61 protein-coding genes, 1 tRNA gene and 2 pseudogenes (2 of these 64 running past the window's edge) are annotated in these 54,176 nt (G+C 61.7%); 29 read left to right on the top strand and 35 right to left on the bottom strand.

Annotated elements, in window-relative coordinates; translation table 11 throughout:
- The 6 genes from EN850_RS03660 to EN850_RS03685 all read right to left on the bottom strand — a co-directional run.
- Window positions 1-2,357, bottom strand: partial view of a vitamin B12-dependent ribonucleotide reductase gene (locus EN850_RS03660; RefSeq protein WP_136090655.1) — the 5' portion only. It extends 1,423 nt beyond the left edge of the window; only the first 2,357 of its 3,780 coding nucleotides appear in the window; it begins with the start codon at window positions 2,355-2,357; its stop codon lies off the left edge, out of view.
- Between the two features lie 673 nt (window positions 2,358-3,030).
- A complete protein-coding gene (locus tag EN850_RS03665; protein ID WP_127276099.1) occupies window positions 3,031-3,342 on the bottom strand; it encodes a PilZ domain-containing protein in 312 nt (103 codons plus the stop codon).
- Between the two features lie 119 nt (window positions 3,343-3,461).
- A complete protein-coding gene (locus EN850_RS03670; protein ID WP_127869515.1) occupies window positions 3,462-3,950 on the bottom strand; it encodes an NUDIX hydrolase in 489 nt (162 codons plus the stop codon).
- A gap of 212 nt (window positions 3,951-4,162) precedes the next feature.
- Window positions 4,163-4,663, bottom strand: coding sequence for a xanthine phosphoribosyltransferase (gene gpt / locus EN850_RS03675; RefSeq protein ID WP_127280162.1), 501 nt, complete (start codon window positions 4,661-4,663; stop codon window positions 4,163-4,165).
- Between the two features lie 116 nt (window positions 4,664-4,779).
- Window positions 4,780-5,613, bottom strand: a complete 834-nt coding sequence (locus tag EN850_RS03680; protein WP_127280163.1) for a universal stress protein — start codon at window positions 5,611-5,613, stop codon at window positions 4,780-4,782.
- Window positions 5,614-5,694: 81 nt separating this feature from the next.
- Entirely contained in the window at window positions 5,695-6,438 is a 744-nt protein-coding gene (locus tag EN850_RS03685) for a competence/damage-inducible protein A (RefSeq protein WP_127869514.1), read from the bottom strand.
- A 257-nt stretch (window positions 6,439-6,695) separates the two neighbouring features.
- Between EN850_RS03685 and EN850_RS03690 the strand changes: the two genes are divergently transcribed.
- Window positions 6,696-7,703, top strand: a complete 1,008-nt coding sequence (locus tag EN850_RS03690) for an alpha/beta hydrolase (RefSeq protein WP_246689139.1) — start codon at window positions 6,696-6,698, stop codon at window positions 7,701-7,703.
- On the top strand, window positions 7,687-8,043 hold the full coding sequence (locus tag EN850_RS03695) for a hypothetical protein (RefSeq protein ID WP_246689140.1): 357 nt from the start codon (window positions 7,687-7,689) through the stop codon (window positions 8,041-8,043). Before EN850_RS03690 ends, EN850_RS03695 begins: the two co-directional genes overlap by 17 nt.
- Window positions 8,044-8,115: 72 nt before the next feature.
- Here EN850_RS03695 and EN850_RS03700 read toward each other — a convergent pair whose 3' ends face one another.
- From EN850_RS03700 to EN850_RS03710, 3 genes are all read right to left on the bottom strand, one after another.
- On the bottom strand, window positions 8,116-8,355 hold the full coding sequence (locus EN850_RS03700) for a DUF2188 domain-containing protein (protein WP_015318080.1): 240 nt from the start codon (window positions 8,353-8,355) through the stop codon (window positions 8,116-8,118).
- Window positions 8,356-8,383: 28 nt separating this feature from the next.
- Window positions 8,384-8,662: a DUF982 domain-containing protein gene (locus tag EN850_RS03705; RefSeq protein ID WP_127280167.1), complete on the bottom strand. Its 279-nt coding sequence runs from the start codon at window positions 8,660-8,662 to the stop codon at window positions 8,384-8,386.
- Between the two features lie 349 nt (window positions 8,663-9,011).
- On the bottom strand, window positions 9,012-10,115 hold the full coding sequence (locus EN850_RS03710) for an NADH:flavin oxidoreductase/NADH oxidase (protein WP_136090657.1): 1,104 nt from the start codon (window positions 10,113-10,115) through the stop codon (window positions 9,012-9,014).
- Between the two features lie 158 nt (window positions 10,116-10,273).
- Here EN850_RS03710 and EN850_RS03715 point away from each other — a divergent pair, with 158 nt between their 5' ends.
- Window positions 10,274-10,852, top strand: a complete 579-nt coding sequence (locus EN850_RS03715; RefSeq protein ID WP_127869510.1) for an NUDIX domain-containing protein — start codon at window positions 10,274-10,276, stop codon at window positions 10,850-10,852.
- Window positions 10,853-10,874: 22 nt separating this feature from the next.
- Here the strand turns inward: EN850_RS03715 and EN850_RS03720 are convergent, their stop codons facing one another.
- Window positions 10,875-11,414, bottom strand: coding sequence for a J domain-containing protein (locus EN850_RS03720; RefSeq protein ID WP_127869509.1), 540 nt, complete (start codon window positions 11,412-11,414; stop codon window positions 10,875-10,877).
- A gap of 211 nt (window positions 11,415-11,625) precedes the next feature.
- Between EN850_RS03720 and EN850_RS03725 the strand changes: the two genes are divergently transcribed.
- Window positions 11,626-11,913, top strand: coding sequence for a PilZ domain-containing protein (locus EN850_RS03725; RefSeq protein ID WP_136090658.1), 288 nt, complete (start codon window positions 11,626-11,628; stop codon window positions 11,911-11,913).
- A gap of 63 nt (window positions 11,914-11,976) precedes the next feature.
- Here EN850_RS03725 and EN850_RS03730 read toward each other — a convergent pair.
- The 4 genes and pseudogenes from EN850_RS03730 to EN850_RS03745 form a co-directional block, all read right to left on the bottom strand.
- Window positions 11,977-12,062: transfer RNA gene (locus EN850_RS03730), tRNA-Leu, on the bottom strand.
- A gap of 82 nt (window positions 12,063-12,144) precedes the next feature.
- Window positions 12,145-12,471, bottom strand: coding sequence for a tyrosine-type recombinase/integrase (locus EN850_RS03735; RefSeq protein ID WP_127280347.1), 327 nt, complete (start codon window positions 12,469-12,471; stop codon window positions 12,145-12,147).
- Window positions 12,444-12,986 (bottom strand): annotated as a pseudogene (locus EN850_RS03740) (alpha/beta hydrolase); the annotation flags it as partial. The pseudogene EN850_RS03740 and the gene EN850_RS03735, both read right to left, overlap by 28 nt.
- 438 nt (window positions 12,987-13,424) lie before the next feature.
- Window positions 13,425-14,768: a phospholipase D-like domain-containing protein gene (locus EN850_RS03745; RefSeq protein ID WP_246689141.1), complete on the bottom strand. Its 1,344-nt coding sequence runs from the start codon at window positions 14,766-14,768 to the stop codon at window positions 13,425-13,427.
- A gap of 178 nt (window positions 14,769-14,946) precedes the next feature.
- Here EN850_RS03745 and EN850_RS03750 point away from each other — a divergent pair, with 178 nt between their 5' ends.
- A complete protein-coding gene (locus EN850_RS03750) occupies window positions 14,947-15,456 on the top strand; it encodes a pyridoxamine 5'-phosphate oxidase family protein (RefSeq protein ID WP_127280084.1) in 510 nt (169 codons plus the stop codon).
- Between the two features lie 91 nt (window positions 15,457-15,547).
- Window positions 15,548-15,877 (top strand): low affinity iron permease family protein, encoded by a 330-nt coding sequence (locus EN850_RS03755; RefSeq protein WP_127869721.1) that lies wholly within the window; start codon window positions 15,548-15,550, stop codon window positions 15,875-15,877.
- Window positions 15,878-15,897: 20 nt separating this feature from the next.
- On the opposite strand, the gene EN850_RS03760 is transcribed toward EN850_RS03755, so the two are convergent.
- Complete coding sequence (locus EN850_RS03760; RefSeq protein ID WP_127869453.1) at window positions 15,898-16,209, bottom strand: hypothetical protein; 312 nt, start codon at window positions 16,207-16,209, stop codon at window positions 15,898-15,900.
- A 186-nt stretch (window positions 16,210-16,395) separates the two neighbouring features.
- Between EN850_RS03760 and EN850_RS03765 the strand changes: the two genes are divergently transcribed.
- From EN850_RS03765 to EN850_RS03790, 5 genes are all read left to right on the top strand, one after another.
- Entirely contained in the window at window positions 16,396-16,899 is a 504-nt protein-coding gene (locus EN850_RS03765) for a ferritin-like domain-containing protein (RefSeq protein ID WP_167531225.1), read from the top strand.
- 23 nt (window positions 16,900-16,922) lie between these two features.
- Window positions 16,923-17,552 carry an ATP-dependent Clp protease proteolytic subunit gene (locus EN850_RS03770; protein ID WP_136090659.1) on the top strand — a complete coding sequence of 210 codons (630 nt, stop codon included), beginning with the start codon at window positions 16,923-16,925 and terminating at the stop codon, window positions 17,550-17,552.
- 291 nt (window positions 17,553-17,843) lie between these two features.
- Window positions 17,844-18,152 carry a hypothetical protein gene (locus EN850_RS03780; protein WP_136090660.1) on the top strand — a complete coding sequence of 103 codons (309 nt, stop codon included), beginning with the start codon at window positions 17,844-17,846 and terminating at the stop codon, window positions 18,150-18,152.
- Window positions 18,153-18,164: 12 nt separating this feature from the next.
- A complete protein-coding gene (locus tag EN850_RS03785) occupies window positions 18,165-18,662 on the top strand; it encodes a hypothetical protein (RefSeq protein ID WP_127280078.1) in 498 nt (165 codons plus the stop codon).
- Between the two features lie 54 nt (window positions 18,663-18,716).
- On the top strand, window positions 18,717-19,640 hold the full coding sequence (locus EN850_RS03790; RefSeq protein ID WP_136090661.1) for a cytochrome c: 924 nt from the start codon (window positions 18,717-18,719) through the stop codon (window positions 19,638-19,640).
- 77 nt (window positions 19,641-19,717) lie between these two features.
- Here the strand turns inward: EN850_RS03790 and EN850_RS03795 are convergent, their stop codons facing one another.
- The 8 genes from EN850_RS03795 to EN850_RS03830 form a co-directional block, all read right to left on the bottom strand.
- Window positions 19,718-20,134, bottom strand: a complete 417-nt coding sequence (locus EN850_RS03795; RefSeq protein ID WP_127279974.1) for a c-type cytochrome — start codon at window positions 20,132-20,134, stop codon at window positions 19,718-19,720.
- On the bottom strand, window positions 20,127-21,005 hold the full coding sequence (locus EN850_RS03800) for a cytochrome c oxidase assembly protein (RefSeq protein ID WP_135915519.1): 879 nt from the start codon (window positions 21,003-21,005) through the stop codon (window positions 20,127-20,129). The genes EN850_RS03795 and EN850_RS03800 overlap by 8 nt, the downstream gene beginning before the upstream one ends.
- Window positions 20,993-21,301 carry a hypothetical protein gene (locus tag EN850_RS03805; RefSeq protein ID WP_135915520.1) on the bottom strand — a complete coding sequence of 103 codons (309 nt, stop codon included), beginning with the start codon at window positions 21,299-21,301 and terminating at the stop codon, window positions 20,993-20,995. Before EN850_RS03805 ends, EN850_RS03800 begins: the two co-directional genes overlap by 13 nt.
- Entirely contained in the window at window positions 21,298-21,900 is a 603-nt protein-coding gene (locus EN850_RS03810) for a cytochrome c oxidase subunit 3 (protein ID WP_136090662.1), read from the bottom strand. The genes EN850_RS03805 and EN850_RS03810 overlap by 4 nt, the downstream gene beginning before the upstream one ends.
- Window positions 21,897-23,768, bottom strand: coding sequence for a cytochrome c oxidase subunit I (ctaD, locus tag EN850_RS03815; protein ID WP_189521814.1), 1,872 nt, complete (start codon window positions 23,766-23,768; stop codon window positions 21,897-21,899). Before ctaD ends, EN850_RS03810 begins: the two co-directional genes overlap by 4 nt.
- A 32-nt stretch (window positions 23,769-23,800) precedes the next feature.
- Window positions 23,801-24,796: a cytochrome c oxidase subunit II gene (coxB, locus tag EN850_RS03820; protein WP_135918668.1), complete on the bottom strand. Its 996-nt coding sequence runs from the start codon at window positions 24,794-24,796 to the stop codon at window positions 23,801-23,803.
- Entirely contained in the window at window positions 24,793-25,353 is a 561-nt protein-coding gene (locus EN850_RS03825) for a cytochrome c (protein ID WP_127869720.1), read from the bottom strand. Before EN850_RS03825 ends, coxB begins: the two co-directional genes overlap by 4 nt.
- Before the next feature lie 150 nt (window positions 25,354-25,503).
- Entirely contained in the window at window positions 25,504-27,900 is a 2,397-nt protein-coding gene (locus tag EN850_RS03830; protein ID WP_135918667.1) for an FdhF/YdeP family oxidoreductase, read from the bottom strand.
- A gap of 232 nt (window positions 27,901-28,132) precedes the next feature.
- On the opposite strand from EN850_RS03830, the gene EN850_RS03835 reads away from it, so the two are divergent.
- From EN850_RS03835 to EN850_RS03865, 7 genes are all read left to right on the top strand, one after another.
- On the top strand, window positions 28,133-28,594 hold the full coding sequence (locus EN850_RS03835; RefSeq protein ID WP_245512034.1) for a hypothetical protein: 462 nt from the start codon (window positions 28,133-28,135) through the stop codon (window positions 28,592-28,594).
- Window positions 28,591-29,811, top strand: coding sequence for a divalent metal cation transporter (locus EN850_RS03840; protein WP_135915522.1), 1,221 nt, complete (start codon window positions 28,591-28,593; stop codon window positions 29,809-29,811). The genes EN850_RS03835 and EN850_RS03840 overlap by 4 nt, the downstream gene beginning before the upstream one ends.
- Entirely contained in the window at window positions 29,811-30,170 is a 360-nt protein-coding gene (locus tag EN850_RS03845; RefSeq protein WP_127869439.1) for a hypothetical protein, read from the top strand. Before EN850_RS03840 ends, EN850_RS03845 begins: the two co-directional genes overlap by 1 nt.
- Window positions 30,171-30,172: 2 nt before the next feature.
- Window positions 30,173-30,529: a hypothetical protein gene (locus EN850_RS03850; protein ID WP_127869438.1), complete on the top strand. Its 357-nt coding sequence runs from the start codon at window positions 30,173-30,175 to the stop codon at window positions 30,527-30,529.
- 154 nt (window positions 30,530-30,683) lie between these two features.
- Entirely contained in the window at window positions 30,684-31,697 is a 1,014-nt protein-coding gene (locus tag EN850_RS03855) for a YihY/virulence factor BrkB family protein (protein WP_127280191.1), read from the top strand.
- A gap of 293 nt (window positions 31,698-31,990) precedes the next feature.
- Window positions 31,991-32,425, top strand: coding sequence for a hypothetical protein (locus tag EN850_RS03860; protein ID WP_127280192.1), 435 nt, complete (start codon window positions 31,991-31,993; stop codon window positions 32,423-32,425).
- A 199-nt stretch (window positions 32,426-32,624) separates the two neighbouring features.
- A complete protein-coding gene (locus tag EN850_RS03865) occupies window positions 32,625-32,993 on the top strand; it encodes a hypothetical protein (protein WP_127869437.1) in 369 nt (122 codons plus the stop codon).
- A gap of 71 nt (window positions 32,994-33,064) precedes the next feature.
- Here EN850_RS03865 and EN850_RS03870 read toward each other — a convergent pair whose 3' ends face one another.
- Both EN850_RS03870 and EN850_RS03875 read right to left on the bottom strand, forming a co-directional pair.
- Window positions 33,065-33,460: a hypothetical protein gene (locus EN850_RS03870; protein ID WP_127280194.1), complete on the bottom strand. Its 396-nt coding sequence runs from the start codon at window positions 33,458-33,460 to the stop codon at window positions 33,065-33,067.
- A gap of 31 nt (window positions 33,461-33,491) precedes the next feature.
- Entirely contained in the window at window positions 33,492-35,246 is a 1,755-nt protein-coding gene (locus EN850_RS03875) for a thiamine pyrophosphate-dependent enzyme (RefSeq protein WP_127869436.1), read from the bottom strand.
- 407 nt (window positions 35,247-35,653) lie between these two features.
- On the opposite strand from EN850_RS03875, the gene EN850_RS03880 reads away from it, so the two are divergent.
- Window positions 35,654-36,238, top strand: a complete 585-nt coding sequence (locus tag EN850_RS03880) for a sigma-70 family RNA polymerase sigma factor (protein WP_335930831.1) — start codon at window positions 35,654-35,656, stop codon at window positions 36,236-36,238.
- A gap of 333 nt (window positions 36,239-36,571) precedes the next feature.
- On the opposite strand, the gene EN850_RS03885 is transcribed toward EN850_RS03880, so the two are convergent.
- Complete coding sequence (locus EN850_RS03885) at window positions 36,572-37,402, bottom strand: Ku protein (RefSeq protein WP_136090663.1); 831 nt, start codon at window positions 37,400-37,402, stop codon at window positions 36,572-36,574.
- Between the two features lie 179 nt (window positions 37,403-37,581).
- Between EN850_RS03885 and EN850_RS37030 the strand changes: the two are divergent.
- A pseudogene (locus EN850_RS37030) lies at window positions 37,582-37,852 on the top strand (hypothetical protein).
- Between the two features lie 20 nt (window positions 37,853-37,872).
- On the opposite strand, the gene EN850_RS03895 reads toward EN850_RS37030, so the two are convergent.
- From EN850_RS03895 to EN850_RS03905, 3 genes are all read right to left on the bottom strand, one after another.
- A complete protein-coding gene (locus EN850_RS03895; protein ID WP_136090664.1) occupies window positions 37,873-38,517 on the bottom strand; it encodes a response regulator in 645 nt (214 codons plus the stop codon).
- Window positions 38,518-39,005: 488 nt separating this feature from the next.
- Window positions 39,006-40,184: a zinc-dependent alcohol dehydrogenase gene (locus EN850_RS03900; protein ID WP_135928797.1), complete on the bottom strand. Its 1,179-nt coding sequence runs from the start codon at window positions 40,182-40,184 to the stop codon at window positions 39,006-39,008.
- 111 nt (window positions 40,185-40,295) lie between these two features.
- Complete coding sequence (locus EN850_RS03905; protein ID WP_136090740.1) at window positions 40,296-41,081, bottom strand: SDR family NAD(P)-dependent oxidoreductase; 786 nt, start codon at window positions 41,079-41,081, stop codon at window positions 40,296-40,298.
- Between the two features lie 160 nt (window positions 41,082-41,241).
- Here EN850_RS03905 and EN850_RS03910 point away from each other — a divergent pair, with 160 nt between their 5' ends.
- Together EN850_RS03910 and EN850_RS03915 are read left to right on the top strand one after the other, a co-directional pair.
- A complete protein-coding gene (locus tag EN850_RS03910) occupies window positions 41,242-41,508 on the top strand; it encodes a hypothetical protein (protein ID WP_135880241.1) in 267 nt (88 codons plus the stop codon).
- The gene (locus EN850_RS03915) at window positions 41,505-41,708 is read left to right on the top strand and encodes a hypothetical protein (protein ID WP_135928796.1); all 204 of its coding nucleotides are present in this window, start codon (window positions 41,505-41,507) and stop codon (window positions 41,706-41,708) included. The genes EN850_RS03910 and EN850_RS03915 overlap by 4 nt, the downstream gene beginning before the upstream one ends.
- 58 nt (window positions 41,709-41,766) lie before the next feature.
- Here EN850_RS03915 and EN850_RS03920 read toward each other — a convergent pair whose 3' ends face one another.
- Window positions 41,767-43,401, bottom strand: a complete 1,635-nt coding sequence (locus tag EN850_RS03920) for a M20/M25/M40 family metallo-hydrolase (protein WP_189590978.1) — start codon at window positions 43,399-43,401, stop codon at window positions 41,767-41,769.
- Between the two features lie 266 nt (window positions 43,402-43,667).
- Here EN850_RS03920 and EN850_RS03925 point away from each other — a divergent pair, with 266 nt between their 5' ends.
- On the top strand, window positions 43,668-43,865 hold the full coding sequence (locus EN850_RS03925) for a hypothetical protein (protein WP_127280503.1): 198 nt from the start codon (window positions 43,668-43,670) through the stop codon (window positions 43,863-43,865).
- Between the two features lie 720 nt (window positions 43,866-44,585).
- Here the strand turns inward: EN850_RS03925 and EN850_RS37035 are convergent.
- Window positions 44,586-44,729: a hypothetical protein gene (locus EN850_RS37035; protein ID WP_246689142.1), complete on the bottom strand. Its 144-nt coding sequence runs from the start codon at window positions 44,727-44,729 to the stop codon at window positions 44,586-44,588.
- A 171-nt stretch (window positions 44,730-44,900) separates the two neighbouring features.
- On the opposite strand from EN850_RS37035, the gene ade reads away from it, so the two are divergent.
- Window positions 44,901-46,718: an adenine deaminase gene (gene ade / locus EN850_RS03935; RefSeq protein WP_136090666.1), complete on the top strand. Its 1,818-nt coding sequence runs from the start codon at window positions 44,901-44,903 to the stop codon at window positions 46,716-46,718.
- 24 nt (window positions 46,719-46,742) lie between these two features.
- Here ade and EN850_RS03940 read toward each other — a convergent pair whose 3' ends face one another.
- Together EN850_RS03940 and EN850_RS03945 are read right to left on the bottom strand one after the other, a co-directional pair.
- On the bottom strand, window positions 46,743-47,903 hold the full coding sequence (locus EN850_RS03940) for an alpha/beta hydrolase (RefSeq protein WP_127869431.1): 1,161 nt from the start codon (window positions 47,901-47,903) through the stop codon (window positions 46,743-46,745).
- Between the two features lie 137 nt (window positions 47,904-48,040).
- Window positions 48,041-49,114, bottom strand: coding sequence for an alpha/beta hydrolase (locus EN850_RS03945; protein WP_136090667.1), 1,074 nt, complete (start codon window positions 49,112-49,114; stop codon window positions 48,041-48,043).
- Between the two features lie 413 nt (window positions 49,115-49,527).
- Here EN850_RS03945 and ilvA point away from each other — a divergent pair, with 413 nt between their 5' ends.
- Both ilvA and EN850_RS03955 read left to right on the top strand, forming a co-directional pair.
- Window positions 49,528-50,784 (top strand): threonine ammonia-lyase IlvA, encoded by a 1,257-nt coding sequence (gene ilvA, locus EN850_RS03950; protein WP_136090668.1) that lies wholly within the window; start codon window positions 49,528-49,530, stop codon window positions 50,782-50,784.
- Entirely contained in the window at window positions 50,781-51,335 is a 555-nt protein-coding gene (locus EN850_RS03955; protein WP_135880247.1) for a DUF1697 domain-containing protein, read from the top strand. The genes ilvA and EN850_RS03955 overlap by 4 nt, the downstream gene beginning before the upstream one ends.
- A 47-nt stretch (window positions 51,336-51,382) precedes the next feature.
- On the opposite strand, the gene EN850_RS03960 is transcribed toward EN850_RS03955, so the two are convergent.
- Together EN850_RS03960 and gloA are read right to left on the bottom strand one after the other, a co-directional pair.
- Window positions 51,383-51,676 carry a DUF2218 domain-containing protein gene (locus tag EN850_RS03960; RefSeq protein WP_135918660.1) on the bottom strand — a complete coding sequence of 98 codons (294 nt, stop codon included), beginning with the start codon at window positions 51,674-51,676 and terminating at the stop codon, window positions 51,383-51,385.
- A gap of 132 nt (window positions 51,677-51,808) precedes the next feature.
- A complete protein-coding gene (gloA, locus tag EN850_RS03965; protein ID WP_127280045.1) occupies window positions 51,809-52,249 on the bottom strand; it encodes a lactoylglutathione lyase in 441 nt (146 codons plus the stop codon).
- Between the two features lie 217 nt (window positions 52,250-52,466).
- Here gloA and EN850_RS03970 point away from each other — a divergent pair, with 217 nt between their 5' ends.
- The 3 genes in view from EN850_RS03970 to EN850_RS03980 are tightly spaced (at most 23 nt apart) and all read left to right on the top strand, a layout consistent with a single transcriptional unit that may run on beyond the window.
- Window positions 52,467-53,063, top strand: coding sequence for a cold-shock protein (locus EN850_RS03970; protein ID WP_127869719.1), 597 nt, complete (start codon window positions 52,467-52,469; stop codon window positions 53,061-53,063).
- A gap of 23 nt (window positions 53,064-53,086) precedes the next feature.
- On the top strand, window positions 53,087-53,650 hold the full coding sequence (locus EN850_RS03975; protein ID WP_135864208.1) for a DUF192 domain-containing protein: 564 nt from the start codon (window positions 53,087-53,089) through the stop codon (window positions 53,648-53,650).
- Between the two features lie 17 nt (window positions 53,651-53,667).
- Window positions 53,668-54,176: the 5' portion of an alpha/beta hydrolase gene (locus EN850_RS03980; RefSeq protein WP_135864210.1), read on the top strand. It continues 259 nt past the right edge of the window; the window shows 509 of its 768 coding nt (coding positions 1-509); the start codon lies at window positions 53,668-53,670; the stop codon falls past the right edge of the window.

Here is a 54,176-nt window from a genome sequence, read left to right on the forward strand (position 1 = left end):
CCGAGCGTCCACTGGTTGAAGACGAACTTGATGTCGAAGGCCGACTTAAGCGCGGCATTGAGCGCCGCGATCTTGTCGTCGCCAAAACCCTTGGCCTTGAGCGAGCCGGGGTTGACGGCCGGCGCCTGGTTGAGATTGCCGTGACCGACCGCATAGGCCTCGATCTCGGCTATCTGGCTCTCGGAATAGCCCAACGTGCGCAGCGCTTCCGGCACCGCGCGGTTGATGATCTTGAAATAGCCGCCGCCGGCGAGCTTCTTGAACTTCACCAGGGCAAAGTCGGGCTCGATGCCGGTGGTGTCGCAATCCATGACCAGACCGATCGTGCCGGTCGGCGCGATCACGGTTGCCTGCGCGTTGCGGTAGCCATGCTCCTCGCCGAGTTCGATGGCGCGATCCCAGGCGGCCTTGGCGTGGGTGGCCAAATCCTGCTGCTTCAGGTCCGACGCCACGAGAGGCACCGGATTGACGGCGAGTTTCTCGTACCCGTCCTTGTCGCCATAGGCGGCGCGGCGGTGGTTGCGCATGACGCGCAGCATGTTCTGGGCATTGCGGTCATAGTCGGGGAAGGCGCCGAGCTCGGAAGCCATTTCCGCCGAGGTGGAGTAGGCGACGCCGGTCATGATCGCGGTCAGTGCTGCACAGATCGCGCGGCCCTCGTCGGAATCGTAGGGAATGCCCGAGGTCATCAGCAGGCCGCCAATATTGGCGTAGCCGAGGCCGAGCGTGCGGTAGTCGTAGGAGAGCTTGGCGATCTCCTTCGATGGGAACTGCGCCATCATGACCGAGATTTCGAGAACCATGGTCCACAGCCGCACGGTGTGCTCGTAGGCAGCGATATCGATCGTGCCGTCGGCATTGCGATAGGGGAGAAGATTGATCGAGGCGAGGTTGCAGGCCGTGTCGTCGAGGAACATGTATTCCGAGCACGGGTTGGAGGCCCGGATCGCACCGGCGGAGGCGCAGGTGTGCCAGTCGTTCATCGTCGTGTTGAAATGCAGGCCGGGATCAGCGGAAGCCCAGGCGGCGTAGCCGATCTTTTCCCAGAGGTCGCGAGCCTTCAGCGTCTTCAAGACCTTGCCGTCCTTGCGGGCGGTCAGGTGCCAGTCGGCGTCGGTCTCGACGGCGCGCAGGAAATTGTCCTTCAGCGACACCGAATTGTTGGAGTTCTGGCCCGAAACGGTGAGGTAGGCGTCAGAATCCCAGTCGGTGTCGTAGGTCTTGAACGACATCGAGGTGTAGCCCTGCTTGGCGAACTGGATGACGCGGTAGATGTAGTTTTCCGGCACCGCCGACTTCTTGGCCAACTTGATCTCGCGCTTCAGCGCCGTGTTGATGGCCGGATCGAAGCAGTCGTCGTCATGGCCTTCGCAATTGACGCAGGCCTTCATGATCGCTTCGAGATGCTTCTTGACGATCTTGGAACCGGTCACCAGCGAGGCGACCTTCTGCTCTTCATTGACCTTCCAGTCGATGAATTCCTCGATATCGGGATGGTCGGCGTCGACGATGACCATTTTCGCCGCACGGCGCGTCGTGCCGCCCGACTTGATGGCGCCAGCGGCGCGGTCGCCGATCTTGAGGAAGCTCATCAGGCCGGACGAGCGGCCGCCGCCGGACAGCTTTTCGCCTTCGCCGCGCAGCAGCGAGAAGTTCGAGCCGGTGCCGGAGCCATATTTGAACAGGCGCGCCTCGCGCACCCACAGATCCATGATGCCGCCCTCGTTGACGAGGTCATCCTGCACGCCCTGGATGAAGCAGGCATGCGGCTGCGGATGCTCGTAGGACGACTTCGACTTGGTCAGCTTGCCGGTGAAGGGGTCGACATAGAAGTGACCCTGGCTCGGACCGTCGATGCCATAGGCCCAGTGCAGGCCGGTGTTGAACCATTGCGGCGAGTTCGGCGCGACGCGCTGCGTCGCCAGCATATAGGCAAGCTCGTCGCGGAAGGCGCGCGCGTCTTCCTCCGACGCCTTGAAGTAGCCGCCCTTCCAGCCCCAATAGGTCCAGGTGCCGGCCAGCCGGTCGAAGACCTGGCGGGCGTCGATCTCGGAACCATAGCGCTCGGCTTCCGGCAGCTTGGCGAGTTCGGCTTCATCGGCGACGGAGCGCCACAGGAAAGAGGGGACGTCGTTCTCCTCGACCTTCTTCAGGCGCGCGGGGACGCCGGCCTTGCGGAAGTATTTTTGGGCCAGGATGTCGGCGGCGACCTGGGAGAACTGCGCCGGCACATCGATATTGTCCAGTCGGAACACCACCGAGCCATCCGGATTCTTGATCTCGGAAAGCGCCTTGCGGAATTCGATCTCCGCATAAGCAGATTGGCCTGGCTTGGTGAAACGACGCTCGATGCGCATTGGTCCGGTCCCTTTTGTCTATATATAGCGCGTTCACCAGGGGATTTCTGCCCCCAAAAGGCGAAACGCGCAGTCCGCCGTTTGCCGGCATTGCGAACAATGCCGGCATCTCCACTTCGCGGGCGCGGCCACACACACGACAAAACCCCCTGCCGGGCGTTTGCCGAAGCTGCCAATCGACCCCGCGGGTCCCTCAAGACTGAATTTTTCGATTCCCTCACCTGAGGGAAATTCACACTATCTAGCGTCGAACCTAGCTGCAAACACTAAATATAGTATTAACAGACAATTTATTCCAGTCCGACAATTCTCCCTTTCGTCGCCCCACCACCCACGATCCCAACGCTTCCGCCGGCCTCGTAAACAGGCGGAAATGCGGGCAAAACGCACATAATCCGGGAAAAAGACCGGGCTCAGAACTTTCCGGTCGCGCTCTCAACAGGAGCACATGGCCTATAAAAGGCGACTCGTTTCGAGCCGTCAAGGATTCGTTTGCGTAGCTTTTGTGACCCCAACATCTTGTGTGTCACACATGTGGATAACGGGGATAGAATTGACCGCTGTGGCGGCCATTTTTCCGCCGGCAGGTATGCGCGATCCCGGTGCGTGTACGCGGACTGCGGAAATACTGTGCCGCGAACTCAAAAAGCCCGGCACGCCGGTGCGCCAGGGATCAGCCGTAATGCAGCTTCGGCTTGGGTTCAGTGCCGGTGAACTGGACGCCGAGTCGGTCGCTGCGGCGCCAGCGGACCTCGCAGCGATAGGCGACGCCGTCGAGCGGCACATAGAGAAGGAAATGATCGGGAACCCGGGCCTCGAGCGGTATTTTCAGTTCGGCGCCGCCCGCATGCTGGTTACGCACCATGCAACTCACTTCGGAATTCTGGATACCGGTGATGATCGTTCCACCCTTGAGCACGCGCGGACGATGCTCGCGCTGGGGCTCGGTGGACTCTTGCTGAAGTGGGTTTACAGGGTTCGCCATCGATGAAACGCGCCAGATTGGCCAATTTCTACCGAAGAAAAATTAGCAAACCATTCACGCGATACTTCACATGGTTGTGAAATGATTACGATCCACGCACGGGGTGGATGGCCTGCGCCCTAGGAGAACCTGCGTGGGTCGGCGCAGAAATAGGCGATGATCTGACACAGGTCCGGTTCATTGACCATGCGCACCGCTTCGCTGGAATTGACCCATTTGCGGATGCGGGAGTGCTTTTCCTTCCAGCGGTCGGCGACCTTGTCGACGTGCAGCGGATACACCAGCACCTCGCAAGGCACTTCTTCGCCCGAAGCCAGCACCTTGGCGTAGAAATAGCGGCCGGCTTCGAGGTGGGAAATGTTTCCGCGCAGTCCCGCTTCCTCGGCGGCCTCGCGCGCTGCCGCTTCGCAGAGCGGCTCCCGGGCTTCCGGCCAGCCTTTTGGAAGCACCCAGCGGCCGGTATCGCGGCTGGTGATCAGCATGACCTCGACGCCGTTCCCGGCATCGCGCCAGGGCAGGGCGGCAACCTGCAGACGACACGGCGCCGTACCAAAGAGTCGCCGGACCCTCTCAGCCAGGTGGTTGTGTGTGGTTGGCCGTGTCAACATCGGAGAAGCTAGCCCCAAGCCTCCAGAATCGTTTGCCGTCTCACGAATCTTACGGCTAATTGTGACCAATAAAAGTAAAAACTTTGGTCAAGCTGGCTGATTCCCGTCAACAGAGGTCGATTTCACAGGATATCTTGTCGGCGGATCAGTCTGCGCAAGCAAATATTATCGCCGGCGACGCCCTGATTGGGGAAAAAACGGCTTGCCGCGAATCAACCGGCGTGATCGTCGGCGATCGGCTTTTGATAGGTGAAACCCATGTCCCAGGGAAAATAGATCCAGGTGTCCTGGCTGACCTCGGTGACGAAAGTATCGACCAGTGGCCGGCCCTTGGGCTTGGCGTAGACGGTCGCGAAATGGGCCTTGGGCATCATTGCCCGCACGATGCCGGCGGTCTTGCCGGTGTCGGTCAGGTCGTCGATGATCAGCACGCCAGCGCCATCGTCGGCCAGCAAGGCCGGCGTTATCTCCTTCAGCACCTGCAATTGTCCCTGGCTGGTGTAGTCGTGATAGGAGGCGACACAGACTGTCTCGATGATGCGGATGCCGAGTTCGCGCGAGATGATCGCCGCCGGGACCAGGCCACCGCGCGTAATGCAGACGATAGCCTTCCACTGGCCTTTGCTGGTGCCGGCAAGCCGCCAGGCAAGCGCGCGGGCGTCGCGATGGAACTGGTCCCAGGAGACCGGGAAGGCTTTTTCGGGAAGGGACATTTTTCGCGCACTCCACGGCACGCGGCGGCCGCGTGCGAGAAAACAGGTGAATGCGCGCGGAATTAACTGGAAACCCTTGGGTTTGGCAAGGGAGAGCGGTCGCGATCGCTGTGGACTTATCTCGACAGGAAAGTCGCTACCTGCGCCGTGCGCAGCACCGTGCGTGTCACCCCGCCGAACAGAAGCTGGCGCAGCCAGGAGTGGCTGTAGGCGCCAAGCACCAGGAGATCGGCACCGGTCTCCGCGATCCTGTTCTGGATCATGTCGTCGACCGAACTCCCGCCCGATTTCTGCACCGAGACACTGACGGTGGCGCCGTGGCGCGACAGGGCCGACGCGATTTCGGCGCCCGCGGCCTCCGGGCTTTCGTCGAGCGTATCGGGCGGATCTATGACCAGTATGTCGGTTTTCTCGGCCTCGATGATGAAGGGCAAGGCATCGAAGGCGGCGCGGGCGGCCTCCTTACTGCCGTTCCAGGCGAGCAGCACGCGTTTGAAGGTGGTGACGAGAGGACCGGCATGCGGCACGACCAGGACCGGCCGGCCGGCATCGTAGACCAGCGTATCGACGTCCGCGCTCGGATCGCCGCCGGTCTCGCGTTGGGCGGCGATGATGAGATCGGCGGCGCGCACGCTTGAAATGCCGGTCAGCGCGCTGTCGCCGGAGAAGCTCTCCAGGCTGCGCCATTCGAAGGAGAGGCCGGAATCCTCGACCCGCCCGAGGAAGACAGCCTGGAGCTTGTCTGCCCGCTCCCGATTCATGTCGGCGGAAACCTGCAGGAACTCCGTATCGGGAAAGCCCGTCGCCGACGTGTAGGGCACTGGGAGCGCCTCGGCATGGATGCCGATCAGATGGCTCTCGAAGCGGCTGGCAAGCGGAATGGCGCAGTCGAGCACCCGCTCGGCGTCCTGTTCATTCTGCAGAATGGCAACGATGGTCTTGAAACGCATGATGATCCCTCAATCTTGCGAGCGACCGGCCTCGCGGCAGGGAAACGTTACAGCCCCGTTCTTGGTTCCGGCCCGGCCGGATCAGTTCGCCTTGTCGGCGAAGCCAGCCACCATGGCCTCGACGTCGGCGCGCGCGGCCTCAAGCGCATCCGCGCTGCGGGCACGCACCACAAGTTCAGTCCAGAACTTGCCGTCGCCATATTTGGGGTAGGAGCCGATGATCGTATCCGGATGCGCTTTCTGGATCTCGCCCAATGGCCCGCCGACAAGGCCCTCGCCGAACGGGCAGTGCACCGTGGCCGACAGCATTTTGGTGCCGGCTCTCAGGGTCGGGACGACATTGTCGAGCATGGCCTGGAAGATCGACGGCACGCCGGCCATGACATGGACGTTGCCGATGCGGAAGCCGGGCGCCACGGACACCGGGTTGTCGATAAGGTCGGCGCCGCGCGGCATTCGCGCCATGCGCTTGCGGGCCTGCGTGTATTCGATGCCGCGCGCGGCATAGCTCGCCTCCAGCAGGGCGTAGGCCTTGGCATCGTATTCGCAAGGCACGCCGAACGCCTTGGCGATCGAATCGGCCGTGATGTCGTCATGCGTCGGACCGATGCCGCCGGTGGTGAACACATAGGTATAGCGCGCGCGCACGGCGTTCACCGCCGCGACGATCTCGTCTTCCTCGTCGGGCACGATGCGCACCTCTTTCAGGTCGATGCCGATCGCCGTCATGATATCGGCGAGGTGGCCGATGTTCTTGTCCTTGGTGCGACCGGACAGAATCTCATCGCCGATGACCAGCATGGCGGCAGTAACGATTTCAGGCATGGAAGGCTCCGGCAGACGCGCAGTCTGAATAGCGCGGCGGACGAGCGGCGGCAATGCCGCCCAAATGGCGGACGACCCGGCATACGGGGATATCACCTGGATTGCAGTGGTTGGCTGGCCTGGACGGGAACAAGCCTGATTGTTCTCGGACCCGGGCTGTGAACCACCGCCTCGCCAAGTCGGTCTGTTTTGTCCATCCTTGCGGCGCCATCGCGGGCGGGTAAGGTGCGCGGCTCGGATCCGGGTGACGAATGCTGATGTCGATTCTGCTCTGGCTGTTTGGCGCGGCGTTTCTGGCGGCGATCCTCGTGATTGCCTCTCTGCTGCTGGCCACGCTGTGGATAGCGGCGAAAGCGGAAAGATTGGTGCCGCCGGTCGGAAAATTCGTCGAGATCGACGGCAACCGCATCCACTATGTCGATGTCCGGGAGGGACGGCCGGTCGTCTTCGTGCATGGGCTTGGCGCCCAACTGCATCATTTCCGGCACACCGTGTTTGGCCGTTTCGGTCCTGGCTACCGCCTGATCGCGCTCGACCGTCCGGGCTCGGGCTATTCGACGCGGGCAAGCGGAGCGACGGGCCGCTTGCCCGAGCAGGCCGAGATCATCAGGCGCTTCATCGAAAGCCTGGGACTGGAAAGGCCGTTGGTGGTGGGCCATTCGCTGGGCGGCGCCATCACGTTGACCCTGGCCGTCGAACATCCCAATGCGATTTCAGGCATCGCATTGCTGGCGCCCTTGACGCATCTGGAGACAAGGACGCGCCAAGGATTTAACCTGCTGTACATACCTTCACGCCTGTTGCGGTGGTTCATGGCCTATACCGTGGCGATACCGGCAAGCCTCAGATATGCCCGGCCGACGATGGACTTCATCTTCGCGCCGCAAGCCGTCCCTGGCGACTATATGAGCGGGGGAGGCGGATGGCTCGGCTTGAGGCCCGGCCACTACCATGCGACATCGACCGATGTCGTGGCTGTCGAGGAGGATCTCGGCCACATCGAGCGCCGCTATGGCGAGATCGCCATGCCGGCCGGCATTCTCTTCGGCGGCGCCGATCGCGTCATCGGCATGGCTGTCCATGGCGAGCCGATGCGGGAAAAGGTCGAAGGACTAGATTTCGAACCCGTCGACGGTCTCGGCCACATGCCGCAATTCGTCGAGCCGGAACGGGTTGTTGCCTTCATCAAACGCATCGCGCGACGTGCTTTTTCAGATGCGGCATCACCAAGGGTTCACGACAATTTCAATGAACCATCTGGCTGATCGCCGGGTTTACCCCGTGTCGCATCCCAAGGCGGCCAAGATACGGAGTAATTCAATGTACAGAAAACTTTTCGCAGCATCCGTCCTGACGATCGGTCTCGCCACATCGGCGATGGCCCAGTCGTCGGACGCTACCTATTCCAGCCATCACAATTGGTGGCTGTTCGGCAATGAGGATTCCTCTGCCGTCGACCAGAGCACCACCGGCAGCATCAACGGCGATGGTTCCGGATTGAATACCCTTGGCAATCCTGGCCCGGCCGGACCTTGTGCCTCAAACACTCCAGGCCCCGATGCCAATGCTCAGCGCAACATCAACGATCAGTACTGCGGCAAATAGCCAGCCGCGGGCTTGTCGCCTGCCGCCGGACGCCATCTTTCCTGGCGTCGGCGGCTGGCGCCTGGCTGGATATCAATCCGAGATTTCGGTCTGAGGCCGGTCGCGGCCGTCGGCAAGTTCCTCATGCCATTTGCCCTCGGCGTCCTCATACTGGATGCCATCGGTGGAACCCGCCACTTGTTGTTCGGCCGAAGCGATCTCGGCGGCGCGCAACGCATCCTGATGGGTGGGAAATGTCTCCGAGAAGGTCGCGCCGACCTTGTAGGCCCAGCCACCGTCATGCTCGACGATCTTGTAAGTCAGCTTCGCCATCAAAACCTCCAGTTAAAGGTCCGCCTGCTCAATGCAACCGGTCGTCTGGCAGCCGGTCGTCGGGCACCAGCACTTCCGATTCCTTGGCGGCCTCGATCAGTGCCCGGCGCGCTTCCGCCGTCGAACGATATCCTTCCAGCACTTTGAGGCAAGTGTCGAGGGCATCTCGATGACGAGGTCCGCGATTGAGCGGCCACACAGTCATCAGGCACTCCGCCGCCTCCTGGGTCGAGCGGATATGGCGATATTTGCCGACATGGCCAAGCTCGACCACGACGGGCGTCTCAAAAGGCTTGTTGTCCATCATGGCCGCAACGCAAAGCAGCCAATTTGGTTGCAAAAATGGCCTTCGGCCTGCGCCCAAAGGTCGCGTCGAGTCCGTGACGCGCTTTGGATCTCGGCGTGACGCAAGCGTTGCCCCGGACCGGATCCGCCCTCGGATCAGCCCCGGGGCATGCCTCTGGGTGCCATGTATTGGCGTCTCTGTAGCCGCAGTCGTTGCGCAGCCAGCGCGCATTCGCCCGGCCGGTCCCGCCGCGGCCGCGCCCGCCGCAGCCTGACCCAGCGCAACATTTTGCAGCCAGAATTGAAGCAGGCCGTTGGCGAACCGTTCGGGATCACAAGCGCGAGCACGCCTGTACCGGGAGAATGGCCGATCAGCCCGCCGCCTTCATCCAATGTTCCATCGTCGTCACCGAGCGGGCGAGCTGCGGCGCCGGATGGATTTTTTCGCTGAAGGTGGCGGCCGCACGCCATCCCCAGCGCGGATCCGCGAGGAAGGCGCGTGCCAGCGCCACCATATCGGCTCGGCCTTCGGCTATGACAGCCTCGGCCTGTTTCGGGTCATCGATCAGCCCGACCGCACGGGTCGGAATGCCAGCGCCCTTGCGCACGGCTTCCGCCAGATGCACCTGATAGCCCGGCCCGGTGGGCAATTTCTGCAACGGCGAATTGCCGCCGCTCGAGCAGCAGAGATAGGCGATGCCTTCGGCCTTCAGCGCTTTCGCCACTTCGATCGCGTCCTCGACGTCAAAGCCGCCATCGACCCAGTCCTTAACCGACAGCCGTGCGCCGAGCATCAGCTTTGGCACCGCTTTCTTCACCGCCCTGGCGATCTCGACGACAAGACGCATCCGGTTTTCCAGCGAGCCGCCCCAGCGATCAGTGCGCTGGTTGGACAGCGGCGACAGGAACTGGAAGATCAGATAGCCATGCGCCGCATGCAGTTCGATGAAGTCGAAGCCGGCACGTTCGGCCCGCCTGGCGGCTTCCGCGAACCGCTCGATGAGCTGCAGGATTTCCTCGTCCTCCAGCGCGTGCGGCACGTTCCAGCCGTTGTCGTAGGCGATGGCCGAGGCCGAGACGGTCTGCCAGGGATCCTCGTTTGGCTGCAATGGGCCGCCACCTTCCCAAGGCCTGCGGTTCGAGGCCTTGCGGCCGGCATGCGCCAGCTGCGTGCCGAACTTCGTGCCGGGTGCGGCCACGCGCCGGGCCGCGTCCAACGCGCGGCGCGCGGCTGCTTCATTGTCTTCGGAATAGAGACCGAGGCAGCCATGGCTGATGCGTCCGCGCCGCTCGACATCGGTCATCTCCACCGTGACCATGCCGGCGCCGGACATGGCCAGGTTCATCCAGTGGTAGAGATGCCAGTCGCTGGCCGAGCCGTCCTCGGCGGAATACTGGCACATCGGCGCCACGGCGATGCGATTGGGGAAGGTGAGCCCATCGAGCGTGATCGGCTGGAAAAGCGATGTCGACATGAAAAAAACTCCGGGAAGGGGAATGCGCTATCTAGGCAATGGCATCGTTCCATACCACACACGAGACGGTGAAGCGCGCTGGACCAATCGCTAGCTCGATTGCGCCTATACCGGTTCGCGGCTACGCCTGCGTCCGCCAGCAAGCATTGAGGTGTCAGATGGAAGACCGCATTCGTATCCGCTCGGAAGAGGTTCTCTCCGACGACTGGGCGGTCCTGAAGAAGACCGTGCTCGACTATCGCCGGCGTGACGGGCAATGGGAGACGCAGGTCCGCCAGACCTATGATCGCGGCGACGGCGCGGTGATCCTGCCCTACGACCCCCAGCGTTCGACCGTGCTTCTGGTGCGCCAGTTCCGTTACCCTGCCTATGTCACCGGCCACCGCGAGCCGCTGATCGAGGCCTGTGCCGGGCTGCTGGACGAAAACGATCCGGAGACGGCCATTCGCAAGGAAGCCGAGGAAGAACTGGGTTACCGGTTGAACAAGATCGAGCGGCTGTTTTCGCCCTATATGAGCCCGGGCAGCGTCACCGAGCGGCTCTGGTTCTTCGTCGCCCGCTATTCGCCTGCCGACCGCATTTCGGCCGGCGGCGGCGCTCCGGAGGAGGGCGAGGACATCGAGGTCCTGGAAATGCCGCTCGACGACGCACTGGCCGGCATCGCCGACGGCCGCATTGTCGATGCCAAGACCATCATCCTGATCCAGCATCTGAAGCTGAACCCGATCTCGGCTTGATCAGAGACCGGGGGATACCAATTCAGCCGGCGTGATCCAACAATCGGGTGGTGGCCGCCTCACGATGATGTTCGGAATTGACGCGATCGATGCCTTCCACGGTGATGGCGAACGTGCCGTTTTCCGTTCTGGCTATCCAGCCCTTCGCTTTTAGATACCAGAGGTGGAACTCGAGGTGCTCACGCGGACAGCCTGACATTCGTTCGAGTTCATCGTCGCCAATGCCAGGATTATTGACGTCCTGCCGGCGTCTTACATAAAGCAGTGAGAGCACTTTGGCTTGAAAGACGGAATCTCGATCGAGGTTCTTCGTGTTGTTCGCCTGATCGGTCAGCTCGGCCCGCAGGTCCAAATGGGCCTTGTACTGAATATCGTATTGCGCACGCTTGACCGGATCCTTGAGCGTGTTGTGGGCCTCAAGAATATCGCTGAAGCGCGATTCATCACCGGTGATCTGGTTGTCGGGATGGTAGCGCATGGCAAAATGACGAAAAATGCGTTCTATTGTTTCCGAATTGGCATTCGGACTGATTTCCAGCATTTCGTAGAAGTCGACGAACATACCAGGCCTTCCCGTACCGTGTCTGTTCGGCTCTCCCCGCCACAGTTTCGGGCAAGCCTGGCGACGATTATAGAGCCGAATATTTCACGATTTGCTAATGTAAAGAACGTACAAAGGACAAGAACGGAACTTCAGCAAAAACGTAAGACCTTTGCGTCCTGCACCGCAGACTTTAGTCTGATAGCGTTTCGCTCGTTAGAGGCAGCTTACCATGACCGACAAACCTTCTGAACCGCCAATTGAGCGTCGAAGTCACTTGAGAGAAGTGGTTTTGAAGGATGCGTTCATAATCACGCAGGATGGCGAAATAGGCTGCGCCGTCAGAAATCAGCATGAGCACGGCGCCGAGTTGCGTGTCGCCGCGGGGGTTGAAGTGCCAGCTAGCTTCCGGCTGCGCGTGCCGTTGGACGATGCGACCTATCGAGCGGAAGTGCGGTGGAGAAAAGGCGAGCGACTTGGCATCCAAATCCACGGCAATTTCTCGCTGAAGGTTAGATGATAGGGGAGCCGGCCTGATATTCAGGGGCGCGCCTGCCAAGGGAGCGCAGTTCGATATTCAATGTGGTGCGGACGACGGGAATCGAACCCGTACGATCAGAGATCGAGGGATTTTAAGTCCCTTGCGTCTACCAATTCCGCCACGTCCGCCTGCTGCGATTACAAGCACTTAAGCGAGGTCCGGTCCAGCCACTTACTTTCACTTGGCACCGGATTGGCACCGACGGCCAGTTTACTGTTCCGCGCCTGTTCTCATCGCAGCTTCTATCGCCGCTGCCGCGCCTTCGTCTGATCTCTTGAACAAGTGCGCGTAGACCGACAGCGTGACGACGGGTGACGCATGCCCCAGACGGCGGCTAATTGCAACCACGTCGAGCCCGCCAGCGATGAGGGCGGAGGCGTGGGTGTGTCTCAAGTCATGGAAACGCACCTTGGGAAGCTCGATGGTAGCTGGCGCGCCTTCCGCGGCTGGCTTCCTCAAGCGGTCGATAGTATCGCGCCAGGCTCCCGAAACGCGAGACGGCGCTATTGCTTCGCCATCCGGGGTGCAGAAGACCAGCGCATCCTTGCCGAGCTTCCCGCCAGGATGGCGCGTTCGGGCTTTTCAGGCTGCGCGAAAAAGAACCAGTGGTACCAGTCGCGGGCGAATGTCCAATCGGCGCGTTCCAGATGCTCCAGCACCGGCAGTCCGTCTACCGTGATCAGCTTCCGCACCCTGTCGGGATGATCCATCGCCATCCTGAATGCGACCAGACTGCCACGGTCATGCCCGGCAACGACGAAGGTCTGGTACCCTAACCGTTCCATCATCTCCACCAAGGCCTTCGCCTTCGCTCGTTTGGACGAGTATCGGCTCGCCGGGTCATCCTTCGGTTGGTAAGAGCGCCCGAAGCCCGGAAGGTCAGGGTACAGGACGTTGAAATCGGCCACCAGCCGATTCGCGACTTGGCCCCACGTCATATGAGAGCGAGGATGGCCGTGGAGGAGCAGCAGCGGCGGACCAGATCCGCCATGCCTCACCCGTATCGGCCCACTCTTCGTTCCGATCGTTTCGAGCACGAAGTTCTCGAACATCCGCATATCCTTGGAAGGCAGCCGGGTTTCCAGTTAGGGAACTCGCCGCGTCCAAAATGGTTCAGACCGCTCGCGCAGTGGAACTCCCTGTAGTGCGGCAGATGCCATCCGAACGCGCCGACCCAGTGCTTGGCTGGCGGCGCAACAATCCTTCATCCTCGAAGGCGCCCCAGCGCACCTATGATCCGAGAGTTGCTGCCGAGGTTAGTGGCCATTCGGCGAACAATGGATGCGTACCCATCCGCTGCCTCCTCTTGCGGCTTCCACCGCCCGCTTGCCGCCAGGCAGAGCCTTTACAACTGCGGCACGGGCATCGCGGCAAAGGCCGGCGATCGCCATTGATGAGGCGCTATTGAGCGTGAAGAGATGCTTCGCCATAGGTTCACTGCCTCACCCGTTCGATCAGAGGCATACTAGTGCGGCTTGTCTGCACAGACGCTACAGCTGCGAGCGCAGTCTGCTCGACAACCAATCCGTCACCTTTTCAGTCCACGGCCGCGCTTGCCACTCTTCAAGACGGATCTGCCTCGACCGCCCAAGGTCCTGGTTGAACAGATCGATCTGAGTCTGTGCGAAATCCTTGCCGTAAATGTTCAGATTGGCCTCGTCGTTGAGACGCAGTGACCGCTCGTCCAGGTTGGCCGAGCCGAAGCTGGCCCACACATCATCCACGATTAACAGCTTGGGGTGATACATTGTCGGTTGAAACTCGTGGATGCGCACCCCGGCTTTGAGCAACTCGCCCCAGAAATAGCGCGAGCCTTTTCGCACGATAGGGACATCCGTCAGCGAGTTGGGCACGATGACGTCGACCGCGACCCCTCTTTTCCTGGCGTCCAAGATTTGCAGGATCGCAATGTCGTCCGGAACGAAATAGGCCATTCCGATCCGCAGGTGATCCTTGGCGGCAGCCATGGCGGCCAACATCATCAACTCCATGTCTTCCGAACCATTCGGCTGGGAAGCCAGGGTCAATTGAGCGCTGAGTGATCCTGCGGGTTCAGAAGGCGGGTAGAATTTTTCTCCCTGCAAAGTTTCGCCTGCCGCCTCGAGCCAGTTCTCGGCGAACGCCGCCTGGAAGGCGGATACGGCGGGTCCTTCTACCTGATAGTGGGTGTCTCGCCACTCGTTCGGGTTGCGTGCGTCTCCCAGCCAGTTGTCGGCGATCCCGACGCCTCCGGTAAATGCGATCTTCCCGTCGACTATGAGCAGCTTGCGGTGGGTTCGATTGTTCACCCGATCCATCGTATACCAATGGACGGGTCGATAACGCTGAAACCGCACTCCGGCGCTGGTCATGACGTGGATCAAGTCTTCGTCGAAGGGCAGGCTGCCGACCCAGTCGACAAGCACGCGAACCTCGACGCCATCTCGCGCCTTCGCAGCCAAGGCCATGGCGAAGTCGTAGCCCACTGTTCCCGACCAGTAGATGTAGGTTTCCATATCGATGCTGGAATGAGCAGCATGGATCGCTCGCAGCATCGCGGGAAAGATCTCGTCGCCATTGACTAGGGTCTGTACGGCGTTTGCATCGAACATCTGTCCGTTTGAATAGCTGCTCATGCTCCTTGCAAATGCGGGATCCTCGGCATCGAAAACGTGTGGGACGATGGTGCGCAGCGCCCGTGGATTCGGCATCAGGTTAATCGCCGCCAGCGTGACCAGACCCGCGGTGATGGCAACCGCAAGATATTTGAGTTTATCGAGCCAGCGACCAAGCTTTGTCCGGGCGGCGACCGCCTTTCTGATAGCAGATCGCGTTCCAAAGATGCTCGGCCGCACGTCTCTCGCCATGTTCAAACGGTGAATTCGCCCGACAAGAACTCTCGATTGGGATGAGGGTTCCCGGATGGAATGGGCCGGGTTGGCTCCGGTCCGCGTGGTATCGCTCGGCGATTGAAGTGGAACGCCGAGACCCTCCCGGAGTTGTAGCAAATCACCCTGTTCCGAAGGACAACTGATGACCCACGATCAAGAGCAAGATAGCGACCTGACCCCGGTCCAGGCCACGGACCGGATTTGGGAGCTCGCCAGAGATATCGACATCTGCATGTTTGTGACGTGGGACGGGGAATACAATCGCGCCCGTCCTCTCTCGGCGCGCGTCAGGAGGGAAGAGGGCGCCATCTATTTCCTCGTCAATGACGACAGCGCCAAGAACAAGCAGTTGGCGAAATATCCCAAGGTAACGTTGGCCTGGAGCGACAGCAGCCACTACAAATACGTTACGATCTCGGGGTCGGCCGCAGTGACAAACGACAGAGGCAAGATCGCGGAGCTCTGGGAAAAGACCGACAAGGCCTGGTGGGAAAGCGCCAGCGATCCTGAAATTAGGCTTATCAAGGTCACGCCGGACGAAGGCGAATTGTGGGACAGCCCAGGGCTCGTCATGGCCACCGCGAAAATGGTTTTCGCCGCAGTTTCCGGGGCCAAGCCCGATGTCGGCGACAATGCCAAGGTGCAACTCTGAAAGTTCCGGTGAGGCTTGTTGCGGAAGTCGGAAGCGGCCTTGCCTCTGATGAGTCGTCGACTTTGTAGCGCGACGTTCGAGATCGATGACAATGGCAAACAATCAAGTGAGGAGCGCCATTACCAAGATCGGTACGGTGACGTCGCGACCGTACGCCTTTCTGGTGTTTTTTGCGTACACCGGACTTTGGCTGGTTTTCGAACGCAGCAGTCTCGACTGGCATGGTGTGGCGACGCTGGCGACCTGGGCGATGACGCTGTTCATACAGCGCGCCGAGCATCGGGACACTCAAGCCTTGCATGCTAAGCTCGACGAGCTGCTGCGCGCCTCTGCGAAGGCGGACAGCACGACAGCCAAGATCGACGACAAGGAACCCGAAGAGATCGAAGCCGAGCGAAAGCGGCGACAGAATGACCGCTGACATTGATCGGTGCGGAACGTTCAGCCCATCGATGCGGCGATGCCGAAAATCGCCGCTGCTACAACTACGACCGCGGCGATGACAAGTAACGGCCAATTCCGGCGCGGGCGCGGCGCGCTTTCCACCGGTCGCATTGCATTGGCAAAGGTAGCCTGGTTGTTGAAATCCGGCTCGCGCAAGGGAGCCGCAGCAGCGATACCCGGTGTGTCGGCGGCTTCCGCATCTGTTTCTAAGGGCGCTGCCGCGGGGTCGAAGCCGGGCGTCTTGTCATGCGTTTTGCCTGCCTGGACATCGCCTCGATCTTGGGATGGCGTTCTTCTGGTCGGGAACATGATGATACCTCCTGCCGCCGAACTTCTCCCCGGCATCATGGTTCCAATAGCCCCTTGTGAGCCAGCCACCTCAGCTTAAGGCGGAAGGCTACGTGCCGAGAAAGAGGGCGCCGACGAGGAACAAACCGGCAGCCTGGTGGTTGGATTGCAGCGTGCCTGGCACGCCCAATGGAGCAGGAGAGAGAGATGGCAGAAAGAAAAGGCTTGGAAGACCTGTTTTACGACGGCCTGAAGGACATTTACTACGCTGAGCGCAAGATACTCGCCGCCCTCAAAAAGATGGCAAAGGGCGCGGAGTCCGCCGAACTGACCGCCGCTTTCGAGAAGCATCGGGATGAAACCGAGGCCCAGGTTGAACGCCTGCAGCAGGTCTTCGACATTTTCGGCAAGCGAGCCCAAGGCAAGGTCTGCCCCGCGATCGACGGCATTCTTGAGGAAGGGCAGGAGATCCTGGAGGAGTTCGAGAATGCGCCGGCCCTCGATGCCGGGCTCACAGCCGCAGCGCAGGCCGTCGAACACTACGAGATCGCCCGCTATGGGACCTTGGTGACCTGGGCGGGCCTGCTTGGCCTGAAGGATGCGGTTCCGCTTTTGGAGCAGACGCTCAAGGAAGAGAAGGCGACGGATGAAGCGCTGACGAAGCTCGGTGATGCGGGCGTCAATCAAAGGGCCCTGCAAGAAGCGGCCTGATTGGCTCGATCGAGGAACGCTACATGACTATCCATGAAGACGCGCGACCCGAGCGGGGCGCACGTGAGGAGGCAATGCCGTCGGGCCAGGGCCCGAGCCAACGGCAGCTGCTGTTCGAGCCCAACATTTCCATCAACGGCCTGATCAACGAGGGCACGGTGCCTTTCTTCCTTGGGCGCCTACAAGGCGTGCGCGATAGTGGCCAGGACATGTTGATGGAACTGAACACCAATGGCGGCGATGCCGACGCGGCGCGACGCATAGCTCATGAGGTCCGGCTCTTTCGTCGCCACAGCGGCCGCAATGCTTATTGCGTCGGCAAGACGAATGTCTACTCGGCTGGCGTGACTGTGTTTGCCGCTTTCCCGAAGCCGTGCCGCTTCCTTACCGAGGACGCGGTTCTGCTTGTGCATGAACGGCGCATGGAGACGAACATAACCCTTAACGGCCCGATGAAGTCTTGCATCCAGATCATTCGCGAGCAGCTGGCTTTGCTCGAGACAGCGGAGCAATTGGAGAAGGAGGGCTTCACGGAACTCGTCGCCGGAAGCACGCTCAGCCCCGATGAGCTTTATCGGCGGGCGACCAAAAACTGTTACATCCACGCCAGGGAGGCTCTCGAGTTGGGGATCGTGGCCGGCGTGCTACGCTAGCGGGCCTTGGTGACGGCCGACACGCAGAATGCTGCCGCTTCGACGGTGGAACCTCCGTTCGCATAGGAAGTTTCGATAGGCCAATTCAAGGAGTCCCGTGATGCCCTCAGACAAGGTCCCAGCCGCTCCGGTCCCCGGGTCGCGCTCGGCGGTAAGGCAGAGCCGCCATCCCACGCCGTCTCCGGCAACGGAGAAAGTCTCCGGCGCTGGGCCGGCCATTTCAGAGCATTCGAAAGACGCCAAGGCGCCGAAATCGGGTCGTCAGCCCGGCGCCTACGTCAAGGATCGGACATGAACGCGGCGAACCTCCAACTCGAAGGCCTAGTGATGGCGGTCGCGGCAATCAACAACGCGCTCGTCCATCGCGACATGTTGTCGGTCGATGACATCGATGTGGCTTTGCGCAAGGCCGAAGCCTCCGTGACCAGCGATGAGCGCGTTTACGAAGATATGTCACCCGCCAACCGGGACGCGATCTGTTTTCCGCTGCGGCTTTTGTTGTTGGCCAATCGGGGGCAGTACGAAGCCGGAGTCCCGTCATTCGGCGAGTTGGCCCGGCAGGTAGGCAAGACCAAGACGCTTTACAACGACCAGATGTAGCAGGAGGATCGCATGCAAATCGTGGCTACCACTGTCGACCATGCCGGCACTCCGGTGGTGGAGTTCCAGGGCGAGGGAGGCGAACAGATCGCAGTGACCCTGGACGCCCCGACGACCCTGTCCGACGGCGAGTTGATTGCGAGGGCCAAGGTCATGCTGCTCCATGCGGCCCAATTCGAGGACGGCGCCCCAAACGGACCCTCCGAGCCCAACAACCGGGAGGCGTCCCTGTACACCCTCGAATACCAGGAAAAGGGCCGGATCCGCGCGGTAACCGGCTTGTCGTTTCCAAGCGTTCAGGCAGCTGCTGAGGAATGCAAACGCTCCGCCGAGGACCTGTGGCAAGACGCACTGTCACGGGGCGAAGCGCCGCTCGGATGGGCCGTGCGTGCGCGCGACGAACATGGCACGGTGGTGGCGACGGTCGACTTCGCTGACCTGCAGCGGGAGGCTGCCGCCGTCGATCCACGAAAAACCAGCAAGTCCGGGCCTGATGAGCCCTTCAGCTGATCGCTGACGGCCTGCACAGATCCGGCCGTGCGCGGATACGGCGGAAAAGTCCCAATGCGACTGCCCTCTTGGCCTACACTTGCTGTGGCGGTTCTGGCGGCCACGGGGCTCGCTTCGGCCACTTTGTGGTATCTGACCGAAGTTCAGGCGCCGTATTCGCCTGATGATCCGTTGTTTTCTGAGGCCGGCGATGCAGCGCGCGGCCAGCTTGTCTTCGCTGCGGGTGGCTGCGCTTCCTGTCATACAACTCCCGGGCAACCCGATGATTTGAAACTCGGAGGCGGCTTGGCGCTCGCCTCGCCCTTTGGCACATTTCGGCCGCCCAATATCTCCCCCGATCCAGTGGACGGCATTGGGGCGTGGACGGTCGCGGATCTTGCGAACGCGTTGATCGGCGGCGTCTCGCCTTCGCGGGAGCATTATTATCCGGCATTTCCCTATACGAGTTTTACCGGGATGAAGGTGGGGGATGTAAAAGATCTGTACGCCTATTTACGGACCCTCCCCAGAGTGGCCGGGCGCGCGCCGCCGCACCGCCCGAAGCTTCTTTTCCGCATCCGCCGGTCCGTCGGGCTATGGAAGCTGATGTTTTTTCGCCAAGGACAGAACGCCAGCCACCTCACTGGAGATCCCGTGCATGACCGGGGTGCCTACCTGGTTGAAACGGTCTCTCATTGCGCCGAATGTCATTCCGCGCGCAACGTTTTCGGTGCGATCAAACCGGATACGCGGTTTGCGGGCGGTGTCGACCCGCAAGGCACCGGCTTCGTTCCCAACATCACCCAGGCAAGACTGCGCGAATGGACCGAGGATGACATCGCCACCATGCTCGAAACCGGCGAGACGCCCAATCACGGCCGGGTTGGATCGTCCATGGCCGACGTCGTGAAGAACACCGCCATGTTGCCCGACAGCGACCGTCGGGCGATCGCACGCTACATCAAAGCCCTGTCGGCCGTAGCCACGCCGCATCCGTAAGGCCCCACCGTCGCGGGTCGATCTGCTTTCCGGTCTACGACTACCAGGATCCGCCAGGCCGGCGCGCCGGGTAGGTGTCATTGAGCGTAAAGATACGCGGCCAGGTCGCGGGCTTCTCGCTCCGAGATTCCTGTTACGGGCATTGCCGTTCGGGGAGAGAAGGTTTTCGGCGAGACGATCCAGGCGACGAGATTGTCGGGACGGTTTTCCAGCACGCCGGCAATGTATACGCGCTTCGATAGTTCTGTCAGCGGCGCGCCGGTCTGGCCGTCGGCACCTTCTATGCCGGGGATGGTGTGGCAACCCGAGCAACCGTAGCGACGGAAAATCTCTGGAGCATGGTCGGCATTGCCGCCGGTCATCATCCTGGCGGTGGCCGCCTTGGTGTTGTTGTCGCGCACGACATTCGTCGCGACAAGCGCGGCCGACGCAGCAAGAACGGTCACGGCGATGAAGCCGACCGGGCCGGAGATAAAGGCAGGATGGTCAGGCATTTTGCATCCCCCTGTCGCCTGAGCCACGGATCCAGAGCGCCAGCATGACCATTGCCACACCCGCATAGATGGTGCCGGCCGGCACCCACATGATCATGCCCGCCAGTTGCTGGTCTTCCAGGGGTGTCAGTCCCCACGCCATGGCCGTCTGCGTCTGCGCGACGTAGAGCACGCGCGGCGCCAACGCCATCAACGCCCCGAGCACGCTGGTGTGGATCATGGTCACGAACAGATGCCATGCGGCGACCCCATGGTCGCTTCTCCAGACCATCGCCCACCAGAACAGTATCGCCGTGGCGAGGAAGCTGAGATGCTGGAGCCGGTGCAGGGTCGCATCTGTCACGGCCGTGTCGAACAGGATCGGCACATGCCACGCCCAGATGGCCACGCCGTGAAGGATCGTCGCATTCGCCGCGCTCGTGCACCAATCCCATGGCCGTCGCAGCAGGGGCGAGCGCATTGCCGCAGCAGCCATGTGGCGCGCGCGCCTGGGCAATCCCCATAGCAGGATTCCGGCCGGCCGCGCGAAGACGATCAGCGGAGCCGAGACGGCCATGACGACCTCATGCTCGATCATGTGGAAGGTGAAAAGATGTTCCCCCAGCCAGTGCAGTGGGGACATCAGCGAGCCGGCGAGCGTCAGCAAGCCGCCGGCATAAAGCAGCGCACTGATCAGCGTGGCGCCGGGCCGTCTGGTTCGCCACGCCAGCCTTGTCACGCCCAGTCCAAACAGTATAGCGAGGACCGCGAGCGGCGTGACGATCCATGGATCGAACGTCCAGGACCCTCCAGCACCATGCGTCTCGTCGCCATGCGCCATGGCCGGAGTGGCGACCATGAACAGGATTGACGTGCGGATCAGCGTTGGCATGGGTCCAGCACCATTGCGGCCGTCCCCTGCAGGGCCAGCGCGAACAAAAAGGCGAGCGCGATAAGGAAGCCGGTATCGACGACGAATCGCCCGGTTTTTCCCAGTCCCGGCAATCCAACTCGCGACACGACGATGCCTGCGATCGCGAAGACGATCAGAAGGCCGCAGAAGATCGCGGTCCAAGAGACATTCTGCCGGCAATCCAAATAGGGCGTGACCTGCCCAAGCTGGGTGCTGAGCCCCCAGGCCGCGAGGGGAAGCAGAAGTCCGATGTGTCTTAGCCAGGTTTTGGTCAAAGCCGTGGGACCCAATAAAGGCAGGCATACATCGGCAACCACGTCGCGACCACGAAGTTCCAGTACATCGCATTGTCGTTGACGTCACCGAAGCGGCGCGGATTGTCGGCGTGTCGTGAAAACATCAGGCAGGTCAGCACCAGGGTCTCGACCACATCGGTCAGTATATGCGTGGTGTGGAGGTCGAGCATGACCCACACGATCGAGCCATAGGCGTTCTGGTCCCACTTGATGTGCATCGCGGGGAATTCGAAGGCGCGTAGGATCAGCGGCACAATGCCGACCAGCGACATGACGATCAGCCCGATGCGGACCTTGCGCAAATCCTGTTGGCGCGCCCAGCGATTGACGAGGATATTGGGCAGGACGCTCAGCACCAGGAACACCGTAAGAATCGTCCCCGCCAAAAGGTCAGGCGGTGCGGTATCCAGAGGCCACAGCGGCGCCAGGCTCATCAGATAGAGATAGACAGCAATGGCCAGGGCAAAGCCGGTGCCTTCGATCAGCATGAAGGCTAGGGTTCCCCACCAACTCTGGCTGGCGGAGCCGAAGCCATGCGGTGGGAGATCGGCGAGATCGATGACGATTTTTTCCTTCATGCTTCGTCCTCCGGCACGCCTTTCGGCCAGAACCAGCCGATGAGCGTGATCCCCAGCGGTATCGAGCCCCAGACGACGGCCCACGGGCTGAATATCGACCAGATCAGCATCAGCGTGGTGGCAAGTGCCGCCCATAGGGGCCAGATGGAGTCTCCGGGCGACGCCTCACGCGCTTCCGGCGATGCGTGAACGACGCTGCTGGTCAGCAGTTCCCGGCGGTCGACCCGCAGTCCGCTGGCGACCGGCACAGCTTCGATGTCATCGGACAAGGGATCGTGGCGATCCACTACCGGCAGCCGCGCGAAATTGTAGGAGGGCGGTGGCGACGAGGTGGCCCATTCCAGCGTCCTGGCGCCCCAAGGATTGGCTGGCGCCAAGGATCCTGATCTGGCGCTGCGTATGGCGTCGACGAAAAACAGCAGGAAACCCAATGAGAGGATGGCGGCGCTGAGGCTGATGAACAGGTTCAAACCGGACCAGGGCATCTCCGGCTGGTAGGTGTAGATGCGGCGCGGCATGCCTTGCAGGCCAAGAATGTGCATGGGGAAAAAAGTCAGGTTGAACCCCGTGAAGATCAGGCCGAATATCCAGCGGCCAAGCGTCTCGCTCATCATTCGCCCGGTGAACTTCGGAAACCAGTAATAGACCGCGCCCAGCAACGGAAACACCGCGCCGCCGACCAGCACATAGTGGAAATGGGCGACGACGAAATAGGTGTCGTGAACCTGCGTGTCGAAGGGAACGGAGGCCACCATCACCCCGGTCAGGCCGCCGATGACGAATATGACCATGAAGCCGATGACGAACAGGAACGGCGTCTTGAACACGGGCCGGCCGGCCCACATCGTTGCCAGCCAGCAGAAGATCTGTAGCCCCGCCGGAACGGCGATGGCCATGCTTGAAGCGGTGAAGAAACTCTCCCCGAGGCGCGGCAGCCCAGCGACGAACATGTGATGAACCCATAGCCCGAACGCCAGGACGCCGGTGGCGATCAGGGCCATGACCATGCCCAGGTAACCGAACACGGGCCGCCGCGTGAATGTCGCCACGATGGTCGAAACCATCCCCACCGCCGGCAGGAAGATGATGTAGACTTCCGGGTGGCCGAAGAACCAGAATAGGTGCTGCCACAACAGCACGTCGCCACCTTCGGCGGGGTTGAAGAAATGCGTACCTACCAGGCGATCCAGGATAAGGGAGGAGCTGGCGACCATGATCGCTGGCATCGCCATGATGACGAGAAACGACGTGACCAGCATCGACCAGACAAACAGCGGAATCCTGTCGAGTGACATGCCCGGGGCGCGTTGCTTGAAGACGGTGACGACGATTTCGACGGCCACGGCCAGGGCCGATACCTCGGTGAAGGTGATCATCTGCGCCCAGATATCGGCCCGCTTTCCGGCGCCGTACTCCGGGCCGGCGAGGGGTACATAGGCGAACCACCCGACATCGGGACCGGTGTCGACAGCGAAAGCGATCCAGAGCAGTAGCCCGCCAGCGAGATACACCCAGTAGGAGAACGCGTTGAGCCTGGGGAAGGCGATGTTGCGCGTTCCCACCATCAACGGCACGAGATAGATCGCCATTGCCTGCATGACGGGCACGGCAAAGAGGAACATCATGTTCGTGCCGTGCATCGTGAAGATCTGATTGTAGCGATCCGGGCCGATGAAGCGGGCTTCGGGTTGCGCGAGTTGCAGCCGTATCAACAGCGACAGCACCCCACCCAGGGCCAGGAAGACGAAGGCCGTGGTGACGTAGCGCCGGCCGATGATCTTGTGATCGACCGTGGACAGCGCGCCCCACAGCCCGGACGGCGTCGACCAGATCGCCGTGAGGCGACGGTGGAGTTCGGACGCTTCCATTGAACTGTCACGGAGCCCGTCGCCATCCTGCGTCATTTAAGGCTCTCCATATAGGCGGAGATATTTCGCAGCTCGATGCTGGTCAGCGGAACCATCGGCATGTTGTTTCCGGGTTTGAGCGTCTGCGGATCGGCTATCCAGGCCGCCAGCGAGCCGCGGGTGGTTTCCAGCAGCCCGGCGGCGATCGTCCGCCGGCCGCCAACATGCGTGAGGTCAGGTCCGGTCGTGCCGCCGGCAGGCGTGCCGCGGACCGTGTGGCAGGCAGCACAGGGTTTTGCCATGAACGACGCCTGCCCGGCGGCTATGTCGGGATCGGCCGACCCGGCAGCGTCCAGGCGTTGGGTTGCGGCCCAGCCTTCAAAGGCGGCCTGCGTTTCGGCGATCACCAGGATGGCCATGTGGCTGTGCTGGAGGCCGCAGAACTCCGCACATTGCCCGCGATAGACGCCCGGCTTTTCAGCCCTGAGCAGCAAGCTGTTGGACCGCCCGGGGACAAGGTCCTGCTTGCCCGCGAGGCTCGGCACCCAGAAGGAGTGAATCACGTCGGGGCTTTCGAGCCGAAGCCGCACATCCCTGCCGACGGGTATGTGGATTTCATTGGCGGTCTGAAAGCCAGGGCCTGCCGGGGAATCGGCATAAAAGACCTGCCACCACCATTGCTGTCCCCGTACGGTGATGGTCAGGGCGGTGCTGTCGGGAAGACCGATGTTGCGCGTGGTGTAGAAGCTGGCGATGGTCATCCCGGCGATGATGACGACGGTCGCGGCGATCGCCGCCGATACCGCCACGGTCAGCGGCTTTTCGGATCCGGTCTCTTGGCTCACAACGCTGCGGCGTGCACGCACGAGCGCCAAGCCAAGCATGATCATGACAAGGATCCAGATGACCGTGCATACCGCGACGATGCCGACGATGAGGTGCTCGACATGGATCGCCGGGCCGCCCTTGGCGCCGAGCGCCGACTGATAGCCGCCGCAGCCCGACGCGAGGACAAGGACGGATAGCGGGAGGGCGCGGTGCGTCTTCAAGGTGTCGGCCCCTGGTCCGGGTGAACGCCCGCCGGCCCTTCGTCGAAGAGTATTTTCGCCGGACCGCGATTCTCGGCCGGGCGGGTCTGCTTGTCGTCGTTGCGGCTCGGCGCGGCCACCTTCGGCTTGTAGGACCCGATCGTCTGCACATAGCCTGCAAGCTGCCAGATCTGTTCCGAGGTCATCCGGTCGCGAAAGGCTGGCATGCCATGCGGGCGGCCGTCCCGAATGGAGGCGACGATCGAGACCATTTCGGGGCCGTAAAGCCACCAGCCATCGAGGAAGGAGGGACCGACGCCGCCACGGCCGTCGCCATGGCACGAGCCGCAACCGAACCACGCATAAAGCCGCTTGCCCTGGCTGAGGTTCCAGGCGTCAGATTCATAAGGTTTGCCGATTGCGAAGTAACTCTCAGGTGGCGATCCGCTGATGCCGTTGGGCATCAGTTTGAAGCGGTCGAGATCGGCCGCGACGGGCGGGTCGAGGCGAAGCTCTCTCGGCTCCCCGAACCACCCCAGAATGGCGCCAGAGGCGGCAAAGAACAGAAGGCCCGCCAGCGCGAACGCTGCCTTCGAAAAGCTGGAAACCTTCTCTGCCAAGCGGCCCTCCGCCCGAGAGCAATTCCAGGAACGACTAAGCGGTTCGGCCAGGAATTGCGTTAAACAAAGAGATAGAGCGGTCCTGGTGGAAGGATACCGCTCTGAAATTCAACCATCCGGAGCGGTGGGCGATCGGCTGAGACGGACCGGCAAGAGTTTGTAGGAAGGCGTCTTCGACTTGGGGTCGTGATGAGCCAGCGGGAACAGCGGGTTCGTCTCTGGATAATAGGCCGCGCAGCAACCTTTCGGGATGTCATAGGCGACGACCTTCAGTTCGGTCACCGTGCGAGCTGTCGCCGCGTCGATTGCTGTCGTCAGGTCGACGTTCTCGCCCTCGGCGAGCCCCAGACGCGCAATGTCCTTTCGGTTCAGGAACACGACCCGGCGCGTGCCGCTGATGCCGCGGAAGCGGTCGCTGTAACCGTAGATCGTGGTGTTGAACTGATCGTTGGAGCGAAGCGTCGCGAGATGGAGGACATCGGCGCTCCGCTCAGTCCCCAGCTCCGGAAAAAGTCTTTCCGGCGTGATGAAATTCGCCTTGCCGCTTTGTGTCACCCATTTGCGCTCGCGCGCCGGCAACGGCCTGGCGAAGCCGCCAGGTTTGAAAAGCCGCTTGTTGAAGTCCTTGAAGGTTTCGGGGTAGGTGCGCTCGATGGCGTCCCGTATTTCGGCATAGTTGCCGACCCAGGCGTCCCATGGAACCTTGGTGTCACCGAGCGTGGCCTTGGCGATGCCGGCGACGATGGCCGGTTCCGAAAGGAGTTCCGTGCTCGCGGGTTGAGCCTGGCCGCGCGACCCATGGAAATGGGCGATGGAGCTTTCCATGGAGACCGCTTGAGGGCCTGTCGCCTGTTCGTCCACTTCGATACGCCCCAGACAGGGGAGCAGGTAGGCGATCTCGCCATGCACGACATGGCTACGGTTGAGCTTCGTCGCGATCTGAACGCTCAGGCGCAGTTTGCGCCATCCCTCTTCCATTGCGTCGGTATCTGGGACCGCTTTCAGGAAATTGCCGCCGAGGCTGATGAAAGCACGGGATTGGCCATTCATGATGGCTTCGCATGTCTCCACCGTCGAGTGGCCGGTCCAGCGCGGCGGTTGGAAGCCATACAGCTCGGCGAGCTTGTCCAATGGGACGAGACCCGGCTTTTCCGTAATCCCGACGGTGCGCTGGCCCTGCACGTTGGAATGTCCACGCACGGCGCAGATATTAGCCCCGGGCTTGCCGATATTGCCGCGCAGCAAGGCGAGATTGCACACCATATGGACGTTCTGGACGCCCATCAGATGTTGCGTCAGCCCCATGCCATAGACGGACAGCACTGCATCGGCGTTGGCATAGGTCGCAGCGGCCTGCATCATCTGGTCGCGGCTGAGGCCGGAAACGCGCTCCAGCTCCTCCCAGCGATGACCACGGCACGCTTGGGCGAATTCTTCAAACCCGGTCGTGTGCTGGTTGATGAAATCGTGGTCGAGCACGTGTTTCTTGTCGGCTGCGCGCATTGAGGCAGCGAACGCGACCATTGCCGCATTGCCGGGATCTTTCGGCGTGCCATCCTCTCCCGCAACGATGCTTGTGCCGGAGGCCTTCAGAATGTCGTCGGCTTCGATCAGCGCCTTGCAGACTCCGAACAGTGCCGCGATGTCGCCGCCATTGTTGACCTGGTAATATTCCGATGAAATCTTCGTCTCTTTTCCGGTCAGCATCTGGACGGGCGACTGCGGATTGACGAAGCGCTCCAGTCCGCGCTCGTGAAGCAGGTTGAAGGTGACGATCTTGACGCCGCGCCGGACCGCGTCCTGGAGATCGTGGAGCAGGCGAGGCGACGACGTTCCGACATTCTGGGCGATGTAGAAGATGCAGTCGGCGTTTTCGAAGTCCGACAGGATAGCCGTGCCGACAGAGGCGCCGATGCTTTCGGGAAGAGCCACCGACGAGCTTTCGTGGCACATGTTCGAACTGTCGGGCAGATTGTTGCTGCCATACATGCGAGCGAACAGCTGATACATGTAGCTGGTCTCGAGCGAGGCGCGCCCTGAGGTGTAGAGGTCGACCTGCCGCGGATCGAGCGCACGCAGTTCCCGTCCGATCTCGGCGAATGCTTCGCTCCACGCCACCGGTAGGTACCTGTCCGTGGCTGCATCCCAGCGCATGGGATGGGTCAACCGCCCCTGTTCCTCCAGATCATGGTCCGCCCAGCGTTCCAGTTCGCCCAGAGTGTGCTTCTCGAAAAAATCTGGGCCGGCGCGCCGCGACGTGACTTCCCAAGCCGTCGCCTTCGCGCCGTTCTCACAGAACTCGAGCGGGTGCGTCTTGGCCGGCTTCGCCCAGGCACAGCTGACGCACATATAGCCTTCCGGCTTGTTCTGCACCGCCAGCAGCTTCGGCCCTTTGAGAGGCACGTGTTCCTGGACCGTGATTGCTGTGACAGATTTTGCGGAGCCCCAGCCGCCGGCCGGTCCGCCATACGGTTTGCGTGGCGAGCGACGCGATTCCGAAGTCATTTTCGTCTCTTTCCCTGCCCAAGCGACTGACGATGTATTGCAACGATCCAACTTGCCGCAGCGACGATTGTTCCTCCGTCATGTGACTTGGCTACGGGTGTTCAGGCTACAGGCCGACTTGCCAAGGCCCGATACGAGGGCCTGCAGGACTTCGGTCCCGTTGACGCACTGTCGCGGCGCGCTAGGTCAAGGCAAAACGCCGGATGCTTGTCTCTGGCGCGGGGAGCTTACCGTGTGGCGCATCCAATGCCTTGCAATCGACGGCAAAGGCCAAGCTGGCCCTCTTGGCCCCATGTGGTTGCTGACGCTTGCGATTTGCACCGCATGTTCGCCTTCCGATCAGATCGACCAGCAATCGCGAACCGCCGCATCGGCGGCCCAGACGGTCGCGATGACGCTCGATGTCTGGGCGGCAGGCGAGGCGCCGTCCCGATATGCGGTCCGCACGTTGCAATCCGTCGGCAAGACGCTTTCCGACGTCCAGTCGCAACTCCGGTCCGTCGGATCAGCCGAACCTGCCGAACAGGCCGCGTTGGCCGCCGCCGTGGGCCGGATGTCTGAAGCGGTCGCGCGGGCCGAAGCGGGGCTGCAAACCGGCAGTCGCTCCGAGGTGCGAAACGCACAGGACGACGCTCAGGCGGCTGCCCGCGCCCTGGCTGCCGCTTACGCCAGATATTTTGCGCCGAAACCATGAAGAAGCTTCTGGAAATATCGCTCGGCGTCGTTACCAGCGTTGGCGGCTTTCTCGAAGTGGGGTCGATGGCGACTGCCGCCCAGGCCGGCGCGACCTTCGGTTTCCACCTGATATGGGCAGTGGTTCTCGGCACGCTCTGCATCATTTTTCTCGTCGAGATGGCCGGGCGGTTTGCCGCTGTGAGCCAGCACACGATTGCCGACGGAATTCGGGAGAGGTTTGGCTTTCAAGTTTTCCTGTGGCCTTTGCTCGCGACTTTGCTGGTCAACTTCCTGGTGATGTCGGCAGAGATCGGCGGCGTTTCGATCGCGCTGGAACTGGCCACCGGCATCGGTTTTCAGTGGTGGGCACTGCCGGCTGCCCTGCTGGCATGGCTGATGCTTTGGAAAGGCACGTTCGGCCTGATCGAGAAAGGCGTCTCGATCCTCGGTCTGGTGACGCTGTGTTTCGTCGTCGGCGCGGTCATGCTGAAGCCGGATTGGAAGGCGGTCGCGGCTGGCGCCGTGCCCTCTTTGCCGGCGCACGACGCGGCAAACTACTGGTTCATGGCGGTCAGCATTCTTGGTGCTTCGATATCGCCATACCTGTTCATGTTCTATTCCTCGGGAGCGATCGAGGACAAATGGGACAAGAGCTATCTTGGGGTCAACCGGGCGATTGCCTGGCTCGGCATGACCTTCGGCGGCACGATCTCGGTCAGCGTGCTGATCGTATCCGCGCTCGTGCTTGCAACGAATGGCATCGTGCAGGTGGATGATTATCATCAGTTGCCATTGATGCTGATACCGATATTCGGCTTTTGGGGCTTTGTGCTGTTCGTCGCTTCGCTCGGCATTGCCTGCTTCGGCGCGGCGGTCGAAGTCGGGCTGCAACAGGCCTATCTGGTGGCGCAAGGTTTCGGCTGGGATTGGGGTGAGGATCTCAAACCGCGTGACGATCCCGGGTTCAGCACCGTCTATACCGTTTCATTGTTTCTGGCCGCCATTCCCATCATGCTGGGTCTCGACCCGCTCAAGCTCACCATATTCTCGATGGCGCTAACGGCCGCCAGCCTGCCGCTGACCGTGGTTCCATTCCTCTTTCTGCTCAACGACGAGCGCTATGTCGGCGCGCACCGCAACGGCATCGTCTCAAACGCCGCCGTCATCTTCATCATCACGCTCGCCTTCGTGCTCGCGGTGGTGACGATTCCGCTGCAGATATTCGGAGACGTATGATGAACTTGCTGCGCGATGTCCTCGACAAACAAGTACTCGACCGGAAGGGAGTGAAGATCGGCAAGGTCGACGGGCTGGTTGCCGAGCTGCGGCCCGGAAAGCCGCCCCGGATTGTCGCGGCCGAGCTCGGCTCGATCACCCTTGCGCGTCGCCTCGGCGCACGGCCCGGTCGCTGGGCAGCCCGGCTTGCCGCGTGGCTTGGGGGAGACCGCCATAGCGAGCCGCACCGGATTTCCTGGAAGAAGGTGCGCGATATCGGGCTCGATATCGAGTTCGACATCGACGGGCGCGAGACGTCGATCTTCGACTGGCAGGATTGGCTGCGCGATCATTTCATCGGTCGCATACCGGGGGCGTAGGCATGACCACCACCGTCAACCTCGAACATCTTGCCGGCAGGCGCGTGCTGTCGCTACGCGGCAAAAGCGTAGGCCATATAGAGGAGATACACGCCGAACAGGTGGGCGGCGATCTCGTGGTGACCGAATTTCACGTTGGCATCTATGCCGCGCTGGAGCGGCTTTCTGCTTTCTCTATCGGCTCGGCATTGCTCGATCTTTTCAGGCTGCGGCGGCGCGATGGCTTCTATCGCATCCCTTGGGATATGCTCGATATCTCCGATCCGAAGCGGCCGCGTTTGCTGTGTCCGATGACCGAACTCTCCCAGATGACAGGCGAAGCCGAACCGCATCGGATTCAGGGAAAGCGACGAGGATGACGCGGTTGTCGCCTGGCCGTATGCGAAAGCAGCGCAATGTTGGCATCGGCCGCGAGGCGCATTTGAAGTGACCACATCGCCGGCAACGGGAACATAGGCAGTCCGCGCGCATTGCTAGTGAACGCCATTGCAGGCACGGCTTACGGTCTCGACCATGCGACCCCTGATCACGGACACCTGGAACCTGGTGCGCGAAAGTGCCGTGGGCTTTGTCAACGACAATGCGCTAAGCCACGGCGCTGCGATTGCGTTCTACGCCACGACGTCACTGGCGCCGATACTGCTCATCGTCGTCGCGATCGCCGGCCTTGCTTTCGGTCACGAGGCCGCCCAAGTGGCCTTGTCTGCCCAGCTGTCGGGTCTGATGGGGCCGGAAAGCGCAGACCTCCTGCGGAGCGTACTGGCAAGCGCGTCCCGAAAATCGTCCGGGACCTTGGCGGCGCTGATCGGCATCGCCACCTTGCTCGTAACCGCTTCAGGTGTCTTTGGCGAGATGCAGCAGTCGCTGAACACGATATGGAAGGTTGAACCGCAGGGTGTTTCGTTGTCGCGCCTTATGCGTGCAAGGGCGGCAAGTCTGGGCCTGGTCGCTGCACTGGGTTTCATGCTGCTCGTATCGCTCGCGGCCAGCGCGGCGATCGCGGTGTTAGGCGATATCATCAACGCTCACATGCCGTTTGGCGCCCTGATCCTCGCCGCCATCAATCTGGTCTCGTCGTTCGTGCTGATCTCGATGATGTTCGCCGCGATTTACAAAATCCTGCCCGATCGAAACTTGACATGGCGCGATGTCGGCATCGGTGCTGTCGTCACTGCTTTTCTGTTCACTGTCGGAAAATCGTTTATTGGCTGGTATATCGGCTCCAGCGCCATCGCGTCGTCCTACGGAGCCGCCGGCGGTCTCCTCGTCATATTGTTGTGGGTCTACTATTCAGCGGAAATTTTTCTTCTCGGTGCGGAATTCACGCGCGCCTACTCGGTTCGGCACGGCAGCAGATCGGATCTGGGCGCGCTGGCGCACGGGGACGTGCCTGCGACAGGTGAGTTGCCATCGAAAGACGTCGACCCATTTGGTACAGGCAACTCCGCCGGGATCGTGACGCTGGTTGCAGTGGCTTGCGCGACCGCTACGTTGACCAGCCTCGTCCTCGGCTTGCGTCGTCCCTGACATGCGCCGTCCGAGCCGCAGAATTCCAATGACGGGTCAGCCGGCGGGTGATTGGTTCGGAGGCCCGGCCGTCCTTGGCAAGATCATCCAAATAATACACGCGGGCGTGGAACATTGGTCGACGCTGGCAGTTCTGGATCGCTTCAGATGCCGCCGCGTGGTGTCTGCGGAAGATCGGTGGAAACACCAGATCGGCCCGCGCCTCTTTCCCTCAGGACGGCGCGGGCTTCCACGACCGCACCTTACCGCGAGATTCCGGCGAAGGATGCTGGAGCGAGCAACAGGAGCCAGCCATGAAACACCAGACACTCGATCAATTGCAGGCGATCGCTGAGGTAAACGCCTCGGTGCCTGCCCCGCGCATGACCAGGACGCAGAGGTTGCAACGTTGGGCCGACCTTCTCGGGGAGAACCCGTCGCGATGCCTCGCCGCGCTTACCGGCACCGAACACATGCGCGCCTCGGTGCGGCAGGAAGCGCGCGCCGCAGGCTCGCCGATCACGGTCGCGTTCGAAGATTCGCTGTTGCGTGCATGCGGCCTGAGCAATGACAGCTACGGCGAAGCCAAGCGCTTCTTCGAACTCTCCGACTGGCAATTGCACGATATCGTGTGCAGCTGTCATGTCGGCTCCACCATGCAGGCAGGGTGGGTTTCTGCGCGGGTCCGCAGGATCTTGACCGGCAACAGGATCGCTGCGTGGCTGCGGCGGCAGTTGTGGGCACATTGAGATGCGTTCCGCCGAAACCGGAAACCGCTGGAACATTGTGCCATGATCGCTGTTAGGGACGCGGCCGGATGCTTTCCCCCCTCCGGTCAGTCCCCAGTGGCTCGCTGCCTCTCCCCCCGGGCAGCGGGCTCCGGAAGCCACCGGGATAGCTTGGGTCGATCGACGTGCATCAGGCCTCACGCAATAGGGGTCAACGGCAATGAGCAGAAGGTCCAAGGATCAAGGAACGCCGGTGCCCCTGCAAGGAACATCGAGCCAGGGTTCCCGGCGCACGCTGGCTACGGTTCTTGCCCTGGCGTTCCACGTCGTTCCGGCCGCCGCCCACCAGGCCCCGGCCGGATGGCAATATGACAGCTCCTGCTGTTCGGGTGTCGACTGCTACCAGGCGCCTGCTTCGGACGTGAAGGAAACCCGGAACGGATATCAGCTGTCGACCGGAGAATTGATCCCCTACAGCGATCACCGCATCAAACGCTCGCACGATGAATATTTTCACGAATGCAAGCCCGGCGGGGACGCCAAGCCCCAGCGCTCGTACTGCCTATATGTTCCAGATCGCGGCATGTAGCCCGTGATGGGCCCATCCAATCTGCCGGTTGAGCATCGGGAAGTGACCATGGCTCGAACTCCGGATGATCTCTATGTCGTGGTCTGAATGACCAGCGTAAGCGTACCGTCTCCATCGACGTTGGCCGCGATGACCTGGGAGGAGTTCAGCCCATTCTGCGTTAGCGCCGCCGTTGCCTGCTGGGACCCGTCGATCGAGTTCTGCAAGGCTCGCAGGTCATCCGCGGTGGTCTGGGCAACGATACGCTCGGCCTGCATCTTGACGTCCGGGGGAAGGTCGTCAATGGAGATGATGGCGACCCGCGTAAACCCGTTGCTGAAATCGAATTGACCCTGATCTGGCGCATCCTGATCCAACGGATCCAAGGGCAGGGACAAGTCGCCCGCTGCCCGCGGCCCCGCAGTCTGAGCATGGCTGGGCGACAGCTGAAACAGAACTGAAATCACAAGTGCCGCGAAAAAGCGCAATGGCGGATTCTCCTTGTTGGACCCGCACCCGTCAGACATCCATCATAGATCTGGCGGGCTCCCGGGCGATATTCTCTTCGATCTGTTCGTGGCCCGGCGTCTGCGGCAGGGCCTTCCGGAAATTCCTGGCATAGTGGGACGGCATCTTGGGCGGCATCATCGGTTCATAGGCATCGACAAGCGCCTCGACTATCACCGGGCCGTCGACGGCGAACGCTTCGTCCAGAACAGCCTCGATCTGGTCGGCCCGATCGATGCGCAACCCCTTTGCGCCCATTGCCTCGGCCGCCTTGGCAAAGTCGATCGGCGCCAGTTCGCAGCCGAATTGCGGGTTGCCGAGAAACATCATCTGCTCCCACGCGATCTGGTTGAGCATATTGTTCTTGAGGACCAGAAGCTTCAGCGGAACGCCGTAACGCACCGCGGTGGAGAATTCGCCGAGCTGCATGGCGAGGCCACCGTCACCGACGATGGCGGCGACCGGTCGGCCAGGGAATGCGATCCCGGCGGCGATTGCGTAGGCTAGCCCGCAGGACATCGACGCCAAAGCGCCCGAGAGGCCAAATGCCTGGCCCTCGCGCAAGTCGACATGGCGTGCCGCCAGTTCGGTATTCTGGCCTGAATCGGTGGCCAGCACCGTATTGCTGGCCAATCTTTCTCCGAATGCGCGGACGACCAATTGTGGTTTTACGGGATGGGCCTGCGCGTCCTCGGACTGCCGCATCATTTCGCGCCACTTGCCCATGTTGTCCTGCGCCCGCAGCAGAAATTCATTGGAAGGCTTCTGCGTCAGCCGCCGGTTGAGCGCGCGCAATGTCTCGGCCGCATCGCCGACGAGCCCCGCCTCTACCGGGAAGCGCAGGCCGATCCGTTGCGCGTCGCAATCAATCTGGACGCCCCGGGCCTGTCCGGGTTTGGGGTAGTACTCGATATATGGAAAAGTCGAACCGACGATCAGCACGGCGTCACAGTTCTCCATCATATCCTGCGATGCCAGTGTTCCCAGAATGCCGATGCCACCGGTCGTGTAGGGATGATCGTCCGGCAGCACCGCCTTGCCGAGCAGGGCCTTGGCCACCGGCGCCTGCAGCAGCTGGGCAGTTCGCTCCAGTTCGCTTGCCGCCCCCAGCGCACCACGGCCGGCCAGGATCGCCACGCGCGGGGCCTCGTTGAGAACGGCTGCTGCCTTGTCCAACTCGACGTCTTGCGCCACCATATGGCCTGTGAACATATTTTGCGGCGTGTGCTCGGGACGATTGCGCTTGGAGCGTTTCGTCGGCTCGCTCTCCTGTTCCTGGGTGTCGCTGGCAATCGAAAGATGAGCAACGCCCTTGCGTGCCAAAGCGGTGCGGCACGCGAGACTGGCGACGTTTTCCATATGGGCGGCGTCGGAGACCTGAACATTGTAGACCGCAACGTCGTTGAACACGCGTGTGAGGTCGACATCCTGCTGGGTGAACGTCTCGATCAGATCGTGAAACTGCATTCCCGTGATTGCCAGGACTGGCGCCTGGTCAAGCTTCGCGTCGTAGAGCCCGGTCAAGAGATGTGTGCCGCCGGGGCCCGATGTGGCCAGGCAGACGCCCAGCTTTCCGGTCCATTTTGCATAGGCGCATGCCATGAACGCAGCCGATTCCTCATGCCTGACCTGGATGAACTTTATTTTTCCGCGCCTTGTGCGAAGCGCTTCCATGATGCCGTTTATGCCATCTCCCGGAAGGCCGAACACCACCTCCACATTCCATGCGATCAGTGTCTCGATGAGTATCTCTGCTGCGTTGGACATGCCGAATTGTCTCTCCGGTGGATGGCGACCGAACCGGCGAACGGCGAGTTGGTTCCTTGATACCGGAAATCAATGGAGTCAGGTCCGGTCTGTAGGTCAGGATCGGATGGAATCCGCCTAGGCGCGCTCCATTCACATGCCTGCGAGAGTAGAACCGCAATTTGCACTCCGCCGACCCGGAGCCTCGGCCCATTTCGCCGGTTCGATGTTGTGCCCCGGCTGGCCGGTCACGGCACCTAACTCCCCGTACCCAGCCTTGTTCCAAAAGCGCTGCTGGCGACGCCATGTCGTCCGACGCTTCGGCCCGGACATTATTCGCCGGAGCTTAAGGCGTGGCGGAACGAACCAAACAGCCGCGCATTAAGCTTAGGCTGCATTCACACTCGTACTGTTTGGGAGTTGGATCGTTGTCATCCGGACGCTATGCGTTGGTCAACAAGCCGAACGAAGAGAATTCCATCGTCGATCTTATACCCGCCCTCCGGGCTTTCGCGCGAACCTTCTGCCGTGTCCCCGATGACGCCGACGACCTTTTGCAGGAGACACTGACTAAGGGGCTTGCCAATACCGACAAATTCGAACCCGGAACACGCATGAAGTCGTGGCTCTTCACCATCATGCGCAACACGTATTACACCCGAATAAAAGCCGCCGTCCGGGAGGCGCCCGGTCTCCTCGATTGCGCGTCCTTACGCCCGATTTCGGAAGCCACGCAGGAATGGTCCGTCCAGAGCAGGGAGGTTCACCGTGCCATTCAGCAGCTGCCCGAACATCAGCGTGAGATCCTGATGCTGATCGGAGTGCTGGGGTTTAGTTATGAGGAAGCCGCCGATATATGCGGCTGCGCGATCGGGACGGTCAAAAGCCGGCTCAATCGGGCGCGCGCCGGCGTGCTGGAATCACTCGGCGAAAGGTCACTCAAGACACTGGTGGAACGGCGAGCACATTTGTCGGACGGACAGCTTGATCTCGGCACCGACCATCATCCCTGATGGGATTATCCAGCGATTGTCCAAGGGCCGAGTTCTCCGTGGATCAGTTTGTCAATTCCCGCCGCCGCTTTTCGACAAGCGCGTTCTGCAATTCGACGGCAAGTCGGATCAACCGATCGGGTACCTTCTCCTGTTCGATCGCGGTCAGGAGTGAAGCGATTTTCAAATCCACCAAGATACCAGTGGGAGGGGTGGTCTGGCTCGAGCGGGGCATCGTCGCCTCTGAGGAATGTCGATCTCTTCGCGTCCAGTGTGACGGCACGCGTCCCGCTTTGCAAGGAGGTCCGGCATGCGCGAACGACCTACATCCGCGGCTACGATTGATGGTGGCAACTAGGCCGATCTCTTCTTGGAGGCGGTAGCTTTGCCCTTCCGCGACCCGCTGCCCTCCTGCGCTAGGCTCTTGCGCAATATCTCGGCAAGGTTGACGACGTTCTCCTTTGGCCGGCGAGCGGATTTTGGCGGCGCTTCGCCTTTGCGCTTGGCTTCGATCATCGCGATCAGCGCATCTTCGTAAGTGTCTTCAAATTTCGAGGGATCGAACCTGGTCACTTTCTTTTCGATAAGCAGGCTGGCGATTTCGGTAAGGTCGGAATCGTATTCGACTTTCTTGATCTCCTTGAAAACGCTTTGCTCGGAGATTACTTCGCTGTCGCTGCGCAACTCGGTCAGAAGCATGCCTTTGCCGAAGGGCTGGATCAGGACTTCACGACCGCGCTGATAGAGGACCACACAAGAGCGGGCAGCGACCTTTTTCTTTTCCATGGCCTTGCGGATCACTTCAAAGGCCTCGGCCGCCGCGCCGTCCGCGGGGATCAGGTAATAGGGCTTTTCAAGGTAGCGTGTGTCGATATCGCCCAACTCGACAAATTCGCCGACCTCCAATGTATGGGCTGAGGTAAGCTTCAGCTTCTTGATCTCGTCAGGCTCGATGCGGACGTAGTCGTCAGTGTCGATTTCGAAACCCTTCACTTGATCCTCGGCATCAACGGCCTCCCCGGTTGCTTCATCGACATAGGCACTTTTGACCGGCAGCCCGTCCTTGCGATTGAGTATCTTGAAATGGATCCTGGAGGCCTCGCTGGTGGCGCCAATTATCTTCACGCCACAGGTGACGGATCCGACCTTCAAAAAACCTTTCCAAGCGGCTCGTGGCGCAACCATGCGGGACCTCTCAATCGCTGATGGCCACCAACGGATGCCGGTCGCAATTGTTCCTGGAACACCGCCGTCGGGATGGTGTTAGGCACCCTCGACGCCACGGGGAAGGCAGAACGTGGCGGCACCGAAATCGACAGGAGACCTCCTATGTCCGAAGCGCAGACGACAATCGACATGACGACATCCGCAAATAGGCAGAGGAGCGGAAAGGTAGGCCAGCCGGGTGCGCGGCCGGCGAGAAGGTGGCGTTCTAAGCATCGATTTCGGCGAACCGGAAGAATCATTCGTAGCTATCGAATGGGAAGAGTTCTTTCGTATCTTCGAGGACATGATCTGGCGTTTCTTCATCGGGCCAAGACCGGCGCCGGTAAGACCAGCCGCTTCAAAAAATTCGTCAAGCGTGACCGTATTAGAGCGACAGCCTCGGTCCGCGGCGCACGGATAGATCGGTAGCGCGTCGCGGCATTGCAGCCTCAGTTCAGAAGGCCGGCACCGCCGGAACTGACTACATTGTGCATGACGCGGTTCAGCCAATCCTCGGTGGAGAGCCCGGCCTGCCTTTGGTCGATATCGCGGAGCGCCAATTCGAGCGTCCTCTCGACCAGTCGATCGGAAGCGTTGACGTCTGCGAGTAGCAAACGCGCCGCCAGCCTCAGCTTGGGCAGAAGCGCGAACACGTCGTCGGGAGAGGTCGGCTTGTCGTCGTCGCGCGAGAACGGCGGGAACAAGGCATTGGAGACTTCCTTGCTGGTGGAGGATTTCCAAAGATTGCTGGCACAACGCAGATGCTCAGGAATGGTGATATCGCCTACGCCGCTGAAGAACACGAAGGGCACGCCCCGCCGGAGCAATTGGTCGGCGATAGGGAATACCCGGCGGCCGTTGATGTCGATATCCAGGATCGCCGCCTCGGCCGTCTGCGTATGTATCGCGGCCTGTTCGAGCGTGGCCGCCGGGCCCAGAATCACCGCGCCCATATTGCTGAAATAGCGTGCAAGGTCGTCGGCCAGCAACCATTCATCCTCGACGATAAGAAGCCGCACGCCTCGCAGATTGCGCACCCCACTATCCTTTCTTTGATCAAGAACGGACGTTGCCTGTTTGGCAAGACCGTTCATCCTGCGCGGCCTGCAGGCGCCTGGTCGACACCGAGCCCAAACCTGGGCCGTAACCGGCTTTCTTTCGGTCAAACGCTTGGTCACTGAACACCGTCCGTCCTCGGCACAACGGATTTGGTCCCAGCTTGTTCCGTCGCCCGGCGCCGCGGCCGAGGCAGAGGGTTTCAGGTCGTCGCCGTTAGGCGGCGTTGCCCGGGATGGCTTCCAAGGTATCGGTATCCTCGGGGCCGGAAGTGTCAGTCAATCGGTTCATCCGTCGGTCGCGGCGTGGCGCCGGCCTGACGCTTTCGGCCGATGTTGCGATTGGCAGCGGGATTGTCGTGTGGTGTTGACTATAGGGTAGGGGCCGACGGTCTTGGGGCCACCGGCGGGCTCCGGCGTCGGTATCGGTTTCGTCCCCTCCGCGATGGAAAGCCGCTGGCACTTGGCGACCGGATGGCGGGTTTTGCGGCATCAGGTCATTCTTGGGTGGAAAGGCTGGTTCAGTCTCAGCCATGAGGCCGCATTACCACCTTGATGCAGCCATCCTGCTTGTCGCGGAAGGTCTTGTAGAGGTCGGGACCGGCGTCGAGATCCGCCCTGTGGGTGATGACGAAGGAGGGATCGATCTCGCCCTCCTGAACCTTGGCCAGGAGCGGTTCCAGGTAGCGCTGCGTATGTGTCTGACCCATCCGGAAGGTGAGCCCCTTGTTCATGGCGGCGCCAAACGGGATATGGTCGAGAAGTCCGACATAGACGCCGGGAACGGAGACCGTACCGCCCTTGCGGCAGCAGTAGATCGCCTCGCGCAGCACATGCGGTCTGTCGGTGCCGAGATAGACGGCTGCCTTCACTTTGTCGACCATGGCGTCGAAGCTGGCGCCCGGATCGGATTCGGTACCGACGCAATCGATGCAGCGGTCCGGGCCACGACCGCCGGTCATCGCCATCAGGGCGTCATAGATGTCGGAATTGCTGAAATCGAGCGTCTCGGCCCTGCCGTGGTCGCGGGCCATGGCGAGCCGCTCGGGAACCTTGTCGATGGCGATGACACGACCGGCGCCGAGCATCCATGCGCTTTGGATGGCGAATTGGCCGACTGGACCGCAGCCCCAGATCGCCACCGTGTCGCCCGGCTCGATGCCGGCATTCTCAGCCGCCATATAGCCGGTCGGAAAGATGTCGGACAAGAACAGCACTTGCTCGTCATCCATCCCGTCGGGCACTTTGATGGGGCCGACATCGGCGAACGGAACGCGCAGATACTCGGCTTGGCCACCCCAGTAGCCGCCGACCAGATGCGAGTATCCGAACAGGCCGGCCGGCGACTGTCCCATCACCTTGGCCGCCTCCTTGGCATTGGGATTGGAGTTGTCGCACAGCGAGAACAGCCCGCTTTTGCAAAACCAGCACTCGCCGCAGGAAATGTTGAAAGGCACCACGATGCGGTCGCCTTTCCTGAACTTCGAATGGCCCTTGCCGACTTCGACCACTTCACCCATGGTTTCATGGCCGAGCACGTCGCCCGACTTCATGGTCGGCATATAGCCGTTCATGAGATGCAGGTCCGATCCGCATATGGCGCAACACGTCACCTTGATGATAACGTCGCGGTCGTCCTCGATTGCCGGGTCGGCTACCTGTTCGCAGCGTATATCGCCTTTGCCGTGCCATGTGAGGGCTTTCATCATGTTGCTCCCTGGGCTGGAAGGGCCGATGCGATCGCGTCGGCCGGTGGATGTGGAAAGATGCGGGGCCGCCCGGGTGTCGGCCGACAGCCTCGGCGTGTCGTCGACAAGTCAGCCTTTCGGAGCCGATCCCGGTTCGGCCATCTTGCGGTGCTGTTCAGCCAGGGTGCCAGCCGGGGTGACATGGGCGACTGCCACCTGGAGCTTGTTCCTCCAGCCGCTGATGACCTGTTCCTCGCCCGCCAGCAACGCGTCATAGCCGGCGCGCGCGACGTCGGCCGGATTGTCCTTCTCGTCGGTGCCGACCTTGGTGTCCATCATTTCGGCACGTTCGAAGAACCGCGTCTGCGTCGCACCGGGCATCAGCACCGTCACGGTGACGCCGGTGTCCTTCAATTCGTGCCGTAGCGCGATGGCGAAAGAATCGATGAACGCCTTGGTGCCGTTGTAGACTGCCTGGAACGTGCCCGGCATGAAGCCGGCGATCGATCCGGTAAACAGAATACGCCCGCGTCCGCGCCTGGCCATCCTCGCGGCCAGTTGATGGGCCAGATAAATTGTTCCGGTGATATTGGTGTCGACGATGCGACGGATCTTGTTCCAGTCCTGGTCGACGAAGCCGTGACCCAGGCCGCGCCCCGCATTCAGAAAGAGCAGGTCGATATCCCGATTTCCGATCCGCGACACCAATCTGTCGGCGCCCTCCACGGTTGCCAGGTCGACCTCAAGCGCCTCGACCGCCACGTCGTGCGAAGACAGCGCCTCTGCCGCCTGCTTGATCGCCGGCTCATCGGCCGCGATGACAAGGTTATAACCAGCCTTCGCGCAGAGCTTGGCAAGTTCCTTGCCGATGCCGCTTGAGGCCCCGGTTACCACCGCGAGTTTAGTTGCCGTCATCATATCCTCCGCTCCTGACCGCCGCCCCCAACCATCCCAAGCCAGGATTGTTCCGTGGTCGGTTGCCCGCGTCCGACGACGCGCTCCCGGTCGACAAGTTTTCTCGGGCAAGGTGGAACAACCTTCGTGGCCGACAGTTCGGCGGCAAAGGGAGCCGCGGATGCAGTATGCGCAAGACATCGCCCTCAGGCGCGTTGATATACTGATCGAGCAGTATGTCGTCGCCAGAAGCAAAACCTGTGACTTCGTCTCGACGGAACTGGCTTGCAATGTCATCCGGTCGGTCATGCGCAGCCCCGTCAATGATGCGGAACTCGACCTCATGCTGGCCAGGAAGGCAATGAAACAGGGCCTGTCGGTTCGCTTCGACCGCACGGGACGTTGGTCCGACGTGGTGCCGAAAGCAGGTCAGGAGGACTTGAAATGAGAACGATTCTGCTAATTGCGGCGCTCTTCGCGTTGGCTGGGTGCAATGAGAACAGCGCGGATCCGGCCAAGTCCAAGACCGATACGGTGAACAGTCAGCCTGTCGACAAAAATCCGAAAGTCGACAGCAATCCGACGCCTCAGACGAGCTCCGGCGGGGATCAGCAAGGCACCCAGCCCACGCAGCCAGCCAAGCCCTGAACTCGGGCGGGAACCGGCCTGTGCCCTTGCCCACGCAGGGATATGAGGCGGGGCTGCGTCACTCCGCGTTAAGCAGGGCCCTGCAGGTTTGGCTGAGAACACGTGGCAGGACGCTGAACGCATACCCAGTGTGCAGCCGTTCGAGCGGCGTGTGATAATCACGCCCCCACGGGCCGATATTGATCGTCGGGATATTGGCAAGGCCTCGGTGCGCGGGCCAGCGCACCCCGTCGCTCCACATAGGCGTGTTGCGGGCGACCACATCGAGCGACGATTCTGCCGCTTCACCAAAGAAGCTCATATCGGAGATGCCGGCGAAATAATCGGCGCAAGCAATCGTACAGCCGTAGAGTCCGTCTGCGTTGGCGGCAATGTCGCCGGCAATCGCGCGCAGCCTTCTGGCTGCGGGGGTCTGCGACAGGTTCGTTGGCAGGTAAGGTATGGAGCCAAAGCCTATGACCACCGCCGGACCTGACAAACGGCTCAGCCGCCATGCCTCTTCGATGACAAGCCGGCATTGTTCAGGTAGCGAAAGTTCACTGGCCGCGAGCGACGCGCCCAGTGCGCCAACCCTGGATATGGCTTTCCCATCGAGGCGGTCAGCGACAGCCTCGTAACGGTATAGGGCAATGTTGTCGACTACGTCGATAGCGGCCGGCTCGTTACCCGGGCCGAGCCGCTGTTTGAGAGCGCCCAGGCAAGTCGAAGCCGCTTGTGCGCAAAGCTGTTCGAACCGGTCGAACACCTCGCCGGGTGTCCTGCGATAGCTCAGTACATTGAAGCTGGCATAGGCGCTTGCCGGTGTCGTCACGTCATAGCCGGCCTTGCCGTCGCGAATGCTGAGCAGGCTCGCCGGCGTGCCGGGCTCCGACCGGGACTGATCGGTCAGCTCCGGCGCCCATTCCACACGCGTGGCTATCGCGGCAGCCAGCGTCGCGGCATTCAAGCCATTCAGCGGAAAACCGCTATGAGCGGGAACGCCGACAACATAAGCCGTCGGCAGCAGCTTGCCCACAGTGCCCAGCGCGATGATTCGCCCCTTACTGCCGTCGCCATCGTCCGCGATCGCATCGAGATTGATCGCGGCCGCAAATTCCAGTTGGCATTCGTCGGCGATGGTAGGAAGAGCCTGCGCCGCCCTGCGCGCGCCGGCCGAGTTGTTCTCTTCATCGGGTACGGCGAGGAAGAAGATGTTCCCCGCCGGATTGATGCTCTCCGCGAATTGCGTGCAGACGGCCAATCCCGCGGCAAGGCCCGCCTTCATGTCGAGCAGACCGCGTCCGGCGAGAAACTCTCCGGAGGCAAAATCGACGCGTGCGCGTCGGGCGGCGGCCGTCTCGGCTGTGGCCAGGGTCTTGCCGAGCGCAGGCGTGAGCAGGCCCGGCCGGGTCGCGAGTTCCTCAAGCTCGCCATAGTCGCGCGTCGTGACGGTGTCGTAATGTCCCGTCAGCACCACAGTGGCCCGGCCACCTCCGCGCAGCAGCATCGCCACGCAGTGTCGGCCGTCTCCGGGCTCGACCTCGATCGTCCAGATTTCCGCATGGCGAAAGGCTGTCTCTTGGCGAAGTTTGCCGGCAAGCCATGGCCCGAACGATGCTTCATCCTCGCTCCCGGTGACGCTCCTGCGCTCGGTCAGGGCGAGCGCCCAGCGTTCGGCGCAGGCGGGCAAGCCCTCTTTTGCTCCACCGTTCATCACCGTCTCCGACATGCTTCGAGAGGTCGAGTTTAGCGTCGGCTAGCTTGTTCCTTCAAGAGCGCGACCGGCTGGGCCTAGCAGCGGCAAGTCTCCCCTGTCGATACCTCGTTGTCGGAATGTGGATGCTGATTATCTGGCCTGCGATTGGAACAACTCGCTCGGTGGCTGGTTGGGCAGCATCCCGTTCCAGGAGATGCGGGCCGTCGACCAGGCAAGTCAAACACGGTTGACCAATCCAGATCTCCACAATCTAGGGAGATTATATGACCTCACGCGACAATGGCCCTCCCGGCAGCACCGATCAGAAGCCACGCTGGGAAGGCCCGCCGGAAAACCGTCCTCGCGGTTATTTGCCGGCGAAGGATGATCCGGCTGAAGATCGTGACGCAGCGGGCGAAAACCTGAAGGATCCCGACAAGCACGACCTGGGCGATGCGCTCACGACCAGGCGCAACAAATAGAATGCGACAAATGCCACGCCGGGAGCAATCGAAATACTGACAAGGCCGCGCATATGCCGCAGGCAACAGAAGCGCGGGCTTGCGGAAAAGGCGCGGAGCGGGCGCCTGGGCGACACCCAACAAGTATGGCCGCGCAGGCAACAGTCTGCCAATTCTGAAACCCTGTCGCGATGACTTTGGGGATTACAAACCCCTTCCCTCGCCACCGGCATCGGTGCTATCGCAACCCGCTGATGCGCCTCATGCAGATACTCGCAGGAAAAAATTGGCACCGCAATTGGCACCGGACGGGCGATGAGGGGCAGGGACGTAGAGGTACGCAAGCGGCTATCGAGATTAGACAATTACCGAAAAACCGAGCTGGTCGGGACCTTTACGGACACATCGGGATTGCCGGAGCCGTATTTTAAGTCCCTTGCGTCTACCAATTCCGCCACGTCCGCAGTCCAGCCCTTTTCAGATGCCAGACACAGCCCGTCAAGTCGTGTTCTGCGGAGCCTGAACACGCAACCCAGAGGAGGTCGCGTAACGATACTGGCGCGATCACGGAATTATCCGCGCCGTGGGCATCGGTAAATATCTGCGCGGCGGACTTGATCCGCCATGGCCGGCGCCTCTCAGGCCCAACCCATTCCCCCGCCCACTGGGGACGCCGGCCGCCGCCCACTTCGGCCAAGACTGGTCTGCGCGCTGCTTGTTGAGCAACGCCGGTGGTGACGCTCAGAACTTGTCGGTCGGCGCGTAATCGACGCCGACACCGACGGTCCAGCCGACGGTGGTGAGTGTGTCTGAGAAGGCGGTGCCCGCATCTTGCGACGTCTCGACGCCGGCGAGGGCGACGCCGCCTATGCCGTAGACCAGCACACGATCAATCGCCTACGACTTTTCCGGGCCCGCCGAGTTCCGCCGTGCCATCGATCGAGGAATAGTTGAGGTCGGCTTCGGCGCCGATCCGGCAATCTCCGGGCAAATCCACGCTTCCTCGCTGGCCAAAACGCCGTCGGCTTGGCACAGTCGGGCAAACAGGAGTCTTTGATGGCCAGGAAGCCGCCCGCCCGTGCGACGAAACCCAAACCGTGGACCGAAATGGCGACCGATCTGGTCGATGTCGCGATGGGCCGCAAACCCGCCGATCTCGTGATCCGCAACGGGCGCTGGGTGAACGTCCATTCGGGCGAGATCATCGCCGGCACCGACATCGCCATATCAGGAGGCCGCTTCGCCTATTGCGGGCCGAATGCCAGCCACACGATCGGGCAGGGCACCAAGGTGGTCGACGCAGGCGGACGCTATCTCGTGCCCGGCCTTTGCGACGCGCACATGCATGTCGAGAGCGGCATGGTGACGGTCACCGAATTCTGCCGCGCCGTCATCCCGCACGGCACCACCTCGATGTTCATCGATCCGCACGAGATCGCCAATGTGCTGGGCCTGCCGGGCGTGCGGCTGATGCATGACGAGGCGGTGGCCATGCCCATCAACGTGCATGTGCAGATGCCGTCCTGTGTGCCCTCGGCGCCCGGGCTTGAACATGCCGGCGCCGAGCTGACGGTCGCCGATGTCGCTGAAGCGATGACCTGGGAAAACATCATCGGACTTGGAGAGGTGATGAATTTCCCTGGCGTCGCCGCCAACGATCCGGTGATGTCGGGCGAGATCGCCGCGACGGTCAAGGCTGGCAAGACGGTCGGCGGCCACTATGCCTCGCGCGATCTTGGTCTGCCGTTCCACGGCTATGTCGCCGGCGGACCCGAGGATGACCACGAGGGCACGCGCGCCGAGGACGCCATCGCCCGCGTGCGCCAGGGCATGAAGGCGATGCTCAGGCTGGGCTCGGCCTGGTACGATGTTGCCTCGCAGATCAAGGCGGTGACGGAGAGCGGCATCGATCCGCGCAATTTCATCCTGTGCACCGACGATAGCCATTCCGGCACGCTGGTCCATGAAGGCCACATGGACCGGGTGGTGCGCCACGCCATCCAACAGGGGCTGAAACCGGTGACCGCGATCCAGATGGCGACGCTCAACACCGCCCAGCATTTCAAGCTGGAACGCGAGATCGGTTCGATCGCGCCGGGGCGGTTGGCCGACCTGCTGATCGTCTCCGATCTCACCGCAATGAGCATTGACGAGGTCTATGCGCGCGGCGTCAGGCTGGCCAAGGGCGGCAAGCTCGACATCGATATTCCGGCCTATGATTATCCGAAGACGGCGAAGAACACCGTCAAGCTCGGCAAGAAACTGAAGGCCGGCGATTTCGATATTGCGGCACCCAAGGGCGCCAACGAAGTGCGGGTGCGGGTGATCGGCGTCATCGAGAACCAGGCACCCACGCGCGCACTGGAGGCCGATCTGCCAGTCGAGGATGGGCTGGTCGCCATGGATCGCCGCAACGACATATGCCAGATCGCGCTGGTCGAGCGGCACAAGGGCACGGGCGGTGTCACCAATGCCTTCGTCTCCGGTTTCGGTTACATGGCCGACTGTGCCATGGCCTCCAGTGTCGCCCATGACGCCCATCACATCATCTGCGTTGGCACCAACAAGCAGGACATGGCGCTGGCCGTGAACCGGCTGGGAGAAGTCGGCGGCGGCGTCGTGCTGTTCTCCAGGGGCAAGGAACTGGCACTGGTCGAAATGCCGATCGCCGGGCTGATGTCGGACGAGCGCGCCGAGATCGTCGCCGCCAAGGCTGAGAAACTGACCGAGGCGATGCGCAAGATGGGCTGCTCCCTCAACAACGCCTACATGCAGCACTCGCTGCTGGCGCTGGTCGTCATTCCCGAGCTCAGGATTTCCGACGTCGGGCTGATCGACGTGACGACGTTCCAGAAAGTCGATCTGTTCGTCTGAGGCCAGCCGTCCGCTCTTGGCTGTCTACCCGCCGGTGGCGATGGTCAGCACCTTGAACGGCGTCGTGATGATGACTTCGGCGGCGGAGCCGACGACCTTTCCGAGGCCCTGACCGATATTGCTAAGCTGTGCCGGGTCCTCGTCCGCGGCCAGGCCGGCAGGCGTGCGCAACCTGTTCCCGAGCAATTGCACCAGGAACGGGTTGTCGGCGAATTTGGCGTGGTTGAGGCCGCCGTCGCCGCCCTTCGTCTTGGTCAGGTCGACCACGGCCACGCCATAGGAGGCGAGGTCCGCCGCATTGCCGTAATCGCCGACTCGCGGCTTGTCGCCAGAAATGAGGGACGACAGCTTCAGGGCCCGATCGTCGCCTGAAAGCAGTATGGCGAAGGGCTTGGTAGGTTTGCCGTAGCGGATCATCTGCTTCTTGAACACGTCGACATCGATGTCCGGCGAGGCCAAGATGACATAGCCGAGCTTGCCGCCGAGATCCCGGTCGCCGGTGATGGCGAGTTGGCGAAGCGCCTCCATCGTCAACCAGGTGCCCATTGAATGGGCGATGATGTCGATGCTCTTGACCCGAGTCTTGGCAAGCATCCTGAGCGTTGCCTCGAGGTCGTCGCGCGCGGCATTGGCACTGTCCCTGTCGTAGAGATACCCTGTTGTCTTGGCGCTCGAGGCCCATGAGAACAGCACCGGGGTACCCGGATATTTCGTGTCGTGGGCGATCTGCGTCAGCCGGTAGATGCCGTCGTCGAAACCATTGTTGAAGCCATGCACGAAAACCAGCGCGCGGTCACCGCGCATGGTGATGTCGGCGCCGACCGCCTTGGCGAATTGCGGCGCGCCTTCATAGTAGGTGACATCCTTGGCTGTGAAGTCCTTGGCCGGATTGCTGTTGGCGGTCCCCTTGGCCCGCTCGATGGCGCCGACCTGATGGCTCCTCGGAACGGTGACGTCGACACGGGCGTAGCTGGTGGTCAGGGAACGATCGCTATCGAACACCTGCCGCGGATCCTTCGTTGCCTTCTGGCGCGTCGTCGCAACAAAAATCTCATGCGTGGCCGCGATGTCCGAAGCCGGTGCGGCGATGGTGGTCTTGTTGAGGAGGTCATGCGTAGGGCCGGCGCAGCCGCCGATGGCGAGCGCAAATGCGAGGACGAGCAAACCCTTCAAACGCACAGTCACACGTCGGCTCCCGCAGCGGGGGACGTCAAACGCATGACGTCACTGACTATTCCGATAAGGCCAGAGGCCGGCGCGGTCCAGTTCAAAGTGGATTGATGGCTCGGCAATGGTGCACGGTGAAATCCGCTGCGCCGCCTCTATTGTCCAAGCAGGCTGATGCGGTCGGTCACGTCGCGGTCGCTGGCAAAGCCGTCATCCTCGCGCAGCCGCTGGCCGATCATCTTCACCAGGGCCGGATTGTCGGCGAATTTCGTGTGGTTGAAGCCGTCGCTGCCTTTGACCTTCGACAGATCCACGACCGTCACGCCGTAGGAGGCAAGATCCGCGGCATCCTTATAGTCGCCGACGCGTGGCCGCGAACCGGCGATCAGTCCTGATAACCTCAGCGCGCGGTCGTCGTCCGACAACAGCAGGATGAACGGCTTGTCGGGCTTGCCGTAGCGGCGCATTTGGCTCTTGAACACATCGACATCGATGTCGGGAGAGGCCAGCACCACATCGCCAAGCTTGCCACCGAGATCACGGTCGCCGCTGATGGCCATCTGGCGCAGCGTTTCCATTGTCACCCAGGTCCCCATCGAATGGGCGACAATGTCGATGCGCCGCGCACCGGACTGCTGCAGCATTCGCAGGGTCACTTCGAGCTGGTCGCGGGCGGCGCTGGCGCTTTCCTTGTCATAGACATAGTCGGTGGTCTTGGCACCCGAGGCCCAGGAAAACAACACCGGTGTCCCGGGATAGCCGGAATCATGCACGATCTGGGTCAGGCGATAGACGGCGTCGTCGAAACCGGTGTTGTAGCCATGGACGAAGACCATCACCCGGCCGCCGCGCGCCGCGATGTCGGCGTTGAGCGCGCTGGAGAATTTCGGTTGGGTATCGTAGCCGACGACCTCGGAAGCCATGAAATATTTGGCCGGATCATCCGACTTGCCGCGTGAGCGACGCTCGATCTGGCCGGTCGTGTGGACTCCCGGAACGGTGACGTTGACGCGGGCGTAGTTCAGCGTCGCCGAGCGTTCGCCGTCGAAAACCTTGTTGGGATCGTCGGATTTCTTGCGCGTCGTGGCGATGAAGATCGAGTGGTTGCCCGCGATTTCCGTCACCGGCGCGGACATGACCGCGCTGCCGAGCAGTTCCTCGGTTTGGCGGCCGCCGCAGCCTGCCACCAGCAAGGCAAGCGCTAGAATGCAAATCGTCTTCAAATGCACGTCAAAAATTCCGATCGAGCCCAAAAAGGGCCATCCACCCTCCGCGATATCTCCCCAGCAGGCGAAGTGCGGCGGAAGTAAGTCATGTCCAGCCAAAATGCGGTCGGCGCCTCGTGACGGTCATCGCAGTGTTGCGCGAAAGCCAAAGCGGCAGGAAGGCCGCAACGTGGCGGACGGCAGGGGCCTGCATCCCGCCGCATGTCGACTTCGGGCGTCCAACGATGCCCGGCCAGGCTCGATCAAAAAGCGTGAACAAACATTCGCAAGTGCTTGCAAGCATTTCGGGAAGGCGCCGTTGCAGGCACGGGCTCGACCGGGCAATGGTCTTGCGGAGCTGGATGTGTAATAGGGTTCCGGATGTGTAATAGGGTTATTGTCTAACTCGCCAGCGGGCGATCCGGGATGATCTTGCCATGACCAGCTTTTCCTCGCGCGTCGCCACCGCCGCCTCCGCGATCCGCCAGATCTTCCCGCAGACACCGCTGCAGGAAAATGACTATCTGTCGAAAAAGACAGGCGCGCGGGTGCTGTTGAAGCGCGAGGATTTGAGCCCCGTGCGGTCCTACAAGATCCGTGGCGCGTTCAATTTCTTCCGCAAGGCGCTTGGCGAAGGCAACCAGGCCGAGCTGTTTGTCTGTGCATCCGCCGGCAACCATGCGCAGGGCTTTGCCTTCGTCTGCCGCCATTTCGGCAAGAAGGGGGTGGTGTTCATGCCGGTGCCGACCCCGCAGCAGAAGATCGACAAGACCAGGCTGTTTGGCGGCGATTTTGTCGAGATCAGGCTGGTCGGTGATTTTTTCGACGACTGCTACCGCGCCGCCTTCGAATTCACCGAAAGCTCCGGTGCCCACATGGTGCCGCCCTTCGACCACAAGGACATCATCGAGGGCCAGGCGACGGTCGCCTATGAGATCGCGGACCAGATGCCGGGCAGGCGCATGCCCGACATCGTCATGCTGCCGGTGGGTGGCGGCGGTCTGGCTGCGGGGGTGACGCACTATTTCGCCGATCAGGGCCGCGAGGCGCGGTTCGTCTTTTGCGAGCCGGCCGGTGCACCGAGCCTGCGTGAGAGCCTTGCGGCCGGAAAACGGCTGAAGCTCGCCAAGGTCGACAACTTCGTCGACGGCGCGGCGGTCGCCGAGATCGGCCGCGAACCTTTGCGCTATCTCAAGGAGTTTGCCGCCGACAGCGTGCGGCTGATCCCGGAAAACCGGCTCTGCGCGACCATGATCGAGATGCTCAACGTCGAAGGCGTCGTCCTGGAACCCGCCGGCGCGTTGGCGATCGATGCGCTGAAGGACTTTTCCAGGAAGGAAATCCGGGGCAAGACCATTGTCGCGGTGGTGTCAGGCGGCAATTTCGATTTCGAGCGGCTGCCGGATGTCAAGGAACGGGCGCTGCGCTTCGAAGGCCTGAAGAAATACTTCATCATCCGCTTCCCGCAGCGGCCGGGCGCGTTGCGCGACTTCCTCGAAATGCTGGGGCCGGACGACGACATCGCGCGCTTTGAATATCTGAAGAAGTCGGCGCGCAACTTCGGCTCGGTTCTGATCGGCATCGAAACCAAGGATCGCCGCAATTTCGATCTGCTCAAGGCGAATTTCGAGGCCGAGGGCGTCCAGTATCAGGACATCACCGACAACGAAACACTGGCGGGTTTCATCATATGAGCGGAAAGGTCTTCATCGCCCTGTTTTCCGGCATCAATGTCGGCGGCAACCGCATCGTCAAGATGGCCGAGCTGCGGTCGTTCTTCGAGGATCTCGGCTTTTCCGCCGTCTCCACCTATGTGCAGAGCGGCAATGCCGTATTCCGGTCCGACAAGGGCGACGCGGCGGCGCTGACCAAGCGAATCGAGGCGGCTTTCGAGGCAAAATGGGGTTTCCATTCGCGCATCATGGTGCGCGATTTCGGATGGTTCGAACGGCTGGTGCGCGAAAATCCCTATCCGGAAGCGGCCGCCGACCACACGAAGCTCCATGCCTACGCGCTGGAGCGTGAGCCGACCGCCGATGAGGTGGCGCGGCTGGCCGAAAAATGCATCGGGCCCGAGCGCTTCGAGGTCAAGGGCGACGTCCTTTATCTCAGCGCGCCGGACGGGCTTGGCAAATCGGTGTTTGCCAACCTCATTCCACGCACGTTGAAAGTGCCGGGCACGGCCCGCAATTGGCGCTCGGTGCTGGCGCTGCTGGAGATGGCGCGCAAGTCCGATAGCGATTGATCCAGGTGTCTCGCCGGAAATACGCGGCGGCGACACGCATGAACGAACTACGCCGCCTCGGCGCGTTTCCAGTCGAAGGCCAGTTCTTCGCGGAACGCAAAGCGCTTGATGTGGTCGGCAACGACGCTTTCGAGCCGCTCGATCGAAGCGGCTTCGTTGGTCGATACCGTGATGTGCAGCGCTGCCCCGTCGGCGTCCATGACCGTGCGGCCGAGTGAAAGGTCGATGACGCCGTGGTTGGGGTCGAACTCGACGGGAAACTTGTGCGCCCAATGTTTGCACAACTGCTGCAGATAGCGGCTCGCGTGCGCCGTGGTGACATTGGCATGGCTGGTCGGCATGAAGGGGGTTCTCCGAAGCTCAATCTCGTGACGTAGCGCCGCTTTTCACGGCAGGCGCCATAGCCGGATAGATAGGCACCACCAAGCGAAACATCACGGAGTGGCCGCCGGTCACTCCAAAAGGGTGATCGATTACCAGCTTCCGGTGTTCGCCATCGACGCCCACGGTTCTGCCTTGGCCTTGGCGGGGCCTTTCTGCAGAAGCTCGATGGAGATGCCGTCCGGCGACCTGATAAAGGCCATGTTGCCGTCGCGCGGCGGCCGGTTGATGGTGACGCCATTGTCCATCAGTCGCTGGCAGGTGGCGTAGATGTCGTCTACCTCGTAGGCAAGGTGGCCGAAATTGCGCCCGCCCTTGTAGTCTTCAGGATCCCAGTTGTAGGTGAGTTCGACCAGCGGCGCCTTGTCGGCGATGCCGCTCTGCTCGTCCTCGGATGCGGCCAGGAAGATCAGCGTGAAGCGGCCCTGCTCGTTTTCATAGCGGCGAACTTCCTTCAGCCCGAGCTTGTTGCAGTAGAAATCGAGCGAAGCATCGACATCGGCGACGCGGACCATGGTGTGCAGATAGCGCATGTGTTTTCCTCGATCTGTTGGGTTGCGGCGCAACATAGGGTCGGCCCGGTCAAAGGGCAATCGTCCGGCGTCAGGCGGCGCCGGCAAAGAACAAATCCGGTATTCCCGCAATGAACCGTGAAAAAAGGCACGTCAGCTCTTGCACACACCGGAAGCCGCGGTGTTAATCTGGTATCAAGAATCAGTTGCGGTGTTCTTGAATAAAGGGGGCATTCTTATGGGGGAAAAGGCCTCTTTGACCGGGCGGGCCAATACCCTTGGCGACGCCTTGACGCGCGACGAAGGCGGCGACGCCGCCGACTTGGCCGAAATCGCCGGCGCCATCAAGTGGTTCGATGTGGCCAAGGGCTATGGCTTCATCCTTCCCGATGACGGTGTTTCGGGCGATATCCTCCTCCACGTGACATGTCTTCGACGGGACGGCTTCCAGACAGCCTTGGAAGGCGCACGCGTGGTCTGTCTTGTGAAGCAAGGCGAGCGCGGGCTGCAGGCCTTCCGTGTGCTTTCCATGGATGTCACCACCGCCGTCCATCCCGCGGAAATGCAGGAACAGCGCACCCATGTCGCGGTGACGCCGGAGAGCGGGCTCGAACGCGCTTTGGTCAAATGGTTCAACCGCACCAAGGGGTTTGGCTTCCTGACGCGCGGCGAGGGGACCGAGGACATTTTCGTCCATATGGAGACCTTGCGGCGCTACGGCATCACCGAGCTTCGGCCGGGGCAGGTCGTGCTTGTCCGTTTCGGCCGCGGTGACAAAGGCCTTATGGCCGCCGAAATTCACCCCGATATGGGCACCTTGCCGGTCTCGCACTAGGGCGAACCGGCCGAGGATTTCATATGACACACAGGAACGGGCTGACGGCGGGCGTGATGTGCGCCGTGGCTGCCGTCATGGTCGCCGCCGCCGCATTCTTCTATTTCCAGGTACCCAGCGCGGCCGATGGCCGGGCGATGATCCTTCCAGTTGATCCCGCGCCGCTGGTTGCCGTGACCAAGAATGGCAAACGCTCCTTCTCGATCGAAGTCGCCGATACCGAGGCCGAGCGGGAAGCCGGCCTGATGTTTCGCGAGGACATGGCCGCCAATCATGGCATGCTGTTCGTCTTCGACGAGACGCGCGACGTCAGTTTCTGGATGAAGAACACGCCGATGGCGCTCGATCTGATCTTTGTCGGCCAGGACGGCAGGATCCGCGCGATCAAGCAGGGTGAGCCGCAATCCGAGGCGATCGTGTCGCCGGGCGAGCCGGTCCGCTTCGTGCTCGAACTCAAGGCCGGCACTGCCGCCAGGGACGGCATCGCGGACGGCGATCTGCTGCGCCATCCGGCAATCGGCACGGCATCGGGTCCTGGCATGCCGCCCGCCGACAAGGGCGATTCTCCGAACGTCGACTCCGACTGAGCCGGGGATCACCTCCCATGCAGTTTTTTTCCCATGACGGGTTCGATCTTGCCTTCCTCGACCGCCAGCCGGCCTCGGGCGCGGGCGATCCGGTGCTGATGATTCATGGCTTTGCTTCGAGCCACTATGTCAACTGGGTGTCGCCCGGCTGGTTCAAGACGCTCAACGATGCCGGTTATCGCGCCATCGCCTTCGACAATCGCGGCCACGGCGCGTCATCCAAGAGTTACGACGAGGCCGATTATACGCCCGCGAAAATGGCTTCGGACGCGGCAGCCCTGCTCGATCATCTCGGTATCGAGCGGGCCCATGTCATGGGCTATTCGATGGGCGCGCGCATCGCGGCCTTCCTGGCGCTGTCCGATCCGGACAAGGTGGCGACGCTGGTCTTTGGCGGCCTGGGCATCGGCATGATCGATGGGGTCGGCGATTGGGATCCGATCGCCGCCGCCCTTCTTGCCGAGGATCCGTCCGCGACCACCCATCCGCGCGGCCGCGCTTTTCGCGCCTTCGCCGACCAGACCCG

The sequence above is a fragment of the Mesorhizobium sp. M8A.F.Ca.ET.207.01.1.1 genome (assembly GCF_004794715.1).
Taxonomy (GTDB): domain Bacteria; phylum Pseudomonadota; class Alphaproteobacteria; order Rhizobiales; family Rhizobiaceae; genus Mesorhizobium.

Excerpts from the sequence above, each read along its gene's own strand:
- EN850_RS03750 (WP_127280084.1), top strand. The coding sequence starts at position 14,947 with ATGACCCACGATCAAGAGCAAGATAGCGACCTGACCCCGGTCCAGGCC.
- EN850_RS03905 (WP_136090740.1), bottom strand. The coding sequence starts at position 41,081 with ATGACGGCAACTAAACTCGCGGTGGTAACCGGGGCCTCAAGCGGCATC.
- EN850_RS03790 (WP_136090661.1), top strand. The coding sequence starts at position 18,717 with ATGCGACTGCCCTCTTGGCCTACACTTGCTGTGGCGGTTCTGGCGGCC.
- EN850_RS03875 (WP_127869436.1), bottom strand. The coding sequence starts at position 35,246 with ATGTCCAACGCAGCAGAGATACTCATCGAGACACTGATCGCATGGAAT.
- EN850_RS03690 (WP_246689139.1), top strand. The coding sequence starts at position 6,696 with ATGTCGATTCTGCTCTGGCTGTTTGGCGCGGCGTTTCTGGCGGCGATC.
- EN850_RS03780 (WP_136090660.1), top strand. The coding sequence starts at position 17,844 with ATGAACGCGGCGAACCTCCAACTCGAAGGCCTAGTGATGGCGGTCGCG.
- EN850_RS03770 (WP_136090659.1), top strand. The coding sequence starts at position 16,923 with ATGACTATCCATGAAGACGCGCGACCCGAGCGGGGCGCACGTGAGGAG.
- ade (WP_136090666.1), top strand. The coding sequence starts at position 44,901 with ATGGCCAGGAAGCCGCCCGCCCGTGCGACGAAACCCAAACCGTGGACC.
- EN850_RS03970 (WP_127869719.1), top strand. The coding sequence starts at position 52,467 with ATGGGGGAAAAGGCCTCTTTGACCGGGCGGGCCAATACCCTTGGCGAC.
- EN850_RS03765 (WP_167531225.1), top strand. The coding sequence starts at position 16,396 with ATGGCAGAAAGAAAAGGCTTGGAAGACCTGTTTTACGACGGCCTGAAG.
- EN850_RS03695 (WP_246689140.1), top strand. The coding sequence starts at position 7,687 with ATGAACCATCTGGCTGATCGCCGGGTTTACCCCGTGTCGCATCCCAAG.
- EN850_RS03955 (WP_135880247.1), top strand. The coding sequence starts at position 50,781 with ATGAGCGGAAAGGTCTTCATCGCCCTGTTTTCCGGCATCAATGTCGGC.
- EN850_RS03915 (WP_135928796.1), top strand. The coding sequence starts at position 41,505 with ATGAGAACGATTCTGCTAATTGCGGCGCTCTTCGCGTTGGCTGGGTGC.
- EN850_RS03710 (WP_136090657.1), bottom strand. The coding sequence starts at position 10,115 with ATGTCGACATCGCTTTTCCAGCCGATCACGCTCGATGGGCTCACCTTC.
- EN850_RS03755 (WP_127869721.1), top strand. The coding sequence starts at position 15,548 with ATGGCAAACAATCAAGTGAGGAGCGCCATTACCAAGATCGGTACGGTG.
- EN850_RS03725 (WP_136090658.1), top strand. The coding sequence starts at position 11,626 with ATGACCGACAAACCTTCTGAACCGCCAATTGAGCGTCGAAGTCACTTG.
- gloA (WP_127280045.1), bottom strand. The coding sequence starts at position 52,249 with ATGCGCTATCTGCACACCATGGTCCGCGTCGCCGATGTCGATGCTTCG.
- EN850_RS03680 (WP_127280163.1), bottom strand. The coding sequence starts at position 5,613 with ATGCGTTTCAAGACCATCGTTGCCATTCTGCAGAATGAACAGGACGCC.
- EN850_RS03705 (WP_127280167.1), bottom strand. The coding sequence starts at position 8,662 with ATGATGGACAACAAGCCTTTTGAGACGCCCGTCGTGGTCGAGCTTGGC.
- EN850_RS03895 (WP_136090664.1), bottom strand. The coding sequence starts at position 38,517 with ATGAACGGTCTTGCCAAACAGGCAACGTCCGTTCTTGATCAAAGAAAG.
- EN850_RS03855 (WP_127280191.1), top strand. The coding sequence starts at position 30,684 with ATGCGACCCCTGATCACGGACACCTGGAACCTGGTGCGCGAAAGTGCC.
- EN850_RS03715 (WP_127869510.1), top strand. The coding sequence starts at position 10,274 with ATGGAAGACCGCATTCGTATCCGCTCGGAAGAGGTTCTCTCCGACGAC.
- EN850_RS03685 (WP_127869514.1), bottom strand. The coding sequence starts at position 6,438 with ATGCCTGAAATCGTTACTGCCGCCATGCTGGTCATCGGCGATGAGATT.
- EN850_RS03830 (WP_135918667.1), bottom strand. The coding sequence starts at position 27,900 with ATGACTTCGGAATCGCGTCGCTCGCCACGCAAACCGTATGGCGGACCG.
- EN850_RS03920 (WP_189590978.1), bottom strand. The coding sequence starts at position 43,401 with ATGAACGGTGGAGCAAAAGAGGGCTTGCCCGCCTGCGCCGAACGCTGG.
- EN850_RS03900 (WP_135928797.1), bottom strand. The coding sequence starts at position 40,184 with ATGAAAGCCCTCACATGGCACGGCAAAGGCGATATACGCTGCGAACAG.
- ctaD (WP_189521814.1), bottom strand. The coding sequence starts at position 23,768 with ATGGAAGCGTCCGAACTCCACCGTCGCCTCACGGCGATCTGGTCGACG.
- EN850_RS03850 (WP_127869438.1), top strand. The coding sequence starts at position 30,173 with ATGACCACCACCGTCAACCTCGAACATCTTGCCGGCAGGCGCGTGCTG.
- EN850_RS03925 (WP_127280503.1), top strand. The coding sequence starts at position 43,668 with ATGACCTCACGCGACAATGGCCCTCCCGGCAGCACCGATCAGAAGCCA.
- EN850_RS03800 (WP_135915519.1), bottom strand. The coding sequence starts at position 21,005 with ATGCCAACGCTGATCCGCACGTCAATCCTGTTCATGGTCGCCACTCCG.
- EN850_RS03975 (WP_135864208.1), top strand. The coding sequence starts at position 53,087 with ATGACACACAGGAACGGGCTGACGGCGGGCGTGATGTGCGCCGTGGCT.
- EN850_RS03885 (WP_136090663.1), bottom strand. The coding sequence starts at position 37,402 with ATGGTTGCGCCACGAGCCGCTTGGAAAGGTTTTTTGAAGGTCGGATCC.
- EN850_RS03910 (WP_135880241.1), top strand. The coding sequence starts at position 41,242 with ATGCAGTATGCGCAAGACATCGCCCTCAGGCGCGTTGATATACTGATC.
- EN850_RS03845 (WP_127869439.1), top strand. The coding sequence starts at position 29,811 with ATGAACTTGCTGCGCGATGTCCTCGACAAACAAGTACTCGACCGGAAG.
- EN850_RS03785 (WP_127280078.1), top strand. The coding sequence starts at position 18,165 with ATGCAAATCGTGGCTACCACTGTCGACCATGCCGGCACTCCGGTGGTG.
- EN850_RS03810 (WP_136090662.1), bottom strand. The coding sequence starts at position 21,900 with ATGAAGGAAAAAATCGTCATCGATCTCGCCGATCTCCCACCGCATGGC.
- EN850_RS03865 (WP_127869437.1), top strand. The coding sequence starts at position 32,625 with ATGAGCAGAAGGTCCAAGGATCAAGGAACGCCGGTGCCCCTGCAAGGA.
- EN850_RS03700 (WP_015318080.1), bottom strand. The coding sequence starts at position 8,355 with ATGGCGAAGCTGACTTACAAGATCGTCGAGCATGACGGTGGCTGGGCC.
- ilvA (WP_136090668.1), top strand. The coding sequence starts at position 49,528 with ATGACCAGCTTTTCCTCGCGCGTCGCCACCGCCGCCTCCGCGATCCGC.
- EN850_RS03795 (WP_127279974.1), bottom strand. The coding sequence starts at position 20,134 with ATGCCTGACCATCCTGCCTTTATCTCCGGCCCGGTCGGCTTCATCGCC.
- EN850_RS03665 (WP_127276099.1), bottom strand. The coding sequence starts at position 3,342 with ATGGCGAACCCTGTAAACCCACTTCAGCAAGAGTCCACCGAGCCCCAG.
- EN850_RS03860 (WP_127280192.1), top strand. The coding sequence starts at position 31,991 with ATGAAACACCAGACACTCGATCAATTGCAGGCGATCGCTGAGGTAAAC.
- EN850_RS03760 (WP_127869453.1), bottom strand. The coding sequence starts at position 16,209 with ATGTTCCCGACCAGAAGAACGCCATCCCAAGATCGAGGCGATGTCCAG.
- EN850_RS03840 (WP_135915522.1), top strand. The coding sequence starts at position 28,591 with ATGAAGAAGCTTCTGGAAATATCGCTCGGCGTCGTTACCAGCGTTGGC.
- EN850_RS03670 (WP_127869515.1), bottom strand. The coding sequence starts at position 3,950 with ATGTTGACACGGCCAACCACACACAACCACCTGGCTGAGAGGGTCCGG.
- EN850_RS03720 (WP_127869509.1), bottom strand. The coding sequence starts at position 11,414 with ATGTTCGTCGACTTCTACGAAATGCTGGAAATCAGTCCGAATGCCAAT.
- gpt (WP_127280162.1), bottom strand. The coding sequence starts at position 4,663 with ATGTCCCTTCCCGAAAAAGCCTTCCCGGTCTCCTGGGACCAGTTCCAT.
- EN850_RS03960 (WP_135918660.1), bottom strand. The coding sequence starts at position 51,676 with ATGCCGACCAGCCATGCCAATGTCACCACGGCGCACGCGAGCCGCTAT.